The sequence below is a fragment of the Vibrio zhugei genome (genome assembly GCF_003716875.1).
Taxonomy (GTDB): domain Bacteria; phylum Pseudomonadota; class Gammaproteobacteria; order Enterobacterales; family Vibrionaceae; genus Vibrio; species Vibrio zhugei.
This window is the reverse complement of sequence record NZ_CP033078.1, coordinates 2,191,517-2,249,187: the sequence shown is the minus strand read 5'-3', so window position 1 is coordinate 2,249,187 and position 57,671 is coordinate 2,191,517. Positions and strand designations below refer to the sequence as shown.

Here is a 57,671-nt window from a genome sequence, read left to right as displayed (position 1 = left end):
CGATATCTTTTTAGTCATGCGTGTGTACTTTGAAAAGCCAAGAACGACGGTGGGTTGGAAAGGCTTAATCAATGACCCTCACTTGGATGATACGTTTGATATCGAACATGGGCTGCATGTCGGCCGTCAATTGCTGGTGGATTTAGCCGAGATGGAAATTCCGCTTGCGACGGAAGCCTTGGATCCCATCAGCCCTCAATACTTGTCTGATACCTTTAGTTGGGCCGCGATCGGGGCGCGCACGACAGAATCACAAACCCATCGAGAAATGGCCAGTGGTCTCTCTATGCCGATTGGCTTTAAAAATGGTACGGATGGCAGTTTGTCGACCGCCATCAATGCCATGAAAGCGGCCGCATCAAGTCATCGCTTTATGGGAATCAGCCGTGAAGGGCAGGTGGCCTTGTTAACAACTCGAGGAAATCACAACGGTCACGTTATTTTACGTGGGGGTAAGCAAACAAATTACGATTCGGTCTCCGTGGCGGAATGTGAGCAAGAGATGAAAGCGGCTCAGTTAGAGGCCTCATTAATGATTGATTGCAGCCACGCCAACTCACGTAAAGATTACCGCCGTCAGCCTTTGGTCGCACAGGATGCCTTCACGCAAATTCGACAGGGTAACCGTTCGATTATTGGTCTTATGATTGAAAGCCATATCAACGAAGGCAGCCAATCGGCGGATCTTGCTTTTGATGAAATGGAATACGGTGTGTCAATTACGGATGCGTGCATTAACTGGCAAGATACAGAACAGTTGCTGACACGGGCTCAAAGTGAGCTCGCTCCTTTCTTAAAAGCTCGTTTAGAGAACGCATAAGGAGGGATTCATGGCCGTAGAATTGAATGAATTGCGCGATAAAATCGACAGCGTGGATAAGCAATTGCTGGATTTATTAGCCCAGCGATTAGCCTTGGTGGAAGAGGTTGGCAAAGTAAAAAGCGAACATGGATTACCGATCTATGCGCCCGATCGAGAAACGGCTATGTTGGCATCGCGCCGTCAGGAAGCGACCAAACAAGGCGTGCCCCCACAATTGATTGAGGATGTGCTGCGCCGAGTGATGCGAGAATCCTACGCGAGTGAAAAGGATTCTGGCTTCAAATGCTTGAAACCCGAGTTACGCTCTGTGGTCTTGATCGGCGGGAAAGGCCAATTAGGTTCGCTATTTGCGCGCATGTTTCGTTTATCTGGTTATCAGGTTGAGATTCTTGAGCGTGATGACTGGGAGACGGCCGATGACATTTTAAGCCAAGCGGGCTTAGTGATTGTGACTGTACCGATTCATTTAACCGATGGGGTCATTGCTAAGCTTGATAACCTGCCTGATGACTGTATTTTAGCGGACTTTACGTCCGTGAAAAAACAGCCTCTACAGGCGATGCTAAACGTACATAAAGGCCCTGTTGTCGGGTTACATCCGATGTTTGGTCCTGATGTCCCCAGTTTAGCGAAACAAGTGATTGTGTGCTGTGATGGTCGTGACGCGGATGCCTACCAGTGGCTGCTCCAGCAGTTTGCGATTTGGGGCGCGAGTGTATGCGATGTTTCTGCGGACGATCATGATCAGGGTATGACGTTAATTCAGGCACTGCGTCACTTTACAACGTTTGCTTATGGTGTCCACCTGTCACAAATCAAACCGGACGTACAGAAACTGTTGCAGTTAAGTTCGCCAATTTACCGCTTAGAACTTGCCATGATTGGCCGTCTATTTGCTCAAGATCCGAATCTCTACGGCGATATTATTTTTTCATCTCAAGAGAATCTAGCCATGATTGAAGGCTACAGTCGTAGCTTTAATGAGTCGGTGCGCTTAATTCAGCAAGGGGATAGCCAAGCCTTTATAGAGCAATTCAATAAAGTCAGCGATTGGTTTGGGGATTACTCAAAACAATTTATGCAAGAGAGCCAAAGTTTACTTAAGCATGCTCATGATGCGGTTCACCGTGGCTAATTGTGCGGAGTAGGGTGTCGATTTTCATCGCCATGGCGACAGTCATGGCGATGTTATTCGTGAGGTGGCAGTTCGATTAAGTGCTCTAAATCTTCATGGAATTTTTTATCATCTCCCATATTCAATTCAACCAGACGCTTGTAGTGTACCAAGCTCTCTAAATCAATATGATCCACATCCAACTTTAGAGAGTTCTCCGACATCTCGTTAATTTTAGTGCTGAGATCTATCTCGATATCGGTGTCCGGTAAAATAAGAACCACATCCACAATGTTATTGGGATCCAGGGCTGTTGGTGGCTGACAAGTGATTACCAAGTCATGAATCGAGATATCATGAATCGAACCATGAAATCTCAGGGTATCACCCTGTAAGAGCGTTACTGGCGCGGTATACGTTACGCGAACAAATTCGTCTTGTGCCATTATAATTATTCAACTTGTTAGTACGGTCATTTAATGAGAATAGCAAAGATTATAGCAATGGGAGCAAATAAAAAGGGCGACTTATGCCGCCCTTAACACTATTTGCTACTATTTGGTTATACGTTTGTATTTGATGCGATGTGGTTCGGCCGCTTGTGCGCCTAGCGTCGCTTTTAACCAATCCATGTAGTCGGTGTAGTTACCTTCATAGAAGTTAACTTGGCCTTCATCACGATAATCCAAAATGTGAGTGGCGATACGGTCTAAGAACCAGCGGTCGTGAGAAATTACCATCGCACAGCCTGGGAATTCCAATAACGCTTCTTCTAATGCACGTAATGTTTCGACATCCAAGTCATTGGTTGGCTCATCGAGAAGCAAGACGTTACCGCCTGATTTTAATAACTTCGCTAAGTGCACACGGTTACGTTCCCCACCAGAAAGTTCACCAATGACTTTTTGTTGGTCAATGCCTTTGAAGTTAAAGCGAGAGCAGTAGGCACGAGCTGGAATTTCAAAGTTGTTAATACGAATGATGTCCGCACCTTCAGAAATTTCTTCAAATACCGTGTTGTTATCATTCATGCTGTCACGGAATTGATCAACCGATGCCAGCTTCACGGTATCACCCAGCTCAATTGTGCCTGAATCGGGTTGCTCTGTGCCGCTTAACATCTTGAACAATGTCGATTTACCCGCACCGTTCGCACCAATGATACCGACGATCGCCCCTTTAGGCATGCTGAAGGATAAATCATCAATTAAGACGCGATCATCGAACGATTTGGTTAAGTTGGATACTTCGACGACTTTATCACCTAAGCGTTCACCTGGCGGGATGAAGAGTTCGTTGGTTTCATTACGTTTTTGATGATCGTTGTTTTGTAGCTCTTCAAAGCGTGACATACGCGCTTTTGATTTGGATTGGCGGCCTTTTGGATTTTGACGTACCCATTCCAACTCTTTTTCAATGGTTTTTTGGCGAGCCTTTTCTTGAGCCGCTTCATTGCGTAAGCGTGCGTCTTTTTGCTCTAGCCAAGAACTGTAGTTCCCTTGCCATGGAATACCTTCACCACGGTCAAGCTCAAGAATCCAACCCGCGGCATTATCAAGGAAGTAACGGTCGTGGGTAATGGCGACGACGGTTCCGCTATAATCGCATAAGAAGCGCTCTAGCCATGCTACAGACTCGGCATCCAAGTGGTTGGTTGGCTCATCCAGTAGCAGCATATCTGGCTTTTCAAGGAGCAAACGACAGATTGCGACACGGCGGCGTTCACCACCAGAGAGATGTTCCACTTTTTGATCCCACTCGGGGAGGCGGAGCGCATCAGCCGCGCGTTCTAGGGCATTATCAAGGTTATGACCATCTTTGGCTTGAATCAGTGCTTCTAGTTCGCCTTGCTCTTTGGCAAGCGCGTCAAAATCGGCATCCGGTTCGGCGTAAGCCGCATACACTTCATCTAAACGGGTCAATGCACCTGCCACATCGGCGACCGCTTCTTCTACCGTTTCACGGACGGTTTTACTTTCATCCAAAACCGGTTCTTGTGGAAGGTAACCGACATTCAAACCCGGTTGAGGACGGGCTTCCCCATCAAATTCCTTATCGATGCCAGCCATGATGCGTAGCAGAGTGGATTTACCTGAACCGTTTAGACCAAGCACACCAATCTTCGCACCCGGAAAAAAACTTAATGAGATGTCTTTAAGGATTTGTCGCTTGGGCGGCACAATCTTGCTCACCCCAGACATGGTATATACGTATTCAGCCATTGCCGATCGTCCCTACTCTTTGAAATGAAAACCGTCATTCTATACTAATCATCGGTGTTTTGTTACCGGGAGAATCGGTTTTTCCCTGTTAACGAAATGCTCAAGTTACATTATGTAAATCTGTGAACACGCTTGATTAAATGACAGAAAATGAGGAGTTGTCTGATTACTAACATCAAGTTTACATCCAACTGGTTTACATTTGCCTTGATAGTTTGCGTAATGAACAGTCCACAGCAAGCATGGAGTAGGAACTTTAACTCATGACGTTATATCCGCCAGTAAAACGAAAAGTGTGGGTTGTATTTTCACTTTTTATGATGAATTCAGTGGCGAGCGTAAACGCCTACGCTCAGCCGTCTTTGGACAAACAACGTGAGCTCTATGAACAAGCACAGGACTGGTTAGACAATGATCAGGTGAGCAAATTTAAACGCATTCGTAACCAACTGGTGGGTTATCCACTCACCCCTTACTTAGATTATCGATCTTTGCTCGTTGATATCGGCGACAAATCTCCTGTCACAGTACGGGCGTTTATCGACAGTCATCGCGAATTTCCGTTTTCTCGGCGGATCAGTGCGCCTTATTTGTCTGCTTTAGCGGATCAGAAGAAATGGAAAACGTTTTTAGCCTTTCAAACCGATGAGCCATCAGGGCAAACTTATCGCTGTCACTACTATTACGCCAAGTTGAAAACTGGACAGACACAAGCAGCGATGGCAGGTGCGAAAAAGTTATGGTTGAGTGGACAAAGTATCTCTGATGCGTGTGATGGTCTGTTTGAGCAATGGACGAAGTCTGGACTTCGGACCGATGAACTAGTTTATCAACGCATTATTTTGGCTTTTAAAGCGCATCAGCCTCAGCTAATGCAGTATTTGATCCCGCAATTATCAACACCAGATTGGCAAACTGCAGGTCAAGCCGTCAGTGAGCTATATGACGATCCTGAAAATGCGATAGCGGTGGCAAAGCGGTTACCGGATTTACCGCATCGAGTACAGGTGCTGACATTGGCATTGAAGAAATTAGCAATACGCGATCCTGAACAAGCCAAACAGGAACTTGAGCAAGGCAAAGCGATGTCCATTTGGTCTAAGGAGCAAGCCCAGGCGCTGGCATCAGTGATTGCGGCGCAGCTTCTCGATAGTGATGATCGTGAGCTGATTCAGTGGCGGGATCGCGTCATTTCGCATAGCCAAGATGTTGGGCTTATCGGTCAACGGATTCGCTTTGCGATTCGTCATGCGGATTGGAAAGGCGTGAAAGCGTGGATTTCTCTCTTACCTAAATCGTCACAGAAAACCCTGCGCTGGCAGTTCTGGCAGGCGCGTAGTGATATGTTATTAGGAGATCAAGCAAAGGCGAAGAAGCACTTGCAAACCCTGTTAGGAAAACGTGATTTTTATAGTGTTGCGGCGGCTAAGTTATTAAATAAGCCGGTGACGTACCCTACCAGTACGCTCAAGTACCAATCGGCCGCCGTTAAAGATCATCAGGCGACCCTGACACGGATTGATGAACTGATCCAACGCGATAAAATTGCAGCCGCTAAAAGTGAATGGTCATGGTTGCTCATGCGTGTTCCGCAGAAAACGAAAACCATGCTTGCAGCCTATGCGTTAAAACAGCATTGGTATCATCTTACTGTTAGCGCGACAATCTCCGCGAAACTATGGGATTATATCGAGTTGCGTTTTCCTTTAGCGCACCAATGGTGGTTCGAGTTCTATGGTGAAAAGAACAATATAGAACCCTTTACTTTGATGTCGGTGGCACGACAAGAAAGCGCATTAGACAGTGAAGCGCATTCGCCCGTAGGTGCGCGAGGTATCATGCAAATTATGCCAGCGACGGCACGGCATACCGCCTCTAAATATCAGTTGGATTACTCCAATGCGAAACAACTTTATGATGTAGGGAAAAATATTGAGATTGGCAGCCGGTATTTTGAAAGCCTAATGCAGCGCTATGACAACAATCGTATTTTAGCGCTGGCAGCCTACAACGCAGGTCCCAGTCGGGTAACGCGTTGGCGTGATGATACTCAGCAACGCTTAGGGCCGTTTGCTTTTATTGAGGCGATTCCATTTAAGGAAACGCGCGGCTATGTTCAAAATATTTTGATGTTTGAAAACTACTATCGTCGCTTAGCACAGGCACCTAAAGCGTTTTTACGTCACCAAGAGATGAAAGCAAAATATTGATTCTTTTTGCGAGTCCTCTAAAATGGCTGGGTGTATCACTTGACGAGTACAGTTATGTCACAGCAACCCGAATATCAAGAATGGCAACAATTGATGACGTTATTCAAAAACGCCACAAAAAATGATCAGCATGAAATGTTATTGACGATGTTAATGACGGCTGATGAGCGTGATGCCTTGATTGCTCGTGTGAATATCTTATGTGAGTTAATTAAGGGTGACATTTCACAGCGTCAAATCAGCCAGATGCTAGGGGTCGGTATCGCTACCATTACTCGTGGTTCTAACGAGTTAAAGTCGCGTTCTGAAGAACAAAAGGCATCGTTAGAAACCTTGCTGTTGACAAAGTAAAGGCTGGCGGTCATGAAAACGCGCTTGTGAGTCACTCATAAGCGCGTTGTTTTTGATGCCGTACTCACTCATTGGTGAGTACCGGGGGTTACAGTATCGCTGGGTAATGGTCTGAATTAAGGAAAGGAACCAAAGCGAGAATTAATGCTTGATGGTAAACCGAACTGCGGGTTAAGTGATTCTGAGTCAGTAGACCAATGGCCCCGCCTTTCTGTTTAATGTTATCAGTGGCAAAAACCTCATCCATTACATTACCGAGCTCATGAGCGTTGGCGAGTTTCGCTAGCACACGTGGTGGCAGCGCTAAGCTTGCTGAGCGAGACTCACCTTGTTGCTCTTCTGATTCAATCACAATCCACGCGAAGGTCGCATTGCCCTCGATACCTGCTTCGATTCCGACATAATAATCCGCCCCTTGCACCGCTTGTTTCGCATTATTGACACGATTTTTAGCCCCATGGTAAGTCTCATTATTACTCATGGGCTGGTCTGCGACGCCAGAGGGCACATCCACACCATTAAATTGAAAAGTGTGTTGTGGAAATATCAATTCAAACGCGCTTTTGACAGCATTAATTTTTGCAGGATTGAGTGACGCGATAACAACGGATGGCATGAGCGTTCCTTTAACGTAATTGGATGGCAGTCGGTTTCACATTTTCGATAGGATAGGATCCTAAAACTTTGAGATGGGTTGTCAACGCCGTTAACTCAACCAACGCTTGTTGCATCTCAGGGGAATCAAGGTGGGCTTGTAAATCGACGTAGAACATCTCTTCCCATGGGTTACCCATGATGGGTCTCGATTCCAATTTGGTCATATTAATGCCATAGCGTTGTAGCACGAGTAGTGAAGAGACCAGCGAGCCCACTTCTTGCTTGGTGGACATGATTAAGGTGGTTTTCGCTGGAATTTGCAAAGAAACATCGACCGGTTTACGTGCGACCACAATAAAGCGAGTGTAATTTTCACTTTGATTCGAGATATGGGTTTGAATAGGCTGCAATCCATACAGTTTACCGCTCGCGGCACTGCCAATGGCGGCAACATCATCACGGTCTAATGACTGTACCGTTTTCATTGCATCCGCGGTACTTAGGCAGCTTCTGAGTTCGACATCTTTCAAGTGACGTAAGAATTCACTGCATTGTTGGTGAGGTTGCGGGTGCGAGTAGAGTTCACGAATGGATTCGAGAGGCACCTCACGACGGGTTAACAAGCTATGTTCGATCGGATAGGTGATTTCACCAACGATATATAACGTGGTGTGTTGCAGTAAATCATACACTTCATTAATCGATCCCGAGCTGGTATTTTCGATAGGAAGCACACCGAAATCGGCTTGGCCGGCTTCAACGGTATCGGTAATGTCTCGAAATTGATGACAATTGATTTCAGTAAGTTCGGTATGTTTACGGCTAAAGTAATCGCGAGTAGCAAGGTGAGAGTAAGACCCTTTTGAGCCTAAAAAGGCAACGCGCGCATGCTGAGTTGTATCTTGGGGATTAGCCAGATCTTGTAAGTAGGTTTGTTGTAGGAGAACCGAATCTTCAATAATGGTATGGAACAGTTTAGTAATGTATTGAGCATCGAGATTGTAATGCTCTTTCCCTGAATTGATTAACTTAACCAGCAACTGTTGTTCGCGTTTGGCATCCCTAACGGGCTTTTTGGTGCTGATTTTACTCTTAGCCACTTCAATGCTAAGTGCACGTCGTTGAGAAAGCAAAGAAAGCAGTTGGTCATCAAGCTCATTAAGGCGCAGCCTAATCTCATCAAGGCTCAGTGAAGTGTCTGTCATAACAGTATTGTCCTTATAAAAAAGCCTCCCTGTTAGGGAGGCTTTCTGTTCGTTTTTGACTTTTATGCCAACGAGCATGCCTCCGTTATTCAACAGAGTACAAAGAAGTCAAAAAAGAACAGTCGTTGTGTCATATCGTTTGTGATGTGTTTATCGATAACGTCGAGATGATTTTACAATAAGCAAGGGCAGGGCTAGCGTCAAGCAAAAAAATAGCGCCCGTAGGCGCTATTCGTGGAATGGATTACTCTTCTTCAATCGGAGTTGGGGAAACGCCTCGCTTCGCTTCGTGTTTGTGACTGTATTTATTCAACTGTCGGCCAAGTTTTTGTTCAACTTCATTGATGGCGACATACAAATCTTCATGTACAGCGGATGCGGTTAACTGACCTTTGGGAACACTAATACTGGCTTCAAATTTTTTCTGCTTGTTGGGCTCTTCACTGAAGGTGGCTTGGCAGCTGATCAAGTCCACTTGCCATTTTTCCAGTTTTTTAAATTTGCTTTCAATATGATTGCGGATGGCAGAGGTAACGTCGATATTTTTACCTGTAATATTCAATTTCATAGTGCCCTTCCTTTTGTTGTATCCCTTATGGGTTAACTTCAGAATGCAGCATAATCAGAATGAAATGTTTGATCAAAGTCACTTTATTGTAGGAGATTTGTGAGTTTAAAAATCAACGTGATCTGTCGCAAGGAGTGAAAGGAAAATGTTGAGAAAAACCTTGAGATTCTTTTCCAGCACGTTACATTGGAAGGATTGAAACTAAAAATACTCGGCATTTTAGCGGTTTTTTTCGTTTTAAAATAAGGTAGTGCAAATCAATGTGGCCGGATAAGCAGTGGTGCAATGCACTGATTATCCGGCTATATTAATGAAAAAGCCGCATCGTTTGATGCGGCTTTTTTGTTTTTGGTTGCTCAGCGGACCGGATTGAGTTTCATCAATTGTTTGGTACGTTCAATCGGTTTCTCTAATCCTAAGGCTTGGTAAGCCTTTAATTCTATCGGAATGGATTTACGTGCAGCTTGCGTATCAGGATAGGTTTTCTGAATTTCTTGCGCACGATTAATCGCGGCTATCCAAGCTTTGCGACGTAAATAGAAATCCGCGGTGGCCAGATCGTAATCGGCAATGCGGTGTTTGAGGTATTCCATGCGCTTTTTGGTATCTTTCGCATACTGACTATTTGGGTAACGTTTCAAGAGTTTTTTAAAGTCAGCAAACGCCGATTTTGCTGGTTCTGGATCACGATCACTGCGATCGATTCCAACAAATTCTTGGACAAAGTTCTGATCTTGCGCCATATAAGTGAGACCGCGCATATACAACACCCAGTCAATTTGCGGATGTGTTGGATTTAAGCGGATAAAACGTTCGCTGGTGGCTAATGCCATCGCATAATCGTCGCTTTTATAATACACATAGATAAGATTCAGCTGAACTTGCTTTGAGTAAGCACCAAACGGATAGCGAGAATCAAGTGCTTCGAGTTTTTTAATGGCAGTCTGCCAGTTCCCTGATTGTAGTGACTCCTGAGACTCTGAATAAAGTTGTGAAGGAGGTACATCAGGCACTACTTTGTCGCTGCTTGAACAGCCGTATAACAGTGTGAGTGTCAGTAAGCCTGCGATAGTCTGGTATTTCATGTCAGGAGATGCTTCCTTGAAATTAGTGCTTCTTTAACTTAAGAGCCGTAGCTCCGAAAACGTGACGTTACTTTCTAGGCAGTAACAGATACAATGGCGTTATATATTATCCATACTAGTGGCATTAGTCCCAAGGTTTTTGAAAAAGTTCGATATGGCGCAACAGATTGAATTAACCCAAACAGTAAAAGAGCAACAGCTAGGTCAGCGTTTAGACCAAGCTGTGGCTGAGCTATTCACCGATTTTTCTCGTACTCGCCTGAAAGAATGGCTAGTTGACGGAAAAATTTCTGTTGACGGTAACGTCGTCACAAAACCCAGAGTGAAAGTCTTAGGCGGTGAAGTTATCACTGTTCAAGCTGAACTGGAAGACGAGGAGCGTTGGGAAGCGCAAAATATTCCTTTAAATATTGTTTATGAAGATGACGACATTATCGTGATCAATAAACCTCGAGATTTTGTGGTTCACCCAGGCGCTGGTACGCCTGATGGCACTGTTCTCAATGCATTATTGTATCATTACCCTCAAATTGCTGAGGTTCCGCGTGCGGGAATTGTGCATCGTCTTGATAAAGATACGACCGGTTTAATGGTGGTGGCGAAAACAGTACCAGCGCAAACACGTCTGGTTCGGGCACTGCAAAAACGCAACATTACGCGTGAGTACGAAGCCATTGCTATTGGTACCATGACAGGTGGTGGCCATGTGGATAAACCGATTGGACGCCATTCGACCAAACGGACCCTGATGGCGGTCACCATTTCTGGACGTCCAGCGGTGACTCACTACCGAGTCGCGGAGCACTTCCGTGAACACACGCGTATTCGTTTGCGCTTGGAAACGGGTCGTACTCACCAAATTCGTGTGCATATGTCTTACATACAGCATCCGTTATTAGGTGATCAGGCCTACGGTGGTCGCGCCCGTATACCGAAAGGGGCAACAGAAGAGTTGGCGGAAGCCATTCGAGCGTTTGATCGCCAAGCTTTGCATGCGGTGATGTTGCGATTTGACCATCCCATAACCAAAGAAACATTGGAATTTCACGCTCCAGTCCCTGATGATATGGTAGAAATGGCGGATGCCCTGCGTTTAGACGCAAAACAACATCGCGCTGAAGAGTACTAATACTATGCATCATATTATTCCCAACTGGCCTGCACCAAAGTCAATCAAAGCGTTTTCTTCCACGCGGGTTGGTGGTGTCTCACAAGGGCAATACCAAGGTTTAAACTTAGGGGCTCATGTTGGGGATAATGTGACTGATGTAGAGAATAACCGCGCGTCGATAGCTCAGACATTCGCGATGCCTGCGCCACCGATTTGGTTAAATCAAACCCATTCAACTCGAGTGTTGAGAGCGGAATCACCGCAGTTAGATACGCTTGATGCGGATGGGATTTGTACCGCGCTTCCCCATGTTGTTTGCACGGTGATGACGGCGGATTGTCTGCCTGTATTGATTACCAATACGTCGGGAACTCAAGTCGCGGCCGTTCATGCGGGATGGCGAGGATTGGCTGGCGGCATCATTGAAAATGCCTTGGCGCAAATTCATGGTGAAGCGCTCGTGTGGTTAGGCCCAGCGATTGGCCCCGATAAATTTGAGGTCGGCGACGATGTGGTCGAGGCCTTTACTCATGTCCATGAGCAAACGCAGCAAGCGTTCCTGCCTCAAGAAAATGGTAAGTGGCTTGCTGATATGGAAGCAATAACTCGTATTCGCTTGCACGCTTTAGGCGTTGATGGCGTATATTCTTGCAAGCTGTGTACCTACCAACACCCCAAACAGTTTTATTCCTATCGTCGTGATGGCGTGACCGGAAGACAAGCCAGTTTCATCTGGATCCAGCCGTAATCGCAATGTGCAATTAAACTCATGTTCTGACCTTGAAATTTGAACCTATGGATACCATTTTCCTAACGTAGTCAATTTTACTCATTTTGAGGTTAGGAAGGTTGTTATGCGCCTTGATAGATTCACAAGTAAATTTCAAGTAGCGATATCTGATGCTCAGTCGTTAGCACTAGGCCGCGATCACCAATATATTGAGCCTGTCCATTTAATGGTGGCATTAATGGATCAAAATGGCAGTCCAGTTCGTCCTTTATTGACGATGCTTGAAGTGGATGCCATGCAGCTTCGTTCTAAGCTCGGAGAAATACTTGATCATTTACCTAAGGTGAGCGGTATTGGTGGAGACGTTCAGCTCTCTAATCATTTAGGCTCACTCTTTAATATGTGCGACAAAGTCGCTCAAAAACGAAAAGATGCCTACATTTCGTCGGAAATCTTTTTACTCGCCGCCATCGAAGACCGTGGACCGCTCGGGAAACTATTAAAAGAATTTGGTTTGACCGAGAAAAAAGTCAGTGAAGCGATAGAAAGCATTCGCGGTGGACAGACGGTGAATGATCCCAATGCGGAAGAACTGAGACAAGCGCTCGAAAAATACACCATTGATCTCACCGAACGAGCGGAACAAGGTAAGTTAGACCCTGTGATTGGGCGAGACGATGAAATCCGCCGTATCATTCAAGTTCTTCAGCGTCGTACGAAAAACAACCCAGTGATTATTGGTCAGCCAGGGGTCGGTAAAACGGCGATTGTCGAGGGGCTTGCCGAACGAATCATTAACAACGAAGTGCCTGAAGGCTTACGTGGTCGGCGGGTATTAGCGCTGGATATGGGGTCGTTGGTCGCGGGCGCAAAATACCGCGGTGAATTTGAAGAGCGTTTAAAATCGGTATTGAATGAGTTGGCCAAAGAAGAAGGCAACGTCATTTTATTTATCGATGAATTGCACACTATGGTCGGTGCGGGCAAAGGCGAAGGCTCAATGGATGCGGGAAACATGCTGAAACCCGCTCTGGCTCGTGGTGAACTGCATTGTGTCGGCGCGACAACGTTGGATGAATATCGTCAATACATTGAAAAGGACCCGGCACTAGAGCGTCGTTTCCAAAAAGTGCTGGTGGACGAGCCAACCGTTGAAGATACCGTTGCTATTTTACGTGGATTAAAAGAACGCTATGAGCTGCATCATCATGTAGAAATTACTGATCCTGCCATCGTGGCCGCCGCTGCGTTATCGAACCGCTATATCTCTGATCGTCAACTTCCTGATAAAGCGATTGATTTGATTGATGAAGCTGCATCCAGTATTCGTCTGCAAATTGATTCAAAGCCTGAATCGCTGGATAAGTTAGAACGACGTATCATTCAACTTAAGATCGAGCAGCAAGCACTGACGAACGAGCATGATGATGCGAGTGAAAAACGCCTAGGGATCCTCAATGAGGAACTCACAGAGAAAGGGCGAGAATATGCGGAGCTTGATGAAATCTGGAAAACGGAAAAAGCAGCCCTTCAAGGTACTCAGCATATTAAAGCCGAATTAGAGCAGGCGCGTTTAGATATTGAAATGGCACGACGTGCGGGTGACTTAAGTCGGATGTCTGAATTGCAATACGGGCGCATTCCTGAATTAGAAAAGCAGCTCGATTTAGCAACACAAGCAGAAATGCAAGAGATGACATTGTTACGAAACAAAGTCACGGAAGCGGAAATTGCCGAAGTGCTGTCACGACAAACAGGGATTCCTGTATCAAAAATGCTGGAAGCGGAAAAAGTCAAACTGCTGAGCATGGAAACCGTATTGCATGAGCGAGTGATCGGGCAAGTTGAAGCCGTGGATGTGGTTGCCAACGCAATTCGTCGTAGTCGAGCAGGGTTATCGGATCCTAACCGACCGATTGGGTCGTTTTTGTTCCTTGGCCCGACAGGGGTGGGTAAAACCGAATTGTGTAAAACGTTAGCGAACTTTATGTTCGATAGCGAGAACGCGATGGTACGTATCGATATGTCGGAATTTATGGAGAAACATTCCGTCGCAAGATTAGTCGGTGCTCCTCCAGGTTATGTTGGTTATGAAGAAGGTGGCTATTTAACTGAGGCGGTAAGACGTAAACCTTACTCGGTCATTTTGTTAGATGAAGTCGAAAAAGCCCATCCGGATGTGTTTAATATTTTATTGCAGGTGCTGGACGATGGACGCTTAACCGATGGACAGGGTCGTACCGTCGACTTTCGTAATACCGTCGTCATCATGACATCGAATTTGGGATCAGAACGCATCCAAGAGCAATTCCATACGGTTGATTACCAAGGAATGAAAGATCAGGTCATGGAAGTGGTCGCGCAACACTTTAGGCCAGAGTTTTTGAACCGCGTAGATGAAAGTGTGGTTTTCCATCCACTGGGCCAAGAACAGATTCGTTCGATTGCTTCGATTCAGCTGCAACGTTTACGAGATCGCCTGTTAGAAAAAGACTATGAGTTTCATGTGAATGACGAAGCGTTATCGTTTATTGCTGAAATAGGCTTCGATCCGGTATACGGTGCTCGCCCACTGAAACGGGCGATTCAGCAGTACGTTGAAAACCCATTAGCGAAATCGATGTTAGCGGGTGAACTGCTGCCCGGTGAGCCTATTATGATTGGTGTAAAAGATGGGCATATCACAGTCAATCAATAATCGATATTCTATTGTTGAGACAATATAAAAAGATAAACCCAGATAGTGACCGTGCTATCTGGGTTTTTTTTGTACTTTTAATCGCCAGGTAGCTGCATAATTGAGCGGTTGAGCTGAATTGTCTGGTTTTGTGCAAATTAGCTATTGCGAACTGTCAGAAAGTGCCTATAATTTGATTCCGTTGTCAGGCATACGTAAGTATCTTGCTCACAACAAGCGGCAATTAAGTTTAAGAAATTAAATGAAAAAAGTGGTTGACTTGAAAAGACTAATCGCTAAAATGGCCGTCCGCTTTGAGATAAAATCAAAAAGCGAAGCTCTTTAACAATTTAAACCTATCAATCTGTGTGGGCACTCGTTGATGATAATCAATAGCTTCTTAGGAAGCACAATTGGTTTCAATGAACTGAGTGACCAATCGAGATTAACCGAGTTAATCTTGGCACAGTCAATTCATTACTATTCTGTTGGAATAGTAATAGCTTTAAAATTACGTTCATCTTCGGATGAATTTTAGTTTTGAAGTCAGTATTCATTGAGCCACAAAAAACTTTAATTGAAGAGTTTGATCATGGCTCAGATTGAACGCTGGCGGCAGGCCTAACACATGCAAGTCGAGCGGTAACAGAAAGAAAGCTTGCTTTCTTTGCTGACGAGCGGCGGACGGGTGAGTAATGCCTGGGAAATTGCCTTGATGTGGGGGATAACCATTGGAAACGATGGCTAATACCGCATAATGCCTTCGGGCCAAAGAGGGGGACCTTCGGGCCTCTCGCGTCAAGATATGCCCAGGTGAGATTAGCTTGTTGGTGAGGTAAGAGCTCACCAAGGCGACGATCTCTAGCTGGTCTGAGAGGATGATCAGCCACATTGGGACTGAGACACGGCCCAAACTCCTACGGGAGGCAGCAGTGGGGAATATTGCACAATGGGCGCAAGCCTGATGCAGCCATGCCGCGTGTATGAAGAAGGCCTTCGGGTTGTAAAGTACTTTCAGCAGTGAGGAAGGGGTGATGTTTAATAGACACCATTCTTGACGTTAGCTGCAGAAGAAGCACCGGCTAACTCCGTGCCAGCAGCCGCGGTAATACGGAGGGTGCGAGCGTTAATCGGAATTACTGGGCGTAAAGCGCATGCAGGTGGTCTGTTAAGTCAGATGTGAAAGCCCGAGGCTTAACCTCGGAATAGCATTTGAAACTGGCAGGCTAGAGTACTGTAGAGGGGGGTAGAATTTCAGGTGTAGCGGTGAAATGCGTAGAGATCTGAAGGAATACCAGTGGCGAAGGCGGCCCCCTGGACAGATACTGACACTCAGATGCGAAAGCGTGGGGAGCAAACAGGATTAGATACCCTGGTAGTCCACGCCGTAAACGATGTCTACTTGGAGGTTGTGGCCTTGAGCCGTGGCTTTCGGAGCTAACGCGTTAAGTAGACCGCCTGGGGAGTACGGTCGCAAGATTAAAACTCAAATGAATTGACGGGGGCCCGCACAAGCGGTGGAGCATGTGGTTTAATTCGATGCAACGCGAAGAACCTTACCTACTCTTGACATCCAGAGAACTTTCCAGAGATGGATTGGTGCCTTCGGGAACTCTGAGACAGGTGCTGCATGGCTGTCGTCAGCTCGTGTTGTGAAATGTTGGGTTAAGTCCCGCAACGAGCGCAACCCTTATCCTTGATTGCCAGCACTTCGGGTGGGAACTTCAGGGAGACTGCCGGTGATAAACCGGAGGAAGGTGGGGACGACGTCAAGTCATCATGGCCCTTACGAGTAGGGCTACACACGTGCTACAATGGCGCATACAGAGGGCAGCCAACTTGCGAAAGTGAGCGAATCCCAAAAAGTGCGTCGTAGTCCGGATTGGAGTCTGCAACTCGACTCCATGAAGTCGGAATCGCTAGTAATCGTGGATCAGAATGCCACGGTGAATACGTTCCCGGGCCTTGTACACACCGCCCGTCACACCATGGGAGTGGGCTGCAAAAGAAGCAGGTAGTTTAACCTTCGGGGGGGGGCGCTTGCCACTTTGTGGTTCATGACTGGGGTGAAGTCGTAACAAGGTAGCGCTAGGGGAACCTGGCGCTGGATCACCTCCTTACTACGAATGATTATTGCGATGAGTGTTCACACAGATTGATACGGTTTAGTTATAGAGAGCACCGCGTTAACTCCTCTGCCCTCCTTTGATGGCGAGAAACTATTGTGTCCCGTTCGTCTAGAGGCCTAGGACACCGCCCTTTCACGGCGGTAACAGGGGTTCGACTCCCCTACGGGATACCATTTTTAAGTGCATCAGTTTGTGCTCTTAAAAATGGTGTTTTCATTTGCTAGTAATTAGTAAAGAAAAGACACATTGCTCTTTAACAATTTGGAAAGCTGACAAAATACTCTTTTAGAAGAGTATTTGTAAAAGTTCTCAATTATTTCATCTAGTGTTCTAGACGAAATAAACAAAAACACATTCAAGTGTTCTTGGATTCACTGTTTTTCAGTGAATATTCAAAATTGAGTCCGGCAATATCGAGTCTGCAACATGTCCTTTTTGTCTTCACTTTTCAAAGTGAAAGCAAAGAGTTATGCAGACAAACTTTGGTGATTTGATTCATCAATCCAAAACTTTTTTGGGTTGTATGGTTAAGTGACTAAGCGTACACGGTGGATGCCTTGGCAGTCAGAGGCGATGAAGGACGTACTAACTTGCGATAAGCGTAGATGAGGCAGTAAGAGCCACTTGAGTCTACGATGTCCGAATGGGGAAACCCACCTGCATAAGCAGGTATCATTAACTGAATACATAGGTTAATGAGGCGAACCGGGAGAACTGAAACATCTAAGTACCCCGAGGAAAAGAAATCAACCGAGATTCTGGAAGTAGCGGCGAGCGAAACCGGATTAGCCCTTAAGCCATTTATGCGTCAGGTGAAGTGTCTGGAAAGGCACGCGATACAGGGTGATAGCCCCGTAACCGGCAACGTATTTATGGTGAAATCGAGTAAGGCGGGACACGTGATATCCTGTCTGAATATGGGGGGACCATCCTCCAAGGCTAAATACTCCTGACTGACCGATAGTGAACCAGTACCGTGAGGGAAAGGCGAAAAGAACCCCTGTGAGGGGAGTGAAATAGAACCTGAAACCGTGTACGTACAAGCAGTAGGAGCCTCTTTTATGGGGTGACTGCGTACCTTTTGTATAATGGGTCAGCGACTTATATTCAGTGGCAAGGTTAACCGTTTAGGGGAGCCGTAGGGAAACCGAGTCTTAACTGGGCGCACAGTCTCTGGATATAGACCCGAAACCGAGTGATCTAGCCATGGGCAGGTTGAAGATTGAGTAACATCAATTGGAGGACCGAACCGACTAATGTTGAAAAATTAGCGGATGACTTGTGGCTAGGGGTGAAAGGCCAATCAAACTCGGAGATAGCTGGTTCTCCCCGAAAGCTATTTAGGTAGCGCCTCGGACGAATACTACTGGGGGTAGAGCACTGTTAAGACTAGGGGGTCATCCCGACTTACCAACTCTTTGCAAACTCCGAATACCAGTAAGTACTATCCGGGAGACACACGGCGGGTGCTAACGTCCGTCGTGGAGAGGGAAACAACCCAGACCGCCAGCTAAGGTCCCAAATTATTACTAAGTGGGAAACGATGTGGGAAGGCTCAGACAGCTAGGATGTTGGCTTAGAAGCAGCCATCATTTAAAGAAAGCGTAATAGCTCACTAGTCGAGTCGGCCTGCGCGGAAGATGTAACGGGGCTAAGTAATAAACCGAAGCTGCGGCAATGCGATTTATCGTATTGGGTAGGGGAGCGTTCTGTAAGCCGTTGAAGGTGGATTGAGAAGTCTGCTGGAGGTATCAGAAGTGCGAATGCTGACATGAGTAACGATAATGGGGGTGAAAAACCCCCACGCCGGAAGACCAAGGGTTCCTGTCCAACGTTAATCGGGGCAGGGTAAGTCGACCCCTAAGGCGAGGCTGAAAAGCGTAGTCGATGGGAAACGGGTTAATATTCCCGTACTTCTTACAATTGCGATGGGGGGACGGAGAAGGCTAGGTGGGCCTGGCGATGGTTGTCCAGGTTCAAGTGCGTAGGCTGAGTATTTAGGTAAATCCGGATACTCAAGGCTGAGACACGACGTCGAGCACCTAAGGGTGTGAAGTCATTGATGCCATGCTTCCAGGAAAAGCCTCTAAGCTTCAGATTGTAAGGAATCGTACCCCAAACCGACACAGGTGGTCGGGTAGAGAATACCAAGGCGCTTGAGAGAACTCGGGTGAAGGAACTAGGCAAAATGGTACCGTAACTTCGGGAGAAGGTACGCTCTATATAGGTGAAGAGACTCGCTCTTGGAGCCGAAAAGAGTCGCAGATACCAGGTGGCTGCAACTGTTTATTAAAAACACAGCACTGTGCAAAATCGTAAGATGACGTATACGGTGTGACGCCTGCCCGGTGCCGGAAGGTTAATTGATGGGGTTAGACTTCGGTCGACGCTCTTGATCGAAGCCCCGGTAAACGGCGGCCGTAACTATAACGGTCCTAAGGTAGCGAAATTCCTTGTCGGGTAAGTTCCGACCTGCACGAATGGCGTAATGATGGCCACGCTGTCTCCACCCGAGACTCAGTGAAATTGAAATCGCTGTGAAGATGCAGTGTACCCGCGGCTAGACGGAAAGACCCCGTGAACCTTTACTACAGCTTGGCACTGAACATTGAACCTACATGTGTAGGATAGGTGGGAGGCTTTGATATGCAGACGCTAGTTTGTATGGAGCCGTCCTTGAAATACCACCCTTGTAGTTTTGATGTTCTAACTTGGTTCCCTTATCGGGAATGAGGACAGTGCCTGGTGGGTAGTTTGACTGGGGCGGTCTCCTCCCAAAGAGTAACGGAGGAGCACGAAGGTGGGCTAATCACGGTTGGACATCGTGAGGTTAGTGCAATGGCATAAGCCCGCTTAACTGCGAGAATGACAATTCGAGCAGGTGCGAAAGCAGGTCATAGTGATCCGGTGGTTCTGAATGGAAGGGCCATCGCTCAACGGATAAAAGGTACTCCGGGGATAACAGGCTGATACCGCCCAAGAGTTCATATCGACGGCGGTGTTTGGCACCTCGATGTCGGCTCATCACATCCTGGGGCTGAAGTCGGTCCCAAGGGTATGGCTGTTCGCCATTTAAAGTGGTACGCGAGCTGGGTTTAGAACGTCGTGAGACAGTTCGGTCCCTATCTGCCGTGGGCGTTGGAGAATTGAAAGGGGCTGCTCCTAGTACGAGAGGACCGGAGTGGACGAACCTCTGGTGTTCGGGTTGTGTCGCCAGGCGCATTGCCCGGTAGCTAAGTTCGGGATCGATAACCGCTGAAAGCATCTAAGCGGGAAGCGAGCCTTGAGATGAGTTCTCCCTGGCGCTTTAAGCGTCCTAAAGGGTTGTTCGAGACTAGAACGTTGATAGGCAGGGTGTGTAAGCGTTGTGAGGCGTTGAGCTAACCTGTACTAATCGCCCGTGAGGCTTAACCATACAACACCAAAAAGGTTTTGTAACGGACTCAATAGAGTACTTGAGTGTGTGAGAACGGCTTTGTAGAAGCCAAAAAAACAGCTTTCCAGATTGCATGAGTATCGCGTGAGCGGTAGTCATAAAAGAATTTGCTTGGCGACCATAGCATTTTGGCCCCACCTGATCCCATGCCGAACTCAGAAGTGAAACGAAATAGCGCCGATGGTAGTGTGGGGTTTCCCCATGTGAGAGTAGGTCATCGCCAAGCTTTAATCCTTGTCTTAAGAGATAACAACTCTCAAGACAGAACTAAAGATAAAGCGTTATTTAAGTAAGACTTGTCTTTAGATACTGAACATAGCGGAGCGGTAGTTCAGCTGGTTAGAATACCGGCCTGTCACGCCGGGGGTCGCGGGTTCGAATCCCGTCCGTTCCGCCATTTATTTTAGGGGTGTAGCTCCAATTGGCAGAGCAGCGGATTCCAAATCCGCGTGTTGGGAGTTCGAATCTCTCCACCCCTGCCATATCAATGAGCCTCAGTCGCAAGACTGAGGCTTTTTTGTTTGTTGTTTAGTATTGATTCAGAGATGGGAAGAGCAGCGGATTCGCTTTCCATAAAACAGCGCGTGTTGGGATTCGACTCTCTCCACCCCTGCCATATCAATAAGCCTCAGTCGCAAGACTGAGGCTTTTTTGTTTGTTGTTTAGTATTGATTAAGTGATGGGAAAGCGCAGCGGATTCGCTTTCCACAAAACAGCGCGTGTTGGGAGTTCGAATCTCTCCACCCCTGCCATATCAATGAGCCTCGGTCGCAAGACTGAGGCTTTTTTGTTTGTTGGTTATCATCGATTGAGTTGCAGAAAAGCGCAGCGGATTCGCTTTCCATAAAACAGCGCGTGTTGGGCGTTCGAATCTCTCCACCCCAGCCATATCAATGAGCCTCAGTCGCAAGACTGAGGTTTTTTTGTGTGTTGGTTATCATCGATTGAGTTGCAGAAAAGCGCAGCGGATTCGCTTTCCATAAAACAGCGCGTGTTGGGAGTTCGAATCTCTCCACCCCTGCCATATCAATAAGCCTCAGTCGAAAGACTGAGGCTTTTTTGTGTGTTGGTTATCATCGATTGAGTTGCAGAAAAGCGCAGCGGATTCGCTTTCCATAAAACAGCGCGTGTTGGGCGTTCGAATCTCTCCACCCCTGCCATATCAATCAGCCTCAGTCGCAAGACTGGGGCTTTTTTGTACGTGCTCTGCTGAGCGACGTGGCAGAGTGTTGTAAAGATTAAGTCATTTGAATGCACATTCAAAAATCTTCTCGAAGCGAGCTTGTTTAGCTGTTACTCTAATGATAACGATCTACATCACAAAAATAGTTAGATTGCGCAGATTATTGGTACAGCAACATAGGAGCTATTATGAATTCAGTGGTGAATACTATTCAAGCCCACCGTTCTATTCGAGCCTTTAAAGATCAACCGATCACGAAAGAACAGTTGGATGCGATTATTGAAAGTGGCTTAGCAGCCTCGACGTCTAGCTTATTACAAACCGTCTCTATCGTACGTGTGACGGATCCTGCCAAGCGTAAGGCATTAGCTGAACTTGCTGGTCCTCAACCATGGATTGAAGCGGCAGCTGAATTTTTGGTGTTCTTCATTGATTACCAACGCCATCATGAGATTAGTGATCAAGTTAAGTCCGAATACACTGAGTTGACTCTTATTGGTGCTGTCGATGCTGGGATCATGGCGCAGAATTGTCTGCTAGCTGCTGAATCGATGGGATTGGGAGGTGTTTACATTGGCGGATTACGTAACGATCCTGCACGTGTTGATGAGCTTCTCGGCCTACCTGAACACACCGCGACATTATTTGGCATGTGCTTAGGTCATCCAGATCAAGATCCAGAGAAAAAACCTCGTTTATCGGCGAGCGTTGTCGTTCACGAAGACCATTATCAGCCTTTAGATCATCAAGCGATCGCTGAATATGATCAAACCATGCTCGATTACTATGCTGCACGCTCCAGCAATGCTAAGCATCAAGGATGGTCTGAGCAAATTACGCAGACCTTGAGTAAAGAAGCTCGTCCTTATATGCAAGACTACTTGCACAGTAAAGGCCTCAATAAAAAATAACACCGTCAAATACGAGAGTCATTATGACATGGCCTCTTATTGCCGATGAGGATAAAAAAACCTGACCGAAGTCAGGTTTTTTTATTGGGTAACTTTTTAAGCAAGACCTTGAATAACAACAAACTTTTCGAGCAGTTGTTCTTCTGTCTCTACATGATTGGGATCAGTAACGATGCACTTATTGATAGGGCAGACTGATTGACATGTCGGCACATCATAGTGGCCTTTACATTCTGTGCAGAGGTCAGGGTCGATTTCATAAATCTCATCACCTAAATAAATAGCGCCATTCGGACATTCAGGTTCACACATATCACAGTTTGTGCATTTCCCCGTAATCAAGAGTGCCATACTTATTTTCCTGTTGGATTACGAGTATCTTGGCCACCGCTAAGGTTACGCATTAATAATGCATAGCTTAAATCCATATCTTCGGGGACGGGAATAAAGACAAAATGACCATTCCCTTTGGCATCATCGACCGCTTGGCTCTTACGGTTTTCCATCATTTCAAGGGTAAACACGACATTGCCTTTGGGGGTCATCAGTTCAAGACTGTCGCCCACGAGGAATTTATTCTTCACTTCCACTTCAGCCAGCTCGCCACGACGTTTACCCGTAAATTCACCAACAAACTGTTGTGTATCAGACACGGAGTAACCATATTCGTAGTTTTGGTAGGTATCATGTGTATGACGACGCAAGAACCCTTCGGTGTAACCACGGTGTGCTAAGCTCTCGAGCGTGGTCATTAGCGATTCATCGAACGGTTTACCTGCGACAGCATCATCAATGGCTTTACGATAGACTTGTGCTGTTCGAGCGCAGTAATAAAATGATTTAGTTCGACCTTCAATTTTTAATGAGTGAATCCCCATTTTGGTCATACGTTCGACGTGCTGAATCGCTCTAAGATCCTTAGAGTTCATGATATAAGTACCATGCTCATCTTCATAAGCTGCCATCTTTTCATCCGGCTTGTGGCTTTCTGATAACAGCACGACCTCATCGGTTGGCTTACCGAGACCAATCGCAGAATCTGGTCGTTCACTTTGCACTTCAATCGCTTGAGTGTCTGCCTCTTTTTTCGGATCAAAGGCTTCGACAATTTGACCGGACTCGTTTTCAGTGCCTTTTTCAACTTTGTATTCCCAACGGCAGGCATTGGTACAAGTGCCTTGGTTCGGATCGCGCTTATTCATGTAACCAGACAATAGGCAGCGACCTGAGTAGGCCATACATAACGCACCGTGTACAAACACCTCAATTTCGGTATCTGGGCAGTTCTCACGAATTTCTTCGATCTCTTCCAATGACAGCTCACGAGACACAATGACGCGTTCTACACCATTCGCCGCCCAAAATTTTACCGTTGCCCAGTTCACCGCATTGGCCTGTACGGAGAGATGAATGGTCATCTCAGGGAAGGCTTCACGCACCATCATGATAAGCCCAGGGTCAGACATGATCAGCGCATCAGGGCCCATATCAACCACGGGTTTTAAATCGCGAATAAATGTCTTGAGTTTCGAGTTGTGCGGTTGAATATTACAAACGACATAGAATTTTTTGCCTTGGGCATGAGCTTCGTCGATACCAATTTGTAGGTTTTCGTGGTTAAACTCATTATTACGAACGCGCAGGCTATAACGAGGTTGACCGGCATAAACGGCATCTGCGCCATAGGCAAAGGCATAACGCATGTTCTTAAGGCTACCCGCAGGTGATAGCAATTCAGGAACGAAAGTGCTAGGTGTTGTCATGATTTTGTTCTCAATCTGATTTCAAGTCAGGCTAATACCACCTAGTGGTATTAGGTTGGGGCGCAGATTTTACGTCAAATTGAAGACTATGGATAGAGGAGAGCCAAGAAAAACCACTCTATTTATATGGGAAATAGAGTGGTGAAGATAGAATTAATGCTGAGCGTCTGGGAATCCACCTAAAGCATCAAATAGATTTGGCAGAAAGGCACCGAGTTCTGCACACATCAGCGAGAAATCCGCATCAAAGCGGGCGGCTTGATCTTCGCGCGGAATGTCTTCGTTTTCTTCTTTGAGCTCATCACTAAACCCTAAACGTTTAATGCTGCAATCATCACTCAAAACAAAACTGATCCGGTCTTGCCAGTTCAGCGCTAATTTTGTCACCACTTTGTTGTGTTCAATGTGACTCAATATTTCTTCACTGGTGAGTTCTTGTTTTTTACAACGGATCACGGCGCCATCTTCGAGTAATGAACGAAGCTCGGCTTCATCCATAAGAGAAAAACCTTGTGGCAATTGACCGTTTTGCACCCACTCGGTTAAGATACTTTCGATCGCCGTTTCTGGAATCGCGGGTACCACTGGAAGGCTGCCTATCGTTTTACGCAATAGTGCGAGGACATCTTCTGCTTTTTTGTAGCTGCTTGCATCGACCAGAATCAATCCTTGGCTTGGCATAATCAGGACATACGTATACTGGCTACGTGGAAACGCGCGTGGCAGCAAATCAATCACAATATCTTCTTTAATATTGTCTTTTTCTTTTTTCTTAAGCGGACGACCTTCCTGCTGTTCAAGGGCGTCGACTTTTTCAGCCAATGATTCTTTGATCACGGATGCTGGCAGCATTTTTTCTTCTTTCTTGGCACAAAGTAGGATGCGATCATCACTCACGTGCGTCATCATGTCACCTTGTTTGCCCATAGCATGAACCCAGCCAAATTTCTGTTTATCTTGGCTGCCGCACGGTGTGAAGCGAAATTCGTTCAGTTGTTGTTCCAGCTTGTCAGCATTGAAAGTTACATCACGGTTAACGCGATAAACCATACAGTTTTTAAACCACATATTTCTTTTTTCCTTATTCGAAAGTTCACCATAATAGGGTATTTCACTGCACTTGTCTTAGGCAATTTCATCGCTATCTAGGTGAATATCGTGAGAAACTTATATGAAAAATTCTTTGCAAAGGTCACAAAAGTGTCATAATTATTCTTGATAATGCCTACAGTTGATAATAAGCAAAGGTTATTCAATTATGACTAGAAGGATTCTAGTAGTTGAGGATGAAGCGCCCATTCGTGAAATGCTGTGTTTTGTCCTCGAGCAAAAAGGTTACCAAGCCGTTGAAGCGGAAGATTATGACACGGCCGTCAGCAAACTCGGTGAGCCCTTCCCTGATCTTGTGTTACTTGATTGGATGTTACCGGGGGGCAGTGGTATCAACTTCATTAAGCATATGAAACGTGAGGAACTGACCAAAAATATTCCTATCGTTATGCTGACTGCTCGTGGTGAGGAAGAAGACAAAGTCCGTGGCCTTGAAGTGGGCGCGGATGATTACATTACCAAACCTTTTTCACCGAAAGAATTGGTGGCACGCTTAAAAGCCGTGATTCGACGTGTGACGCCAACCGCTTTAGAAGATGTGATTGATGTTCAAGGTCTCAAACTTGATCCGGTTTCTCATCGGGTGACATCCGAAGATGCGCCACTTGATATGGGGCCGACCGAATTTAAAATGTTGCACTTTTTCATGACACACCAAGAACGTGTGTATAGCCGCGAGCAACTGCTTAATAACGTTTGGGGCACCAATGTGTATGTTGAAGACCGAACAGTCGATGTCCATATTCGTCGTTTACGAAAAGCGTTAGAGAGCGTGGGACACGATAAACTGATTCAAACCGTACGTGGTGCCGGTTACCGTTTCTCCACTCGAGCTTAATAAGGTCCCGATGTAACCCTATGACTGAACGACTGACCTGGAAAAAGCTGGCTTGGGAGCTGGCTTTTTTTTACTTGCCTTGGATCCTTGTAGGATGTGTTTTTGGACATCTTTCATGGTTGCTCTTTGCCGCGACCGCGTTGCAATTGCTATGGCATCTTTATAATCAAATTCGGTTGTCGTCTTGGTTGTGGGATGAAAAGCGCTTGTCACCACCTTCTGGGTCCGGTCATTGGGAGTTTCTATTTAATGGTATGTATCGGCTACAACAGCGCCAACGCAAAAAGCGGCGTGAGCTCAGTGGTCTCATTCGTCGTTTTCGTAATGGGGCTGAGTCCTTACCTGATGCGGTTGTGGTGTTTCGCTCCGAAGGTAACATCGTTTGGTGTAACCGGTTAGCGCAACATTTACTCGGGTTTCAATGGCCGGATGATAACGGTCAGCCGATTTCCAATTTAATTCGCTCGCCAGATTTTATTAAATATCTTAAGAAAGCCGATTTCACTGAACCACTGGAAATTCGTTCCCCCCTCAATGTTGAGCGGTCACTGGAGTTACGAATTGTGCCGTATACTGACGGTGAGCACTTGATGGTGGTTCGGGATGTCACGCAGTTAAAGCAACTTGAAGGCATGCGCCGCAACTTCTTTGCGAACGTCTCACATGAACTGCGTACACCGATGACGGTATTACAAGGGTATTTGGAAATGACCGAAGATCCGGATATGATCGTCGGCCCAATGTGGAGTAAAGCGCACGGCGTCATGACCGAGCAGCTCTCTCGCATGAACAGTCTTGTGAACCAATTGCTCACGTTATCCAAAATTGAGGCTGCGCCCAAACATGAGCTTGAAGATATCGTCAATGTCCCCAGCATGCTTGACGTTCTTGAAAAAGAAGCTCAGAGCCTCAGTGGGGAGGGCAATCATCAGCTTGTCTTCGATATCGATCACCAGCTCACCGTCTATGGTGATGAAGATCAGTTACGCAGCGCCATTTCTAATTTGGTTTACAATGCGGTCAAATACACACCGGATGGTTCGACGATTACGGTACGTTGGTTCTCGTCGATACAGGGAGCGCATTTGCAAGTGATTGATACTGGTGACGGGATTGAACCTCAGCACTTACACCGCCTCACAGAGCGATTCTATCGCGTTGATAAGGCTCGTTCTCGTGATACGGGTGGCAGTGGCTTAGGACTGGCAATCGTAAAGCATGCGTTATCTCATCATGAATCTCGTTTAGATATTCAAAGTAAAGTCGGTGAAGGCAGTCAGTTCTCGTTTGTGCTACCGCCCCGCTTAGTGGTGCGCCGTGATGACACGATATAAACTGTTCCGTCGGTGTCTTATTGTCTTATTGATGGCCATCCCAGCGTTGGTTCCCTCTGTGGTTGCGGCGAAAAACAGCGACGCCCGATTACCGTATTACCATAAAAGCATTGGCGTCACTGGCAGCCTAACCAGTGTCGGGTCGGATACATTAGCTGGGCTCACCACGCTGTGGGTCGAAGATTTTAAAACGCTTTACCCCAATGTAGATGTTCAGGTGCAAGCGTCTGGCTCAGCAACCGCTCCGCCCGCCTTAACCGAAGGTACCGCACAAATTGGACCGATGAGCCGGCCGATGCGCTCTCGTGAAATTGATGGCTTTGAGCGTGAGCATGGCTATAAACCGATTGAGCTAAAAATTGCGATTGATGCGATTGGCATCTTCGTGCAAAAAGACAATCCGATAAAAGGCCTCAACTTCGCGCAAATCGACAGTATGTTCTCGGAAACATTAAATTGTGGGGCGACACATAAAATTACCACTTGGCAGCAGCTTGGGTTACCGCAACGCTGGGCCAAACGCGGCATCCAATTATTTGGTCGTAATTCTGTCTCCGGAACTTATGGATATTTTAAAAAAGTCGCTTTGTGTCGTGGGGATTTTAAACGCAACGTCAATGAGCAGCCGGGATCGGCCTCTGTTGTGCAGTCTGTGGCGTCCTCGATTAACGCGATAGGGTATTCTGGAATCGGTTATCGCGTATCTGGAGTGCGATTACTGCCTATTGCCAAGCAAGGGACCGATTATATTGAGCCAACGAAAGCGAATATTTTTTCCGATCGTTATCCGCTATCCCGTTATGTGTACGTTTACGTCAACAAGAATCCGCTTAAGCCATTGGCCCCCATTGAGAGAGAATTCATTCGTTTTATTTTCTCGCGCCAAGGTCAGGCGCTGGTGCAGCGCGAAGGGTATCTTTCTCTGCCCGTCGCACAAGCAGAGAAAGAGCTGGCTAAGGTCGGGCTAACGCCTTAATCGCTCATCTCTTAAAACACCAGTTCCCAGCCAATTTGATCCCAGTATTGTTGCTCGGTTTTCAAGTCAGCATGAAGCAGCAAATTGTTCTCTAACCAGTTTTTATCTTCACAGGTTAAATGCCAAGCATCGTCTTGAATCGAGAGCGTCAATTCTGGGAGCAGTTCTTCGTGGCGCTGACCGTTGACCAAAATAGAGAGGCGCAGAATTCGAATCAGTCCTAGGATGTGTTTTTTCTTAAATAACGTAAAACTCTCCATTTCATTGAGTTTGAGAGCTTTACGCTGAAAGCGCGCCAAGGTGGCAAGCACCTGCTGTTGCTCACGGTTAAATCCTGCCATATTGGTATGCGTGAGAATGTAAGCGGAGTGGCGATGAAACGCTTGATAACTGATGTTTAAGCCCACTTCGTGTAGAAGTGCTCCCCACTCAAGTAAGGCCGGTAATTCGGACTCCGATTGAATACCAATCGTTGCCCCCACTTGATCCAAAAAATCCCTTGCATAGCTTTTTACGATAGCGGCATGCTCTAAGTCGACGGCGTGTTTATCGGCGAGCGCCTCGGTGATACGTAAGCGGATATCGCTGTATTTAAAGCGATCTTCCATTTCATAGAGTAAGCCTTCACGCAAAGCGCCATCGGAGAAGTGCATCTCGTCGATGTGTAGGTCCTGAAAAATGGCTGCCATAATGGCCACGCCTGCCGCAAACACGGGTTTACGCTCGTCATTGAGCCCATCGAGCTCAATCTCATCGATCGTCCGCCATTCACAAAGACGTTCAATCAGCTTTTCTAAGCGTGTTGCTGTGATTAAACCATCCTCATACCCTAAGCCAATTAATACCTCTTTGATGGCTTTAGCCGTGCCTGAGGATCCAAAGGCAATATTCCAGCTCGCTTTTCGATAGGATTGAGCCAGAGATTCTAGGCGTTGCTGTGCGGCCAAGATGGCTTGGGCAAAATTCTTTTTCGATAATTTATTATTGGCAAAATACCGATGGGTATAGCTGACACATCCCATTTGTTTGCTATTGACCAGCAAGGGTTCAAATCCACGACCGATGATCATTTCGGTACTACCGCCACCAATATCGACGACGAGCATCGATTCATCAGACGGTGGCTGTGTGTGGGCGACGCCAAGAAAAATGAGGCGAGCTTCTTCTGTTCCCGCGATCACTTCAATGGGAAAGGGGATAACACTGCGAGCTCGCTCAATGAAGGTTCGTGAGTTAACCGCTTGTCTTAATGTGTGAGTGGCGGCAATGCGGACGTTATCTGGGGAGAAATCTTGAATGCGTTCTGCAAACATAGCGAGGCAGTCGAGCGCTCGTTGTATCGCCTCTTCACTGAGGTTTTTATCGTCATCGAGACCGGCAGCGAGATGGACGCGTTGTTTGTGACGACTGACAATCTGTAAATCTTTATCGATTACCTTCGCCACCACCATATGAAAACTGTTCGAGCCTAAGTCGAGGGCGGCAATATCACGAGATTCATTCTCTATATTCATGTTTTTTCACTTCGCTGATGCGTTTACGTGTTTGCTTTTCAATGCCTTTAAGATAATCGTAAATCGCAATTTGTGAGCGAATTTTTTTACGATTACCCCGTTCAACATAACGGTTGCTCATGGTTTTATCAATCACACGTGCCTTGACGGTATCGGTGAGCTGAATATTGAAGATATCAATGATGCGTTTTTTGAGTCGTTCATCGCGAATAGGGGTCGATACCTCGATCCGGTGGTCAATGTTACGAGTCATCCAATCGGCGGAAGAAATCCAGACGAGTGGATTGCCATTGTTATGAGTAATTAGGACACGCGGGTGTTCTAAAAACCGGTCGACAATACTAATGATGGTAATGTTATCGCTGATGCCTTCTACTCCAGGAACCAATGAACACATACCGCGAATGATCATGTCTATTTTGACTCCTGCTGAACTGGCGCCATAGAGCTTATTAATCAGGCCTTTGTCGACCAAATTATTCACCTTGATTTTCATTGAGGCTGGTAGGCCTGCACGAGCGTTGGCGATCTCACTATCAATGATGCGATAAATCTGCTTACGTGAATTACGCGGTGACACAATCAGGTGGTTAAAGGTGACCGGTAGATAAGGATTTTCAATATAAGTAAACACATGCCGCACTTCTTCAGTGAGCTCCTTATCGGCCGTCAGCAGAGCAAAATCGGTATAGATGCGTGCGGTTTTTTCATGAAAGTTGCCGGTCCCGATATGCGCATAACGATGGATGTCGAGCCCTTCTTTGCGGGCGATGAGCAGTAGCTTTGAGTGTATCTTCATGCCTGGCACGCCGAAGATGACTTGCACACCGGCGTCCGTTAAAATTTTTGACCAACCAATATTGGCTTCTTCATCAAAGCGCGCTTGCAATTCAACTACGACCACCACGCGTTTTCCGTTATGCACGGCATCGATTAATGAATTCATCAAACGTGAGTGTTTGGCGACCCGGTAAATGTTGATCTTGATACTGATCACTTTAGGGTCGAAGGAAGCTTGGCGTACCAACTCAGAGATATGCTCGAACTGATGATAGGGATAATGCAGCAGAATATCTTTGTCTTTAATTGCATCGAAGGCGTTGGGGTAACCTTCGAAATCGGCACATCGCAGCGGAGGAAACGGTTTGTTTTCTAAATACGCTCGGCCAAGGTTCGGAAAACCAATGAAGTCCTTGAAATTATGATAGCGACTGCCGGGTAACAAACTATCGTAATCTGAAATTTGCAGCTTATGGCAAAGAAATCTCAGCATGTCGTCGGGCATCTCTCGTTCGTAAACAAAGCGCACTGGCATCGCCGTTAAACGCTGCTCTAGCCCTTCTGACAGTTGTTCTAATAGGCTGTATTCAATTTCATGGCTGAGGTCATACTCGGCGTCACGCGTCATCTTCATCGCATAGCCGTTTAGCTCATCATAATCAAAAAAGCCTCGGAAAATATCATCCAAACAGAAGCGAATAATATTATCGAGTAGAATGATGGTCTTGCGGCGCTTGCCTTTTGCCTCTGGAAGCTGGATAAAGCGAGGCAGGTGATCGGTGGGAATTTCGACTAATGCGTATTGTGATTGTTGGTTATTTTTGAGATCGATAGCGATATAAGCGTATTCATCTTTGAGAAATTGCAAGACATCAATATCATCGTCCATGAGTAACGGCGTAATATGGGGGAGGACATGATCGCGAAAATAATCGGCTAACCAGAGCTTTTGGGTGTCATCAAGTTGAGTTTCATTCACTAAGAAAATCCGACGTCTGGCCATTTCTAAAATGAGCTCGCTATACAAGTCATCGAATTTTTGGCTGAGCTGATAGGCTTTCTTTTGCATTTGGGCGAGCAGATGTTTCGCTGAATTGTTGCCACCGCGCTCATTATTGATCAGAATACGTCGTTTCACGTCAGCAAAGCGAACTTTGTAGAATTCATCGAGATTATTCGAGAAAATCCCTAAAAAGCGGACTCGCTCGATAAGCGGGACCGTTTTATCTGCGGCTTCTTGCAGGACTCTCTCGTTAAAAGATAACCAACTTAGCTCTTTTTCTACATACAGCTTGTCTGCACTCATGAAACATCCTTTGCTATCGATGGGAAGAAAATTCTAGGCCATAGTTTGCAAACTAGTTTTTTTCTATGACATTTTTATTACATTTCTTGCATATTTGACAAACTAGACGTTGTTTGTTGCTTTAACCAGCAATGTAATATTTTTGTCATTTAAACGACATATACTTCGTTAACGCTACTTAAGGTTGAGAACCGCATGATACACACCGATTTTTCGTTGAATCAAAGAGACAAGCAAAGACGTTGGAAAGATCGTCTTGTGCGGGTCGGTGTAACGTGTGGTGGTGTTGGTGTGCTTGGCTTTTTAGTCTTAATGTTTGTCTATTTGGCCATGGTGGTGATGCCACTATTCAGTGGCGCGAAATTTACGCCGAATGTACACCAACAAACCTTGCCCGTTCATTCTTTATGGCACATCGCATTAGATGATTATGGTAAGCACTTACTTACTGTAAATAAAAGCGGTGATGCGCAATTTTGGTCGTTAACCTCTAGCGATCCTAAACCACTTAACAGTATATCGCTATTAACGATGCCACAAAAGTTGGTCACCATGCCGTCCGATTATGGTTGGTTTGCCTTACTTGGCCAACAAAATCAGGTGGTATTGGCAAAGCCCGCATTCCACCAAAAAGTCACGCCAACGGGGCGTCAGTTCACGCCAAGCTTGCAGCAAAAGAGGTACGACTTAACGGCGGACACAGAATCGGCGCGAGTTAACACGTTTACGTTTACCAAAACGCCTGATTTAGTCATGTTTGCCAGTTATTTATCCGATAAAACGGTCCACGTACGCTGGCAATCGAGCAAGGATTCATCGTTTCATGAATTTGTATTTCCGTCTACGTTTGAGCACATTGATCAACTGTTACTGACTCCCGATGGCAAAACACTCTATCTTCGTGACCATAATGAGTTAGTGGTGGCTGAGCACCACCCCTCGGGGTTTGTGGTGAGAGAAATTGTCGATTTAAGCGCACAGCATCCTAAGCAGCAGGTGAGGAACATTCGGTTATTAGCGGGCGCGTACTCGTTGCTTGTGTCTTATGATGACGATAGGGTGAGCCAGTGGTTCGATGTGCTGGAAAACCACGTGCGCTCTTTGCACCATATTCGTGACTTTCACCTTGCCAAGCAGACTGAATTTTTATTGCCGGATACGTTTAGCAAAGGCTTTTATAGTTTTCATCAGGACGGCACAGTAGAGAACCAATTTACTACCAGCCATAAAACGTTATTTTCCCAAAAGGTCTTTCAGCACGCTCCCAAACTGGCTGCGATGAGTAACAATGAACGCTATTTAGCGACGTACCAAGCGCCCAATCGCATCTCAGTGGCGCGGATCAGTAACGACTATCCAGAGGTGTCATGGTCATCGCTGTGGGAAAAGGTGTGGTATGAGCATTATCCGGACCCTCAATTCGTTTGGCAATCCACGTCAGCGAGCGATAAATTTGAACCAAAATTTAGTTTAGTTCCGATTGCGTTTGGTACGCTAAAAGCGGCGGCTTATGCCATGTTATTTGCGATTCCGATTGCCGTATTTGGGGCCATTTATACGGCTTACTTCATGACCGCGAGAATGCGCCGGATTGTGAAACCCAGTATTGAATTGATGGAAGCGTTACCGACGGTCATTATTGGATTTTTAGCCGGATTATGGTTTGCACCACTAGTGGAGCGTAACTTAGCCTCGGTCATGACGCTATTGGTTATCCTCCCATTGACGACCATGGTGGTAGGGTTTGTTTGGTCGAAGATCATCCCAGCCGATTACCGGCGTCGGATTCCCGGTGGTTGGCATGTCGTGATTTTAATTCCAGCGCTGGTGGCCGTCGTCTGGGTAACGCTGCATTATAGTGAAGCGCTGGAAATGCTGATGTTCAATGGCGATGCACGCGTATTTTTGATGCAGCATGGCATCGATTTTGATCAGCGTAATGCCTTAGTGGTCGGCTTTGCGATGGCGTTTGCTGTGATTCCCACCATTTTCACCATCGCGGAAGATGCGGTGTTTTCGGTTCCTCGCCATTTATCCGATGGCTCATTAGCGTTAGGTGCTACGCCATGGCAAACCTTAACACGAGTGATTTTATTGACAGCAAGTCCGGGGATTTTTTCAGGCATCATGATGGGGTTAGGCCGTGCGGTCGGTGAAACAATGATTGTATTAATGGCGACGGGGAATACGCCCATTCTTAATTGGAATATTTTTGAAGGGATGAGAACATTATCGGCGACCATTGCCGTTGAATTACCGGAATCTGAAATCGGTAGTTCTCATTATCGTGTGCTCTTTTTGGCCGCGTTACTGCTTTTCACGTTCACATTTGCCGTCAACTCATTAGCCGAATGGGTTCGTCAACGCCTTCGTGCTCGCTACCGTATGTTATAAGGGGAGTCATGTGATTAACTGGATAAGATCCGGCGCCCCTTGGATTTGGCTCACGGGGGGAGCGGTAAGTATTAGCTTGATGTCGGTATTAGGTTTGTTGCTACTTATTGGCTGGAAAGGGCTGATCTACTTTTGGCCTGCGCCTTTATATCAATGGCAGGACGAGACGGGACACCGTCTAATTGGGCAGCTTTATGATAAAGATGAAGTGCCAATTAGCCATTTACATACGGCATCGCTACATTTAAATGAAGCGACCCGACAGAAAGGCTCTGTGGAGCGTTTACACATTAAGATTGCCAATCGGGAGCGCAATACGGCCGATTTTGTCTCTGTTCTTGGCATTGATCTTTCTAAACCTACGCGCCCGAAACATTGGGCGGTGATCGACCGTGAGCGCAACGGTCAGTTTTATGGGCGTCCAGTCCAGTACATTTTAGCGAATGGGCAACCGACCAATGATGTTGATCCTAACTTGCAAAAAGGGATGCAACAAGCCGCGGCCATTCGTCATCGCATTGAGGCGTTAATCGAAAATACGATCCGTCATTTAGGGCAAGACATTGAAGATTTGCATCGCGAGCGTCGCCGCTTACAATTGAATGATCAACTGACGTCAAATAAAGCGCGTGAGCTTGAGTTAGAGCAGACCAATCTCGATAACCAATTGTCACTGGCAGAGCACCGTGTTGATGAACTGCGTGCGCAGCTTGGCATGCAGGCCTTGATTGTTGAAGATATGACGGGACAGCATGTGAGCATTCCGGTCAAACAGATTTTACGGTGTTGGTACCCTAATCAGCTGACATGGACAGAAAAAGTCTCCCACTGGGCGAAAGGCGTCTGGCTGTTTTTATCGGAAAAACCGCGTGAGTCGAACTCAGAAGGCGGCGTGTTCCCGGCCATATTTGGCACCATATTATTGGTGTTGCTGATGTCGATAGTGGTCATGCCGTTAGGCATTGTGGCTGCGGTGTACTTACATGAATACGCCAAAGACAACGCATTCACCCGTATGATTCGAGTCGCGGTGATTAATTTAGCTGGCGTTCCGTCAATCGTTTATGGGGTGTTTGGGCTGGGCTTTTTTGTGTATACCATTGGTGGGTCGATTGATAAGGTGTTCTTTGCCGATCGTCTTCCCGCCCCGACTTTTGGTACGCCGGGCCTGTTATGGTCGGCATTAACCCTAGCGGTATTAACGCTACCTGTGGTAATCGTGGCAACAGAAGAAGGCTTGAGCCGCATCCCTTATGCGATTCGTCACGGCTCGCTAGCATTAGGGGCGACGCAATTTGAAACCATATGGCGCATCGTATTACCGATGGCCAGTCCGGCGATGATTACCGGCTTAGTGTTGGCGGTAGCACGTGCGGCGGGGGAAGTGGCGCCGTTGATGTTGGTCGGTGTCGTAAAATTGGCGTCGAATTTACCGGTCGATGATCAGTTCCCGTATTTACACTTAGAGCGTAAATTTATGCATTTAGGCTTTCATATTTATGATTTAGGTTTTCAAAGTCCCAATATAGAAGCGGCACGGCCTTTGGTGTATGCCACGGCTTTTTTATTGGTTGCGGTGATTATTATATTGAACCTTACGGCCATCAGTATTCGCAATAACTTACGTGAGAAGTTTAGAACTCTAGGACAAGATTAAGCATGTATTCAGTCAATCAGACGCTGGGCTATGAGCTTCCATTGGATGTCAATAACCTTGATGATGAGCAAACCGCGATCGAAATTGAGCGCTTAAACCTCTATTACGATCAGCAGTATCAAGCGCTGAAAAACATTTCGATGCGCATTCCCAAAGGCAATGTGACCTCGTTCATTGGCCCGTCTGGGTGTGGTAAATCCACGCTGTTGCGCTGCATTAATCGTATGAACGATTTGGTTGAAGATTGCCATATTGATGGGGAAGTAAAGTTACACGGACGCAATGTGTATCACAACGATGTGGATGTCCCGACATTACGGCGCCGCATCGGGATGGTGTTTCAACGCCCGAATCCGTTTCCAAAATCGATTTATGAAAACGTAGTGTATGGATTGCGCCTGCAAGGCATTAAAAATAGTCGCACTTTAGATGATGCGGTAGAACACGCCTTGCGCTCAGCGGCATTGTGGGATGAAGTCAAACATCGGCTACACGAAAATGCTTTTGGCCTGTCTGGTGGGCAGCAGCAACGTTTGGTTATTGCTCGCGCCATCGCGATTGAACCGGAAGTGTTATTGCTTGATGAGCCGACTTCGGCGCTAGACCCGATTTCAACGTTGACGATTGAAGAACTCATCCATGAACTCAAGCAAAAATACACCGTGATTATGGTTACGCATAACATGCAACAAGCCGCTCGCGTGAGTGATTATACCGCGTTTATTCATATGGGAGCGCTCATTGAATACGCGGATACGGATACGATTTTTACGTCCCCGACCAAAAAGCAAACAGAAGATTACATTACCGGGCGTTATGGTTAAAACAGGCAGAGATAAGCGATGATGCAATTAGGGCGACACATTTCAGGGCAGTTTAACGCAGAGCTTGAGTCGATTCGTACGCATTTATTGACGATGGGAGGGCTGGTGGAACAGCAGCTTTCCTATGCGATGCATGCGCTACATAAAGATGATATTGAGCTAGCGCGTAAAGTGGTGCGTGACGATCATAAAGTCAATGCGATGGAAGTGTCTATTGATGAAGCGTGCACGCGAATTATTGCGAAAAGACAGCCAACTGCGAAAGATCTGCGTCTGATTATGTCGATCATCAAAACCATTACCGACCTTGAACGCATTGGTGATGTGGCGACGAAAATGGCTTACATCACGATTGAAAGCAGTTCGGTGAAAGAGCGGACTTTTCAAACTGCGTTAGAGCCACTGTGTCGCTCCGCGATAGAAATGTTGCATCAAGTGCTCGATGCGTTTGCTCGCATGGATTTAGAGGCCGCCGTACGCATTTACAAGCTCGATGATAAGCTGGATGCCGAAGTGGAAAGCGTGATTGAAAATCTGACTCACTCGATGATGGAAGATGTGGATAATATTCCCAACATCCTGCAAGTGATGGGCTCTGCCAGAGCGATTGAACGTATTGGCGATCGTTGCCAAAACATATGCGAGTACATTATTTATTTTGTCAAAGGTAAGGATGTCCGGCACATTGATGAACAGACGATTGATGAGGCTCTTGAAGATTGAGCTCAGAGCATTAAAAGTCCGTCACCGCACTCATATGAAAGGTGCAATATATGAAAGGTGCAATAAAAAATCCCAGCGTTTAGCTGGGATTTCTATTCTTAGCGACTATTTTTATGCCCTAAGCTGACTTAGGGCGACAGTCACTTATTTTTTGTCTAGGTCTGAAGAGTGCTCAGAAAGGTAAGCGGCAACACCGTCTGTTGATGCTTGCATACCTGATTTACCTTTTTCCCACTGTGCAGGACATACTTCGCCGTGCTCTTGGTGGAATGATAGAGCATCAACCATACGTAGCATTTCATCGATGTTACGACCTAGAGGACCATCGTTCACAACTTGGTGACGAACAACACCTTCTTCGTCGATTAGGAAAGAACCACGTAGTGCGATGCCAGGGCCGTTTGGATCAGCAACGTCATAGGTGTTAACAACTTCGTGAGTTGTGTCTGCAACAAGCGGGTAGTTCACTTCACCGATACCGCCATTGTCTACAGACGTTTTACGCCATGCGTTGTGAGAGAATACAGAGTCGATAGACACACCGATTACTTCACAGCCTTTTTCTTGGAAGTCAGCTAGACGTTTGTCGAATGCAATGATTTCTGATGGGCAAACGAAAGTGAAGTCTAGTGGGTAGAAGAATAGAACAGCTTTCTTACCTTTAATGAATTCAGAAAGGTTGAAGTTATCAACGATTTCACCGTTACCTAGAACTGCTCCAGCGGTAAAATCAGGGGCTTTGCGACCAACTAGTACCATTTTATTGCTCCTAAATATAGCATTATGTGTGAGCCCAAACCTTATGTTCGGGTCATTCCGTGTAACTACAAGACAAACTATAGTACAAAGAGTAGTATAGAAAAAAGCGAATAAAATAGATTGTCCTAATCGAAAAAAGCGATAAGCCCACCTCACAGAGGTCGGCCCTTTGGATTGCAATAAAACAGTAATATTATTATGAATAAGTGGCCAAGTTTAAAGCAAATTCATTACCTCATTACCTTACATGAGACGCGGCATTTTAGTGATGCTGCGCAGCGTTGTTTTGTCAGTCAATCGACGCTCAGTAAAGGTATACAGAACCTAGAAGAGCTGATTGGGTGTCCTCTTTATGAAAAGAAAGACAAAAGAAGTCCGTTAGTCTTCACCATTGCCGGAGAAGAAGTGGTGAAGCTTGGGCGTGAATTATTGGCTCGCGGTCAAGATTTAGTGGAGTTAGGGAAAGTATGCAGCGGAAGTAGTATGGAAGGGCAATTGAAGCTCGGTTGTATTCCGACCATTGCTCCATTCCTGCTCGGCGATTTGGTGCAGCAGGTGAATCTGCATTTTCCGAAACTGCATCTTTTATTGCGTGAGGACACCACAACCAATTTATTAGCCGCTCTCCGGGCCGGAACATTGGATGCGCTTATCTTAGCGCTCCCGGTGGAAATTGGCGAAATGGAAAAACGTATTGTTGGCAAAGACAGTTTTCATATGGTGATGAGCCGAGAACAAGCTCAAGCTTTGCCAACTCCGCTGCAATACCATGATTTGCCCGATCAGTCGGTCTTTTTATTAGAGAATGAGCACTGCTTAACCGAACACGCTGTTTCTGCTTGCCGACTGACTGAAAAAGAAAAGATCAATCCCTTCATGGCGACCAGTTTACATACGCTGGTACAGATGGTTGCGAATGGGCTGGGAACCACGTTCATCCCTCAAATTGCCATCAAGCACGGCTTGCTCAATAATCAGAATTTAGTCGCGGTGGATCCTCCCGGACAACAAGCGCATCGAGACATTGGATTGGTATGGCGGCCAAGTTCATCACGTACGCAATCTTTTCATCAGCTTGCGGACATTATTACGCCTCTTTTAGAGCCTGCCACATTGGAAGCGTAAATAAACAAGGAGTCCATACCTATGGACTCCTTGTGAGTAACGGTGCTATTTGGGGCTAACGTCGTGGTTGAACCTGTCAGCGGGGTTAGACGTCACTTTCTTCAGGTTCTGTATTCTCTTGAATTTCTAGTAGATTGATTGCAATGGCGATGAAATCCGTCTCGGTGATAATGCCGACTAAGTGACCTTTATTGACCACGAGTAGACAGCCAATACGATGCTTATGCATATACAGGGCACTTTCTTTGAGTCCGGCTTGCGGGGCAACGCTCATGACATTGGTCCGCATTATCTCATACAGAGGCGTATTATCTGTGTGGATGTCCGCCGGCGTTTGTTGCAGAGGAGAAATTTGCACGGCTAACAGATCTCGCTGTGACACGATTCCCTGCAGTTGTTGGTTGCCATCAATGATGGGAATGTGGCGAATATCCAATGCTTCCATCATATTCTTCGCATCGGCAATGGTATGGGTTCGCAATAACGTATGTGGATTGCGGGTCATCATTTCTTCTACTTTGATCATTAGTTGGCTCCTGTTCTCCACGCTTTTTTTAACTATAGTTTCTCGTGTCTATTGATACTGAGAGCTACTTCAGTTTTCCTATTTATCGACGACAAATATCAGTGAAAAAGGGCAATCCTGTATCTTATCGATACTTAGGTATATACTATCGCGCCGCGCAAGATCGCATTCATTCACTAAGTAAAGATCAGAAGTCATGCACGTTTCAGATTTTCATTTTGACCTACCGGATGAGCTTATTGCTCGTTATCCGAAAGAAGAACGTACCGCGAGTCGCTTATTGCAACTCGATGGCAATAGCGGTGAGCTTGTCGATGGTACATTCAAGGATGTGCTCAACATCGTACAACCGGGTGATTTATTAGTATTTAACAATACTCGTGTTATCCCCGCTCGTATGTTTGGGCGCAAAGCCTCTGGCGGTAAGCTAGAAGTGCTCGTCGAGCGTATGCTTGATGATGAGTCCATCTTGGCTCATGTTCGTTGTTCAAAACCGCCGAAACCAGGAACACAGCTGTTTTTGGGGGAGAACGATGACTATCAAGCAGAAATGGTGGCTCGCCATGACGCATTATTTGAACTTCGTTTTCAGTCAGATTTGACGGTCCTCGAGATTTTAAATGCGATTGGGCATATGCCACTGCCGCCTTATATCGATCGCCCAGATGAAGACGCCGATAAAGAACGCTATCAAACCGTCTATAATAAAAAGCCGGGCGCAGTAGCGGCACCGACCGCGGGCCTGCACTTTGATACGCCTTTATTGGAACAAATCAAAGAAAAAGGTGTCGAATTCGCTTACGTTACTTTGCACGTCGGCGCTGGAACGTTCCAACCGGTTCGTGTTGATGACGTTAAAAATCACCACATGCACTCCGAATATGTCGAAGTTCCAGAAGAAACGGTTCAAGCGATTCAAGCTGTTAAAGCGCGTGGCGGTCGAGTGATCGCCGTGGGTACAACCTCTGTGCGTTCTCTAGAGAGTGCGGCACAAGATGCCATTAAAAAAGGCACCGAATTAATGCCATTTTTTGGCGATACGGAGATATTTATCTATCCGGGCTATGAATATCAATTGGTGGATGGGCTCATTACCAATTTTCATTTACCGGAGTCGACCCTAATTATGTTAGTCAGTGCCTTTGCCGGTTATGACAACATTATGTCGGCCTATCGACATGCAGTAGAGCAGCAGTATCGCTTCTTTAGTTATGGCGATGCGATGTTCTTGCACAAACGAGATAATCCATAAGTGTATCTCTAACGGCTTTATGGTGAACGACATCATAGAGTCGTATTCATTTATTAACAGAGTTGCTAGGCTTGTCGTCCTAGTGACTGTTCATCCCGTCAGACTGTTTCTCTGACATTGGAGGCTTTGTGAAATTACAGTTCGAATTGAACAAAAAAGATGGCGGCGCACGTCGCGGCAAAATTACCTTTGAACGTGGCAGCGTACAAACGCCGGCGTTTATGCCTGTGGGGACCTACGGCACGGTAAAAGGTATGACACCGGAAGAAGTTAAAGGGACCGGTGCTGAAATTCTTTTAGGTAACACGTTCCATTTATGGTTACGTCCTGGTCAAGACGTAATGAAACTGCATGGCGATCTGCATGACTTCATGAACTGGCAGGGTCCTATCCTGACCGATTCAGGCGGTTTCCAAGTGTTCAGTTTGGGTGATATTCGTAAAATCACTGAGCAAGGGGTGCACTTTCGTAACCCAGTGAACGGTGACAAGATTTTCATGGACGCCGAGAAGTCGATGGAAATCCAAAAAGATTTAGGTTCGGATATCGTCATGATCTTTGATGAATGTACGCCATACCCAGCCACTCACGCTGAAGCAAAAGCTTCTATGCAAATGTCGTTACGTTGGGCACAACGTTCTCGCGATCATTTTGATAAGTTAGAAAACCCGAATTCATTATTTGGTATCGTGCAGGGCGGGGTTTATGAAGATCTGCGTGATGAATCGGTCAAAGGTCTGACCGATATCGGGTTTGATGGCTACGCGGTTGGCGGTTTGGCCGTGGGTGAACCGAAAGAAGAAATGCACCGTATGCTCGAGCACACTTGTCCACAACTTCCAGAAGATAAGCCGCGTTACTTGATGGGCGTGGGGAAACCAGAAGACTTGGTAGAAGGTGTTCGTCGTGGCATTGATATGTTCGATTGTGTCATGCCCACTCGAAATGCCCGTAATGGCCACTTGTTTGTGACAGGGGGTGTGATCAAGATCCGTAATGCGAAACATAAAACGGATACAACCGCTCTGGATCCTGAGTGTGACTGTTACACTTGTCAGAACTATTCTAAATCGTATTTGCATCATTTAGATCGTTGCAACGAAATTCTTGGTGCACGTCTGAATACTATTCATAACTTACGTTACTATCAACGTGTTATGGAAGGCATTCGCCAAGCGATTGATGAAGATCGTTTTGATAGTTTTGTTGAGGAGTTCTACGCACGTCGCAATCGCGAAGTGCCTCCTTTGCAAAAAGAAAACGCTTAATGATGGATGAGTCAAGCAGGTATCGTTATACCATTAAGTTCGTGGTAGGCTTGAATTTTGCTTGGCTCAACCCAATTACAATGATATTCAAATTAACAATAACTTAGAGGACGTTTTAATGAGTCTAATTTCTGTAGCACACGCAGCTGGCGAAGGTGCACCACAGCAAGGTGGCGGTATGAGCATGATCATCATGCTAGGTATGTTTGCTGTCATTTTTTATTTTATGATTTTCCGCCCACAACAAAAACGCGCGAAAGAGCATAAAAACCTAATGGCATCCATGTCTAAAGGTGACGAAGTGCTTACCAGCGGTGGTTTCGTGGGTATTATCAATAAAATCTCTCCAGAAAATGATTTCATTGCAATTGAATTAAACACAAGCAATGTTGTTGTGATCAAAAAAGATTTTGTTTCTGCAGTACTGCCTAAAGGTACTATGAAGTCCCTTTAATATAGCCAAGGATTCTTGCTGTGCTAAACCGTTATCCTCTTTGGAAGTATTTAATGGTGCTATTTGCCATCATTATTGCCGCCGTGTATGCGCTTCCTAATTTATACGGTGAAGACCCGGCTATTCAAATTACAGGGGCACGTGGTGCCTCTGTTAATATGTCAACGCTGGACTCTGTCACTAAGACGCTCGATAGTGAGCACATTTCTCATCGGTCTGTGTCATTAGAAAATGGCTCCATTCTAGTTCGATTCAAAGATACCGATACCCAATTAACCGCACGCGATGCGATTCGTTCTGCTCTTGGGCAAGATAAAATCGTGGCGCTCAACTTAGCGCCCGCTACGCCAAAATGGCTGCAAGACATTGGTGCTGCACCAATGAAACTCGGTCTTGATTTGCGTGGTGGTGTTCACTTCTTAATGGAAGTGGATATGGATGCGGCTCTTAATAAGCTGGTTGGCCAGCAAGAAGACGCATTCCGTACTGAGCTACGTGATGATCGTATCCGTTACCGTGCGATTAGTCCGAAGAAACATAGCGTAGAAATTACGTTACGTAGTGAAGACCAAGTATCAAAAGCGAAAGCGTTACTCGAAGAAAAACATCGTGATATGACCTTTACCGAGAGTGACAAAAACGGCCGTCATATATTGGTTGCTAACTTCACTGAAAAACGCATGCAAGAAATTCGCAACTATGCGGTAGAGCAAAACCTGACGATTTTACGTAACCGTGTTAACGAATTAGGTGTTGCTGAGCCGTTAGTACAACGTCAAGGTGCTGACCGTATCGTGGTTGAGTTGCCTGGTGTTCAAGATACGGCTCGAGCCAAAGAAATCTTAGGGGCCACGGCGACACTCGAATTCCGTCAGGTGGACCAAAGTGCCGATATTTCAGCCGCTGCGAATGGCCGTGCGCCAGCGGGCAGCGAGGTGAAGTATGATCGTGATGGTCGCCCTGTTGTCTTGAAAAAACGGGTGATTTTGGGGGGCTCAAGTATCACCGATGCGTCATCAAGCACTGACCAATATGGTCGACCACAAGTTAACATCTCACTGGATAGTGAAGGTGGTAGCAAAATGTCGGCATTCTCGAAAAATCATATTGGCAAGCTAATGGCGACGGTATTCACTGAATACAAAGACAGTGGTAAGAAAACCGCCGATGGCAAAGTTATCTTGAAGAAGCATGAAGAGGTGATTAACCAAGCGACGATTCAATCCGCGCTAGGTAGCAGTTTCCGTATTACGGGAATCAGCTCAGCGTCTGAAGCTCATAACCTTGCCTTGCTATTGCGTGCAGGGGCGTTGATTGCGCCTATCTCCATTGTCGAAGAACGTACCATTGGTCCATCAATGGGACAACAAAATGTCGATATGGGTGTGCAAGCATGTATTTGGGGCTTAGCGGCCGTTATGCTGTTTACGCTGCTTTATTACCGTCGTTTTGGTCTGATTGCGGATATTGCATTGTTATCTAACTTGGTGCTAATCATTGGAATTATGTCATTGATTCCAGGGGCAACCATGACCTTACCGGGGATTGCCGGTATCGTATTAACCGTCGGTATGGCGGTCGATGCCAACGTATTGATCTTTGAAAGGATCCGTGAAGAACTTGCCGATGGACGCAGTCCGCAGCAAGCGATTCACCAAGGATACGCGAATGCGTTCAGTACCATTGCGGATGCGAACATCACGACGTTAATTACGGCTATTATCTTGTTTGCTGTGGGAACAGGCGCCATTAAAGGCTTCGCGGTGACGTTATCCATTGGTATTTTGACGTCCATGTTTACAGCTATTGTCGGAACACGTTGTATCGTGAACCTGATGTATGGTGGTAAACGTATTAAAAAACTGTCGATCTAAGGTTAGGAATCACTATGTTTCAAATTCTGAAACCAGGAAAATTGATCGACTTTATGAGTCGTTCAAAATACGCCTTTGCTTTTTCAATGGTATTGATCATTGCTTCTATCGCCACTTTATCGATTAAAGGGTTGAACTGGGGCTTGGACTTTACCGGTGGTACTTTGATTGAAGTCGGTTTTGACCAGTCAGCGAATCTGCAAGAAGTGCGCGATTCATTGAGGGCGAAAGGCTTTGACGAGGCGACGGTACAAAACTTCGGTTCGACGAAAGATGTACTGGTTCGTTTGCGCCCAAGTGGTGACAAAGTCAAAAGTGTCGGTGAAAATGTCTTATCAGCGATAAAAGAAGGCACGGGTAAAAACGTTGAGATGCGCCGTATTGAAACGGTGGGCGCAAGTGTCGGTGATGAATTAGCAGAAGATGGCGGTCTTGCCATTATTGTCTCGCTAATCTGTATCCTGATTTATGTGTCTGTTCGTTTTGAATGGCGTTTAGCGGCTGGTGCCGTATTATCCTTGGCGCACGATGTCACTATCACTTTGGGTGTGTTCTCTTTGATGCAGATTGAAGTGGACTTAACCATTGTGGCGGCATTGCTAACGGTGGTCGGTTACTCCTTGAACGATACCATCGTGGTCTTTGACCGGATTCGTGAGAACTTCCGTAAGATGCGTAAAGGCCAATCGGCGGAAATTATGAACAGCTCAATTACGCAAACATTGAGCCGTACATTAATTACCTCGGGTACCACATTATTTGTGGTCATTGCCTTGTTTGCCGAAGGTGGTGCGATGATTCACGGTTTTGCCACCGCGTTACTACTTGGTATCACGGTCGGTACGTACTCATCGATTTATGTCGCATCGGCATTGGCTCTGAAACTGGGTATTACCAAAGAACACCTCACGCCTGTACAGGTAGAGAAAGAGGGCGCTGAGTTTGATCAGCAACCTTAGATAATAAAAAGCCACAGTATGTGGCTTTTTTTATCACTGACAAATTTGTTTTATTAACCGTGAAAGGGGATTCATCATGACTATTTCGCAATTAGATTCCAAGACAGCGCTCATCGTAATTGATTTACAAGAAGGCATTGTGCCCCTAGCACCAGAAGCAGAGGCAAAAACAGCGGTTGAGCATTCTGTACAATTGATTAATGCCTTTCACGCTAAAAAGCTCCCTGTAGTGCTTGTCAATGTGGAAGGTGGGGCACCAGGGCGGACGAGTTTCCCTCACACTGGTGGAGAAGAAGTACCAACAAACTGGTCTGATTTTATTCCAGCATTGCCGCGTAAAGATGATGATATTGTCGTGACCAAACATTGTTGGGGAGCACTAATCAATACGGATTTGCACACTCAGCTTAAACAGCAAGGCGTCACACAAGTCGTAGTAGTGGGGATTGCAACGTCTATGGGCGTTGAGTCGACTGCGCGTCAAGCGTATGAGCTTGGCTATAACGTTACCTTAGTTGAAGATGCCATGGCCGATCTGAGCTTCACCAATCATCGGCATGCGGTCGACAATATTTTTCCAATGATTGCCGAAGTCGGCTCGACGAGTGATCTAATCAAGATATTGAACGCGTAGTGCGTTCAACCCGTCTCATTTAACGTGGTGGGCTGTTTCTCGGTTATTATTTTGGTTAGACACTTGCCCACGACGGTTGAGCGTCGATAAAAAAGCCCGAACTCGGTGAGTTCGGGCTTTTTTCAGCTGTGACGGAGCTTAATAATTATTTCAGAATAGAGTCGTTCGCGTTTTCACGGATGTGCTTAATAATTGTTTTCACACCACGTGCGCTTGACGCAACAACATTACCTGATTTCAGGTAATCAGTACCACCAGCGAAGTCCGTAATGATCACGCCAGCTTCACGAGCGATCAGATCGCCAGCAGCCAAATCCCAAGGCTTTAAGCCGAGTTCAAAGTAACCGTCAACACGGTTGGCAGCAACATAACATAAATCCAATGCGGCTGAACCCGTGCGGCGGAAGTCGGCACATTCAACGAACAATGCCGATAAAATCTTCATGAAAGATTCTGAGTGCTGCTTTTGTTTAAATGGGAAGCCAGTGGCCAGAATTGCGCCTTGCAAGTCTTTGATTTGTTTTACACGGATACGAGCATTGTTCAATTGTGCACCGGCACCACGTTGTGCGGTAAACAATTCATTCAACATAGGGTCGTAAACACATGCCACTTCGGTTTTGCCTTTCATGCGCACAGCAATAGAAACCGCAAAATGAGGAATGCCTTTTACAAAGTTAGTCGTGCCATCCAGTGGGTCGATGATCCATTGAACGTCCTTATCTTTTCCTTCGATAAGACCGCCTTCTTCAGCCACAATGCAGTGCTCAGGGTAAGAGCTCTGAATAGTATGAATGATCATGGCTTCAGCTTCTTTGTCTACGTTTGTGACAAAGTCATTGATACCTTTCTGAGTTGTTTCAATTTTCTCAGCATTTTCTAGAGATTTAGCAATATGATTGCCTGCTTTTCGCGCGGCGCGAATAGCAATGTTTAGCATTGGATGCATACGATTTCCCAACGGATGTTAAAGAACGAAAAAGCGGCGGGCAGTATAACAAAAGTTTCCCAAAAGGGAAGTGGTTATTTTATCATCATTCATAACAACAGGTATGAAAAGGGTCTGACCATTTTTATTAGGATTATGGTAAACTCCTGTCCGCGTTTTTTTTTAATGGTGTAATTCCTTCATGCTAGATAATATCAAGGTCGTTTTGGTCGAAACGTCACATTCTGGGAACATTGGCTCCGCTGCGCGAGCAATGAAAGTCATGGGCCTGAGCCACCTAGTATTAGTGAACCCTCAATGTGAGATTAATGAGCAAACCATGGCGCTTGCTTCTGGTGCTAGCGATATCGCAATGAATGCTCAAATTGTGAGTAGCTTGGATGAAGCAGTGAGTGATTGCGGATTAGTGGTCGGAACGAGTGCGCGCTCGAGAACACTGGAATGGCCAATGCTTAATCCACGTGAATGCGGGGAAAAGTTTGCGATTGAAACCGAATCTCATCCGGTCGCGATTATCTTTGGGCGTGAACGAACAGGGTTAGAAAACGCTGAACTGCAGAAGTGTCACTTCCATGTCGCCATTCCTGCCAATCCAGATTACAGCTCGCTCAATTTGGCGATGGCAGTGCAAACCTTGTGTTATGAATGCCGTGTTGCACAGTTGGATCGCGATGCGGCGGCGTACGCCAAACCGAAGGCGTTGGAATACCCACGTCAAAAAGAGTTGGAATTGTTCTATGCACACCTTGAAAAAGTGGCCACGCAAACCGATTTCATTAATCCAGAGCAGCCCGGGCAGGTGATGAATAAGTTACGCCGTTTGTTCAGTCGCGCGCGACCTGAATCGCCGGAACTCAATATTTTGCGCGGTATTTTGTCTTCGGTTGAGAAACAATTAAAACACAAATAGACCTTGTATTAACTAGGGTCTAATGCTTGACTAATTTACTCAAATAAATACTTGACCAAATTAGTCAGGTATGGAACACTGAGACCATATTAACAATGTGGATACGGTGTGATATGAGACTGACTTCGAAAGGAAGATATGCAGTAACAGCGATGCTTGATGTAGCGCTGAACTCGCAACAAAATCCGGTACCTTTGGCCGATATATCAGAAAGACAAGGTATTTCATTGTCATACCTTGAACAATTGTTTTCCAAATTACGTAAAGCTGGATTGGTGTCTTCTGTTCGTGGTCCTGGTGGCGGTTATCGTTTAGGGTCTGAACCAACAGACATTTCCATCGGTACAGTGATTGCTGCCGTCGATGAATCCATCGATGCGACCAAGTGCAATGGTAAAGGTGACTGCCAAGGCGGAACTCGTTGCTTGACTCATACCCTTTGGCGTGATTTAAGCTCACGTATCAGTGACTTCTTAGACAACATCTCGCTCGGTGAGTTGATGATTGATAATGAAGTTTTAGAAATTTCCGATCGCCAGACAATTGGTTTGACGGTTAACCACGGGATGGCACAGAAGAATTCAAATACTGTCACCGTTAGTGCAACCCCCGCTGGTATTAATGCTCGCTCATAGCGGCAATATTACATTGGAGTAGAAAATGAAACTGCCTATTTATTTCGATTATTCAGCAACATGTCCTGTTGATACACGTGTTGCTGAAAAAATGGTTCACTACATGACGATGGACGGTAACTTCGGTAACCCAGCTTCTCGATCGCATCGTTATGGCTGGCAGGCAGAAGAGGCCGTAGACACAGCTCGTGAGCAAATTGCTGATCTATTGAATGCGGATCCTCGTGAAATCGTCTTTACCTCTGGTGCCACTGAATCTGATAACCTTGCTATCAAAGGTGCTGCGCACTTTTATGGCAAAAAAGGTAAGCATATCATTACCGTTAAAACGGAGCATAAAGCCGTTTTAGATACCTGCCGCCAACTTGAGCGTGAAGGGTTTGAGGTTATGTATTTAACCCCTGAGACGAACGGTCTTATTGATCTTGCTAAGTTAGAAGCGGCAATGCGTGAAGACACGGTTCTTGTGTCTGTTATGCATGTGAACAATGAAATCGGTGTGATTCAAGATATTGAAGCGATTGGCGAACTGTGTCGTTCACACAAAATTGTCTTCCATGTCGATGCCGCTCAGTCTGTCGGTAAGTTACCTATCGATATGCAAAACCTGAAAGTAGATTTGATGTCTATTTCAGGTCACAAAATTTACGGACCAAAAGGTATCGGTGCTCTTTACATCCGCCGTAAGCCACGTATTCGTCTCGAAGCACAAATGCACGGTGGCGGTCATGAACGTGGATTCCGTTCTGGTACCCTTCCAACTCATCAAATCGTTGGTTTGGGAGAGGCATGTCGCATCGCAAAAGAAGACATGCAAAAAGATTTCGATCATGCTCTTGTCCTTCGTGAACGCATGCTGGACGGCTTGAAAGATATGGAAGCAGTGACGGTCAATGGCGATTTAGAGCAACGTCTACCACACAACTTAAACATCAGCTTTGCTTTTGTTGAAGGTGAGTCACTATTGATGTCATTGAAAGATATCGCTGTATCATCAGGCAGCGCATGTACATCAGCCAGTCTTGAGCCATCTTATGTGCTACGCGCACTGGGGCTCGACGATGAACTTGCGCACAGCTCGATTCGTTTCTCTTTCGGCCGTAACACAACGGAAGAAGAAGTAGACCACGCAGTGAAACAGATTCGTGAAGCCGTGACTAAATTACGTGACATGTCACCACTTTGGGATATGTATCAAGACGGCGTAGACCTAAGCACTGTTGAGTGGAGCAGTCACTAAACTGCTTCGATAACACAAAGGATTAGAGGTAAAAATCATGGCATATAGCGAAAAAGTACTCGACCATTACGAGAACCCACGTAACGTAGGTTCATTTGATAAAGAAGATCCAACAATCGGTAGCGGCATGGTTGGCGCACCAGCGTGTGGTGACGTAATGCGTCTACAAATTAAGGTGAGCCCAGAAGGGATCATCGAAGATGCAAAATTTAAAACGTATGGTTGTGGTAGCGCAATCGCGTCTAGCTCACTGGTCACTGAGTGGGTCAAAGGCAAGAGCATTGATGAAGCTGCATCCATTCAAAACTCTCAAATTGCTGAAGAATTAGAACTTCCTCCTGTGAAAGTTCACTGTTCTATCTTAGCTGAAGACGCCATCAAAGCCGCGGTTTCAGACTACAAGAAAAAAACTCAGTCATTCGAGTAAGAAATAAAGGGTGGGGCGCAAGTCCCATCCTGTTTTGTGAATTTAGATAATTAAGGTTGTAGTATGGCCATTACTCTCACAGATACTGCCGCGAGTCGCATTCAAACCTTTCTCGATAACCGTGGAAAGGGCATCGGGCTGCGTCTTGGTGTGAAAACAACCGGGTGTTCTGGTATGGCATATGTGCTGGAATTTGTTGATGAGCTGAACGAAGAAGATCAGGTCTTTGACGACAATGGCGTAAAAGTGATTATTGACCCGAAAAGTTTGGTCTATTTAGATGGCACCGAACTTGATTACAAAAAAGAAGGGTTAAATGAAGGTTTTGAGTTCAATAACCCGAATATCAAAGGTGAATGTGGCTGTGGTGAAAGTTTCACCGTTTAACCGTCATTGCTCAGAGTTCGGTGTGTTGGCTCGCCTGAAAACAGGACAAGTGTGACATGAACTATTTTGAATTATTTGGGCTACCAACTCAGTTTACACTGGATGGTAGCCTTCTTGCTTCTCAGTTTCGAGAATTACAAAAGCGCTTTCACCCTGATAATTTTGCATCAGCATCGGAACGTGACCGTCTCTCCTCTGTTCAAAAAGCGTCGCAGATTAATGATGCCTATCGCATTTTAAAAGCCCCGATCAGTCGGGCTGAATATTTGGTTTCACTGCACGGAATTGAGCTGCAAGGCGAACAACAAACACTGCAAGATCCTATGTTTCTGATGGAACAAATGGAACTGCGTGAAGAGCTCGAAGCGATTGAGTCTAGCGCTGACCCAGACAGTGCCTTAATGACATTTGACGACAAGGTTTCCTCACTGATGAAAACTCATCTCAATCAAGTGGAACAACAGCTCGATGATGGGGAATGGGAAAGTGCAGCTGAGACCATTCGTAAGCTTAAATTCATTGCAAAATTAAAAGATGAAATAGAAAAAGTCGAAGATAAGTTACTCGGCTAATTCGAGAATAAGGATCCTCCATGGCATTACTTCAAATTGCAGAACCGGGTCAAAGCTCAGCGCCACATGAACATAAGTTGGCAGTGGGGATTGATTTGGGTACGACCAATTCATTGGTAGCGACGGTACGTAGTGGTACGGCGTCAACCCTGAATGATTCTCAAGGTCGCGGTATTCTGCCTTCTGTTGTCAGTTACTCTAACGATGTGGTTAACGTGGGCTACGAGGCCCGTGAGAACGCAAAGCTTGATCCGAAGAACACGGTCAGCTCTGTGAAGCGCATGATCGGTCGTTCTCTCGAAGACATTCAAACCCGCTACCCTGATTTGCCATACCAGTTTAAAGCCAGTGAAAAAGGGTTACCGATTCTGCAAACGGCTCATGGTGATAAAAACCCTATTCAAGTCTCCGCAGATATTCTTAAAGCGCTTGGCGCTCGCGCTGAAGAATCCCTAAAAGGGGAATTGTCAGGCGTAGTCATTACGGTGCCTGCTTATTTTGATGACGCGCAGCGTGCGGGAACCAAAGATGCTGCTAACCTTGCGGGTTTACATGTGTTGCGTTTATTAAACGAGCCAACCGCCGCCGCGATCGCTTACGGTCTGGATTCTGGACAGGAAGGGATTATCGCGGTTTACGATTTAGGGGGTGGCACCTTTGATATTTCCATTCTGCGTTTATCGAAAGGCGTATTTGAAGTGCTGGCGACTGGGGGCGATTCCGCTCTCGGTGGCGATGACTTTGACCAACTCATTGCGCAACATTTTAAAGCGCAAATGGGCCTTGATGGTGCCTTGTCCGCAGAGCAATATCGCGAGCTACTCAACGCCGCAACGCAAGCCAAACTTGATTTATCAGAGTCAGACTGTGCGAGTATTGACGTGCTTGATTGGCAAGGGACACTGACTCGCGCCGAGTTTGATGATCTGATTCGTCCTCTGGTGAAGAAAACGCTGATGTCTTGCCGTCGTGCACTGCGCGATTGCGAAGTGAGTGTCGATGAAGTCCTTGAAGTCGTCATGGTGGGCGGCTCAACACGTACTGCGTTAGTGCGTGAGATGGTCGGTGAGTTTTTTGAGCGTGAGCCACTTACCAGCATTAACCCAGATGAAGTCGTTGCGATCGGTGCGGCTCAGCAAGCGGACATCTTGGTCGGCAACAAGCCAGACTCAGAAATGCTGTTGCTGGATGTGATTCCATTGTCGCTGGGCATTGAAACCATGGGTGGATTAGTGGAAAAAATCATTCCACGCAATACCACGATTCCGGTGGCTCGCGCACAAGAGTTTACGACCTTCAAAGACGGTCAAACCGGTATGACTGTGCATGTCATGCAAGGCGAACGTGAGTTGGTTGACGATTGTCGTTCTTTGGCGCGTTTTTCTTTGAAAGGCATTCCGCCAATGGCGGCTGGAGCGGCGCACATTCGTGTGACTTACCAGGTGGATGCGGATGGTCTTTTGTCGGTGACGGCAATGGAAAAAAGCACCGGCGTTCAATCTGAAATTCAAGTGAAGCCTGCGTATGGGCTGAGTGATGATGAAGTCGCAAGTATGCTACGCGATTCGATGACGCATGCACAAGACGACATGCACGCTCGCTCTTTAGCTGAGCAACGGGTTGAAGCCGATCGAGTGATTGAAGGGTTAATCTCTGCGATGCAGCAGGATGGTGATGAGCTTTTGACAGACGCCGAGCGTGCTGAACTGCTTGCGTCCATCGAAGCATTGATTGAATTACGTAACGGTGATAATCCTGATGCCATTGAACAAGGCATTAAAGACACGGATAAAGCCAGTCAAGATTTTGCTTCTCGTCGCATGGATAAATCCATTCGTGCTGCATTAGCAGGTCAATCAGTAGACGATATATAGAGATAATAACAATGCCAAAAATTATTATTTTGCCACACAGTGAACTGTGCCCAGAAGGCGCTGAACTTGATGGAAACACCGGAGAATCAGTGCTCGATGTGGCGCTGAAAAATGGTATTGAAATTGAACATGCATGTGAAAAATCGTGTGCGTGTACCACTTGTCACGTTATTGTTCGTGAAGGGTTTGATTCGCTTGATGAAAGTGATGAGCTAGAAGACGACATGCTTGATAAAGCGTGGGGTCTTGAGCCAGAATCTCGCTTAGGTTGTCAAGCGCGTATCGCGGATGAAGATCTGGTGGTTGAAATCCCGAAATACTCGCTGAACCATGCGAAAGAAGATCACTAAACATGGATGCCGTCGCCTCCTTAAGTGAGGGGACAATAACAAGAGGAAGCCAAAATGCAATGGACAGACTCGCGCGATATTGCGATCGAACTCAGTGAACAGTATCCAGACATTGATCCGAAGAATGTTCGCTTTACCGATCTTCATCAATGGATTTTAGATCTGGAAGAGTTTGATGACGATCCAGAGCGCTCCAATGAAAAGATTCTTGAAGCCATCATCCTATGCTGGATGGACGAGCTTGATTGATCGCGCTGACGTCATTGTTACTTTTTAAGTGACATGTCATCACGGATAAAAACGAGCCGAAAAGGCTCGTTTTTTTATTCTAACTGTCATTTTATTCACGCATAATGCTACTATTCGACAATAGTTAATGATCATGGCGCAGGTTCGCGTCATCGTAATGAGATAAGGAGTAACCATGTCTGCACAAATGTCTGTATTTTTAAGTCTTGAAGCCCCTCAGCCTCAGTGGGGGGAAAACGCACTCATTTCATTTGATGAGCATGGCGCTCACGTTCATGTGAAAGAACAGTCTGATTTGAGCAACGTGCAACGTGCGGCGCGTAAGTTTTGTTCCCAAGGAATACGCGATCTGTCACTGGCTGGCGAAGGTTGGGGGCTGGAAAGTATTTGGGCTTTCTACCAAGGCTTTCGCGAAGCTAAACATCGTAACCAGATGGAATGGCCAGAGCTACCAGCCGCAGAGCAAGAAGAGCTGAACGCGCGCATTAAAGTGATTGATTGGGTGCGTGATATCATTAATAAAACCGCCGAAGAAGTCGCGCCTCGCCAGTTAGCGACGATGGCCGGAGAATTTATTAAATCACTGTCTCCAGAGAAAGTGACGTATCGAATTGTCAAAGATAAAGATCTTTTGACCGAAGGTTGGGAAGGGACGTATGCCGTTGGCCGTGGTTCGCAACGAACTTCCGCGGTGCTGCAACTCGATTATAACCCGACCGGCCAAGCCGATGCGCCGGTTTACGCGTGCTTAGTGGGTAAAGGGATCACGTTTGATTCTGGTGGTTACAGTTTGAAACCATCCAACTTTATGACAGCAATGAAATCGGACATGGGCGGCTCTGGCACGGCAACTGGCGCTCTTGCATTATCGATTCTACGTGGCTGTAACAAGCGCATTAAGCTGGTTTTATGTTGTGCTGAAAATATGATTTCAGGTCGTGCTCTGAAACTTGGCGATATCATTCGCTACAAAAACGGCAAAACGGTGGAAGTCATGAATACCGATGCGGAAGGCCGTTTGGTCTTAGCGGATGGTTTGATTTACGCCAGTGAACAAAAACCGGAAATGATCATTGATTGTGCGACGTTAACAGGCGCGGCAAAAAATGCGCTAGGCAATGATTTCCACGCGCTATTGAGCTTTGATGATGCCTTATCACAGAAAGCGCTTGCTAGTGCTCAAGAGGAAAATGAAGGATTGTGGCGCTTGCCGTTGTTTGAGTTCCACCGTGATATGCTGCCATCAAACTTTGCTGACATGTCGAATATCTCTTCAGGGGATTATGCACCGGGCGCGAGCACTGCGGCGGCGTTCTTGTCGCACTTTGTTGAAGAGTATCAATCTGGGTGGTTGCACTTTGATTGCGCAGGCACTTACCGTAAATCAGCCAGTGATCAATGGGCAGCTGGCGCGACGGGGATGGGCGTCAAAACGCTCGCCAATATTCTAACCCAATAACAAAAGGGTTGGTTTTGCATCATGGCAAGCCGGAGGCGGTTTGTCATGATGACGTAATGAGATAACAGAGTGTGATAAGGGTCATGACTTCAACGGGTGATGGCCGATTACTATTCGCGAACGCGAGTTTTTTATCTTATTGTTATAAATAGTTTTCTAATCCAATGCATTCAAATCTAACGATAAATATAAGGACATCTTATGTCTCTAGAAAGAACCTTTTCTATTATTAAACCTGACGCGGTTCAACGTAACCTAGTGGGTGAAATTTACAATCGCTTTGAAAAAGCGGGTCTGCGTATTGTCGCCGCTAAAATGGTCCATTTAACTGAAGAGCAAGTGTGTGGTTTCTATGCCGAGCATGAAGGCAAGAGCTTCTTTGCGCCCTTAAAAGAGTTTATGACGTCTGGGCCTATCATGGTGCAAGTGTTAGAAGGGGAAAATGCCATTACACGTTATCGTGAACTGATGGGTAAAACCAACCCAGAAGAAGCGGCGTGCGGCACATTACGCAACGATTATGCGTTGAGCATGCGAGAAAACTCGGTCCACGGTAGTGATAGCCCTGAATCTGCGGCACGTGAGATTGAATTTTTCTTCCCGGCCTCCGAGATTTGTGACCGTTAATGCGTGAACGCGCATGAATGACGATGAAAGCTTCTGTTCGCAGAAGCTTTTTTTGTCTCTATTATCAATAAACCCTCAGAGTAAAAATACAGTATTAATAAAGGCTTATAGAAAACGCGGTTTTAATACACTTGTTGTCATTGCGTAAAGGCTGTACAATTCGCGCCCTTATTGACTATTCCACGTTTGAGAGGCCTTCATGACTAGTAATAAAGTCAACTTATTAGACTTTGATCGCAAGGGTATGCGTACATATTTCTCAGAAGAATTGGGTGAGAAAGCGTTTCGTGCCGATCAGGTCATGAAGTGGATCTACCATTTTGGTATTGATGACTTCGATAACATGACCAACCTGAATAAAAAGCTACGCGAAAAACTGCACGCTAAATGTGTGGTTGAAGCGCCGACGGTTTCTGCTGCTCAACATTCATCTGATGGCACCATCAAGTTCGCGATGCGAGTGGGTAACCAAGACGTTGAGACGGTTTATATTCCCGATGGCGATCGTGCCACCTTATGTGTTTCTTCACAGGTGGGCTGTGCGTTGGATTGTAAATTCTGTTCAACCGCCCAGCAGGGCTTTAACCGTAACCTGCGAGTCTCTGAGATCATCGGTCAGGTGTGGCGCGCAGCGCGTGAAGTTGGTTTGGAAAAAGAAACGGGCCGCCGTCCGATTACCAATATCGTGATGATGGGGATGGGCGAACCATTACTGAACATGAAAAACTTGATTCCATCACTGGAAATCATGTTAGACGATTTAGGTTTTGGGTTGTCGAAGCGTCGCGTCACGGTCTCGACCTCCGGCGTGGTCTCTGGCCTAGAACAAATGATTGATAAAATCGATGTGGCATTAGCCATTTCATTGCACGCGCCTAATGATGAGCTGCGTAGTCAAATCATGCCAATCAACGACCGTTGGAACATCGAGGCCTTCCTCGATACGGTTCGTCGTTACATTGCCACGTCCAATGCAAACCGCGGCAAAGTGACGGTTGAGTATGTGTTGTTGGATCATGTCAATGATGGCACCGAGCATGCGGAAGAGCTCGCGCAATTAATGCGTGGTACGCCATGTAAAATTAACCTGATCCCATTCAACCCGTACCCAGGGTCGCCTTATAAAAAACCCAGTAACTCGCGCATCGATCGTTTCCAGAAAACATTGATGAAGCATGAGCACACCGTCACCATCCGTAAGACGCGCGGGGATGATATTGATGCTGCATGCGGTCAGTTAGTCGGTGAGGTTCTTGATAGAACAAAACGTACCAAAGCGAAAGAGCTTGCCGCACAAGCGATCCCGTTTACGGCGATTTAAACACAGTTATACAGGTCAGCAATTGCTGGCCTGTTTTGTAATATCAGCATTGAATGGGTGTTTTTTGCCCATACCTCTGTCAAAATAGGGAAAAACCTTGAGCTGTTTGTTGTTTCTGATTCAATTCATTGTTGTTTCATGATTAAGATCTATTAGAATGAAACATTAGGCTAAGATTATTCGAAACTCAGTCGATACTGCAGTTAATAAAGTACCCGCTTGTTGAAGTCTGCCACTAACTCTAATAAA

Annotated in this window: 48 protein-coding genes, 3 tRNA genes, 3 rRNA genes and 1 other annotated feature (1 of these 55 cut by a window edge); of the genes, 40 read left to right on the top strand and 14 right to left on the bottom strand. The window is 46.2% G+C overall.

Going from position 1 to position 57,671, the window contains the following annotated elements:
* Both EAE30_RS15595 and tyrA read left to right on the top strand, forming a co-directional pair.
* Positions 1 to 820, top strand: partial view of a 3-deoxy-7-phosphoheptulonate synthase gene (locus tag EAE30_RS15595; RefSeq protein WP_123016740.1) — the 3' portion only. 257 nt of this gene lie to the left of the window's left edge; the window shows 820 of its 1,077 coding nt (coding positions 258–1,077); its start codon lies off the left edge, out of view; the stop codon is at positions 818 to 820.
* A 10-nt stretch (positions 821 to 830) separates the two neighbouring features.
* Positions 831 to 1,958: a bifunctional chorismate mutase/prephenate dehydrogenase gene (gene tyrA / locus EAE30_RS15590; protein WP_123016739.1), complete on the top strand. Its 1,128-nt coding sequence runs from the start codon at positions 831 to 833 to the stop codon at positions 1,956 to 1,958.
* A 53-nt stretch (positions 1,959 to 2,011) separates the two neighbouring features.
* On the opposite strand, the gene EAE30_RS15585 is transcribed toward tyrA, so the two are convergent.
* Positions 2,012 to 2,383, bottom strand: a complete 372-nt coding sequence (locus tag EAE30_RS15585) for a PilZ domain-containing protein (protein WP_123016738.1) — start codon at positions 2,381 to 2,383, stop codon at positions 2,012 to 2,014.
* Between the two features lie 108 nt (positions 2,384 to 2,491).
* Positions 2,492 to 4,159, bottom strand: a complete 1,668-nt coding sequence (ettA, locus tag EAE30_RS15580) for an energy-dependent translational throttle protein EttA (protein WP_123016737.1) — start codon at positions 4,157 to 4,159, stop codon at positions 2,492 to 2,494.
* 263 nt (positions 4,160 to 4,422) lie between these two features.
* Here ettA and sltY point away from each other — a divergent pair, with 263 nt between their 5' ends.
* Positions 4,423 to 6,369 (top strand): murein transglycosylase, encoded by a 1,947-nt coding sequence (sltY, locus tag EAE30_RS15575; protein ID WP_123016736.1) that lies wholly within the window; start codon positions 4,423 to 4,425, stop codon positions 6,367 to 6,369.
* 54 nt (positions 6,370 to 6,423) lie between these two features.
* Positions 6,424 to 6,720 carry a trp operon repressor gene (gene trpR, locus EAE30_RS15570; RefSeq protein ID WP_123016735.1) on the top strand — a complete coding sequence of 99 codons (297 nt, stop codon included), beginning with the start codon at positions 6,424 to 6,426 and terminating at the stop codon, positions 6,718 to 6,720.
* Between the two features lie 88 nt (positions 6,721 to 6,808).
* On the opposite strand, the gene yjjX is transcribed toward trpR, so the two are convergent.
* The 4 genes from yjjX to bamD form a co-directional block, all read right to left on the bottom strand.
* Positions 6,809 to 7,336 carry an inosine/xanthosine triphosphatase gene (gene yjjX / locus EAE30_RS15565; protein ID WP_123016734.1) on the bottom strand — a complete coding sequence of 176 codons (528 nt, stop codon included), beginning with the start codon at positions 7,334 to 7,336 and terminating at the stop codon, positions 6,809 to 6,811.
* Positions 7,337 to 7,346: 10 nt separating this feature from the next.
* The gene (gene pheA, locus EAE30_RS15560; RefSeq protein WP_123016733.1) at positions 7,347 to 8,522 is read right to left on the bottom strand and encodes a prephenate dehydratase; all 1,176 of its coding nucleotides are present in this window, start codon (positions 8,520 to 8,522) and stop codon (positions 7,347 to 7,349) included.
* A 15-nt stretch (positions 8,523 to 8,537) separates the two neighbouring features.
* Positions 8,538 to 8,657: a sequence feature (Phe leader region), on the bottom strand.
* Between the two features lie 109 nt (positions 8,658 to 8,766).
* On the bottom strand, positions 8,767 to 9,090 hold the full coding sequence (gene hpf / locus EAE30_RS15555) for a ribosome hibernation-promoting factor, HPF/YfiA family (protein ID WP_123016732.1): 324 nt from the start codon (positions 9,088 to 9,090) through the stop codon (positions 8,767 to 8,769).
* 356 nt (positions 9,091 to 9,446) lie between these two features.
* On the bottom strand, positions 9,447 to 10,175 hold the full coding sequence (gene bamD / locus EAE30_RS15550; RefSeq protein WP_123016731.1) for an outer membrane protein assembly factor BamD: 729 nt from the start codon (positions 10,173 to 10,175) through the stop codon (positions 9,447 to 9,449).
* Positions 10,176 to 10,329: 154 nt separating this feature from the next.
* Here bamD and rluD point away from each other — a divergent pair, with 154 nt between their 5' ends.
* The 10 genes from rluD to nfsA all read left to right on the top strand — a co-directional run bounded on the left by rluD (position 10,330) and on the right by nfsA (position 22,352).
* The gene (gene rluD / locus EAE30_RS15545; protein ID WP_123016730.1) at positions 10,330 to 11,304 is read left to right on the top strand and encodes a 23S rRNA pseudouridine(1911/1915/1917) synthase RluD; all 975 of its coding nucleotides are present in this window, start codon (positions 10,330 to 10,332) and stop codon (positions 11,302 to 11,304) included.
* Between the two features lie 4 nt (positions 11,305 to 11,308).
* Complete coding sequence (gene pgeF, locus EAE30_RS15540) at positions 11,309 to 12,034, top strand: peptidoglycan editing factor PgeF (protein ID WP_123016729.1); 726 nt, start codon at positions 11,309 to 11,311, stop codon at positions 12,032 to 12,034.
* Positions 12,035 to 12,140: 106 nt separating this feature from the next.
* A complete protein-coding gene (gene clpB, locus EAE30_RS15535; protein ID WP_123016728.1) occupies positions 12,141 to 14,714 on the top strand; it encodes an ATP-dependent chaperone ClpB in 2,574 nt (857 codons plus the stop codon).
* Positions 14,715 to 15,267: 553 nt separating this feature from the next.
* Positions 15,268 to 16,813 (top strand): 16S ribosomal RNA (locus EAE30_RS15530).
* Positions 16,814 to 16,919: 106 nt separating this feature from the next.
* A tRNA-Glu gene (locus tag EAE30_RS15525) sits at positions 16,920 to 16,995 on the top strand.
* A 352-nt stretch (positions 16,996 to 17,347) separates the two neighbouring features.
* Positions 17,348 to 20,237 (top strand): 23S ribosomal RNA (locus tag EAE30_RS15520).
* A gap of 131 nt (positions 20,238 to 20,368) precedes the next feature.
* Positions 20,369 to 20,484, top strand: a 5S ribosomal RNA gene (rrf, locus tag EAE30_RS15515).
* Together the 16S, 23S and 5S rRNA genes with 3 tRNA genes alongside form the textbook arrangement of a ribosomal RNA operon.
* Before the next feature lie 94 nt (positions 20,485 to 20,578).
* Positions 20,579 to 20,655 (top strand) — tRNA-Asp (locus EAE30_RS15510).
* 8 nt (positions 20,656 to 20,663) lie between these two features.
* Positions 20,664 to 20,740, top strand: a tRNA-Trp gene (locus EAE30_RS15505).
* 889 nt (positions 20,741 to 21,629) lie between these two features.
* Positions 21,630 to 22,352: an oxygen-insensitive NADPH nitroreductase gene (gene nfsA / locus EAE30_RS15500; protein WP_123016727.1), complete on the top strand. Its 723-nt coding sequence runs from the start codon at positions 21,630 to 21,632 to the stop codon at positions 22,350 to 22,352.
* Between the two features lie 96 nt (positions 22,353 to 22,448).
* On the opposite strand, the gene EAE30_RS15495 is transcribed toward nfsA, so the two are convergent.
* From EAE30_RS15495 to rdgC, 3 genes are all read right to left on the bottom strand, one after another.
* Entirely contained in the window at positions 22,449 to 22,703 is a 255-nt protein-coding gene (locus tag EAE30_RS15495; RefSeq protein WP_123016726.1) for a YfhL family 4Fe-4S dicluster ferredoxin, read from the bottom strand.
* Positions 22,704 to 22,705: 2 nt separating this feature from the next.
* Positions 22,706 to 24,115 carry a prephenate-dependent tRNA uridine(34) hydroxylase TrhP gene (gene trhP / locus EAE30_RS15490; protein WP_123016725.1) on the bottom strand — a complete coding sequence of 470 codons (1,410 nt, stop codon included), beginning with the start codon at positions 24,113 to 24,115 and terminating at the stop codon, positions 22,706 to 22,708.
* Positions 24,116 to 24,268: 153 nt separating this feature from the next.
* A complete protein-coding gene (gene rdgC, locus EAE30_RS15485) occupies positions 24,269 to 25,183 on the bottom strand; it encodes a recombination-associated protein RdgC (RefSeq protein WP_123016724.1) in 915 nt (304 codons plus the stop codon).
* Between the two features lie 190 nt (positions 25,184 to 25,373).
* Between rdgC and phoB the strand changes: the two genes are divergently transcribed.
* The 3 genes from phoB to EAE30_RS15470 are packed head-to-tail and all read left to right on the top strand — an operon-like array spanning position 25,374 to position 28,373.
* Positions 25,374 to 26,063 (top strand): phosphate regulon transcriptional regulator PhoB, encoded by a 690-nt coding sequence (gene phoB, locus EAE30_RS15480; RefSeq protein ID WP_123016723.1) that lies wholly within the window; start codon positions 25,374 to 25,376, stop codon positions 26,061 to 26,063.
* A gap of 20 nt (positions 26,064 to 26,083) precedes the next feature.
* Positions 26,084 to 27,397 carry a phosphate regulon sensor histidine kinase PhoR gene (gene phoR / locus EAE30_RS15475; RefSeq protein WP_123016722.1) on the top strand — a complete coding sequence of 438 codons (1,314 nt, stop codon included), beginning with the start codon at positions 26,084 to 26,086 and terminating at the stop codon, positions 27,395 to 27,397.
* Entirely contained in the window at positions 27,384 to 28,373 is a 990-nt protein-coding gene (locus EAE30_RS15470; protein ID WP_261809143.1) for a PstS family phosphate ABC transporter substrate-binding protein, read from the top strand. The genes phoR and EAE30_RS15470 overlap by 14 nt, the downstream gene beginning before the upstream one ends.
* Before the next feature lie 11 nt (positions 28,374 to 28,384).
* Here EAE30_RS15470 and ppx read toward each other — a convergent pair whose 3' ends face one another.
* Together ppx and ppk1 are read right to left on the bottom strand one after the other, a co-directional pair.
* A complete protein-coding gene (gene ppx, locus EAE30_RS15465) occupies positions 28,385 to 29,887 on the bottom strand; it encodes an exopolyphosphatase (protein WP_123016721.1) in 1,503 nt (500 codons plus the stop codon).
* Positions 29,871 to 31,973 carry a polyphosphate kinase 1 gene (ppk1, locus tag EAE30_RS15460; protein ID WP_123016720.1) on the bottom strand — a complete coding sequence of 701 codons (2,103 nt, stop codon included), beginning with the start codon at positions 31,971 to 31,973 and terminating at the stop codon, positions 29,871 to 29,873. Before ppk1 ends, ppx begins: the two co-directional genes overlap by 17 nt.
* Positions 31,974 to 32,168: 195 nt before the next feature.
* Between ppk1 and EAE30_RS15455 the strand changes: the two genes are divergently transcribed.
* The 4 genes from EAE30_RS15455 to phoU are packed head-to-tail and all read left to right on the top strand — an operon-like array spanning position 32,169 to position 37,571.
* Positions 32,169 to 34,367, top strand: coding sequence for an ABC transporter permease subunit (locus EAE30_RS15455; protein ID WP_123016719.1), 2,199 nt, complete (start codon positions 32,169 to 32,171; stop codon positions 34,365 to 34,367).
* A 10-nt stretch (positions 34,368 to 34,377) separates the two neighbouring features.
* Positions 34,378 to 36,024, top strand: coding sequence for a phosphate ABC transporter permease PstA (gene pstA / locus EAE30_RS15450; RefSeq protein ID WP_123016718.1), 1,647 nt, complete (start codon positions 34,378 to 34,380; stop codon positions 36,022 to 36,024).
* 2 nt (positions 36,025 to 36,026) lie between these two features.
* Positions 36,027 to 36,848: a phosphate ABC transporter ATP-binding protein PstB gene (gene pstB / locus EAE30_RS15445; protein WP_123016717.1), complete on the top strand. Its 822-nt coding sequence runs from the start codon at positions 36,027 to 36,029 to the stop codon at positions 36,846 to 36,848.
* Between the two features lie 21 nt (positions 36,849 to 36,869).
* Positions 36,870 to 37,571, top strand: a complete 702-nt coding sequence (gene phoU, locus EAE30_RS15440) for a phosphate signaling complex protein PhoU (protein WP_123017398.1) — start codon at positions 36,870 to 36,872, stop codon at positions 37,569 to 37,571.
* A gap of 144 nt (positions 37,572 to 37,715) precedes the next feature.
* On the opposite strand, the gene EAE30_RS15435 is transcribed toward phoU, so the two are convergent.
* Positions 37,716 to 38,330 carry a peroxiredoxin gene (locus EAE30_RS15435; protein WP_123016716.1) on the bottom strand — a complete coding sequence of 205 codons (615 nt, stop codon included), beginning with the start codon at positions 38,328 to 38,330 and terminating at the stop codon, positions 37,716 to 37,718.
* Positions 38,331 to 38,528: 198 nt separating this feature from the next.
* On the opposite strand from EAE30_RS15435, the gene EAE30_RS15430 reads away from it, so the two are divergent.
* A complete protein-coding gene (locus EAE30_RS15430; RefSeq protein WP_123016715.1) occupies positions 38,529 to 39,455 on the top strand; it encodes a hydrogen peroxide-inducible genes activator in 927 nt (308 codons plus the stop codon).
* 85 nt (positions 39,456 to 39,540) lie between these two features.
* Here EAE30_RS15430 and EAE30_RS15425 read toward each other — a convergent pair whose 3' ends face one another.
* On the bottom strand, positions 39,541 to 39,981 hold the full coding sequence (locus EAE30_RS15425) for a CBS domain-containing protein (RefSeq protein WP_123016714.1): 441 nt from the start codon (positions 39,979 to 39,981) through the stop codon (positions 39,541 to 39,543).
* A gap of 196 nt (positions 39,982 to 40,177) precedes the next feature.
* On the opposite strand from EAE30_RS15425, the gene queA reads away from it, so the two are divergent.
* From queA to EAE30_RS15395, 6 genes are all read left to right on the top strand, one after another.
* Entirely contained in the window at positions 40,178 to 41,233 is a 1,056-nt protein-coding gene (gene queA, locus EAE30_RS15420; RefSeq protein WP_123016713.1) for a tRNA preQ1(34) S-adenosylmethionine ribosyltransferase-isomerase QueA, read from the top strand.
* A gap of 128 nt (positions 41,234 to 41,361) precedes the next feature.
* Entirely contained in the window at positions 41,362 to 42,501 is a 1,140-nt protein-coding gene (gene tgt, locus EAE30_RS15415; protein ID WP_123016712.1) for a tRNA guanosine(34) transglycosylase Tgt, read from the top strand.
* A 118-nt stretch (positions 42,502 to 42,619) separates the two neighbouring features.
* Positions 42,620 to 42,955, top strand: coding sequence for a preprotein translocase subunit YajC (yajC, locus tag EAE30_RS15410; RefSeq protein ID WP_123016711.1), 336 nt, complete (start codon positions 42,620 to 42,622; stop codon positions 42,953 to 42,955).
* A gap of 20 nt (positions 42,956 to 42,975) precedes the next feature.
* Positions 42,976 to 44,829 (top strand): protein translocase subunit SecD, encoded by a 1,854-nt coding sequence (gene secD / locus EAE30_RS15405; RefSeq protein ID WP_123016710.1) that lies wholly within the window; start codon positions 42,976 to 42,978, stop codon positions 44,827 to 44,829.
* A 14-nt stretch (positions 44,830 to 44,843) separates the two neighbouring features.
* Positions 44,844 to 45,788: a protein translocase subunit SecF gene (secF, locus tag EAE30_RS15400; RefSeq protein WP_123016709.1), complete on the top strand. Its 945-nt coding sequence runs from the start codon at positions 44,844 to 44,846 to the stop codon at positions 45,786 to 45,788.
* A gap of 76 nt (positions 45,789 to 45,864) precedes the next feature.
* Positions 45,865 to 46,422 carry an isochorismatase family protein gene (locus EAE30_RS15395; RefSeq protein ID WP_123016708.1) on the top strand — a complete coding sequence of 186 codons (558 nt, stop codon included), beginning with the start codon at positions 45,865 to 45,867 and terminating at the stop codon, positions 46,420 to 46,422.
* A 145-nt stretch (positions 46,423 to 46,567) separates the two neighbouring features.
* Here the strand turns inward: EAE30_RS15395 and suhB are convergent, their stop codons facing one another.
* Positions 46,568 to 47,371: an inositol-1-monophosphatase gene (suhB, locus tag EAE30_RS15390; RefSeq protein WP_123016707.1), complete on the bottom strand. Its 804-nt coding sequence runs from the start codon at positions 47,369 to 47,371 to the stop codon at positions 46,568 to 46,570.
* Between the two features lie 181 nt (positions 47,372 to 47,552).
* Here suhB and trmJ point away from each other — a divergent pair, with 181 nt between their 5' ends.
* The 12 genes from trmJ to rlmN all read left to right on the top strand — a co-directional run bounded on the left by trmJ (position 47,553) and on the right by rlmN (position 57,422).
* Positions 47,553 to 48,281 (top strand): tRNA (cytosine(32)/uridine(32)-2'-O)-methyltransferase TrmJ, encoded by a 729-nt coding sequence (trmJ, locus tag EAE30_RS15385; RefSeq protein WP_123016706.1) that lies wholly within the window; start codon positions 47,553 to 47,555, stop codon positions 48,279 to 48,281.
* Positions 48,282 to 48,394: 113 nt separating this feature from the next.
* On the top strand, positions 48,395 to 48,916 hold the full coding sequence (iscR, locus tag EAE30_RS15380; protein WP_123016705.1) for a Fe-S cluster assembly transcriptional regulator IscR: 522 nt from the start codon (positions 48,395 to 48,397) through the stop codon (positions 48,914 to 48,916).
* 25 nt (positions 48,917 to 48,941) lie between these two features.
* Complete coding sequence (locus EAE30_RS15375; RefSeq protein ID WP_123016704.1) at positions 48,942 to 50,156, top strand: IscS subfamily cysteine desulfurase; 1,215 nt, start codon at positions 48,942 to 48,944, stop codon at positions 50,154 to 50,156.
* A 37-nt stretch (positions 50,157 to 50,193) separates the two neighbouring features.
* Positions 50,194 to 50,583 (top strand): Fe-S cluster assembly scaffold IscU, encoded by a 390-nt coding sequence (iscU, locus tag EAE30_RS15370; RefSeq protein WP_123016703.1) that lies wholly within the window; start codon positions 50,194 to 50,196, stop codon positions 50,581 to 50,583.
* A gap of 63 nt (positions 50,584 to 50,646) precedes the next feature.
* Entirely contained in the window at positions 50,647 to 50,970 is a 324-nt protein-coding gene (gene iscA / locus EAE30_RS15365; RefSeq protein WP_123016702.1) for an iron-sulfur cluster assembly protein IscA, read from the top strand.
* Positions 50,971 to 51,026: 56 nt separating this feature from the next.
* A complete protein-coding gene (gene hscB / locus EAE30_RS15360; RefSeq protein WP_123016701.1) occupies positions 51,027 to 51,542 on the top strand; it encodes a co-chaperone HscB in 516 nt (171 codons plus the stop codon).
* Positions 51,543 to 51,562: 20 nt separating this feature from the next.
* Positions 51,563 to 53,416 carry a Fe-S protein assembly chaperone HscA gene (gene hscA / locus EAE30_RS15355; RefSeq protein ID WP_123016700.1) on the top strand — a complete coding sequence of 618 codons (1,854 nt, stop codon included), beginning with the start codon at positions 51,563 to 51,565 and terminating at the stop codon, positions 53,414 to 53,416.
* Between the two features lie 11 nt (positions 53,417 to 53,427).
* A complete protein-coding gene (gene fdx / locus EAE30_RS15350; RefSeq protein WP_123016699.1) occupies positions 53,428 to 53,766 on the top strand; it encodes an ISC system 2Fe-2S type ferredoxin in 339 nt (112 codons plus the stop codon).
* A 54-nt stretch (positions 53,767 to 53,820) separates the two neighbouring features.
* Complete coding sequence (gene iscX, locus EAE30_RS15345; protein WP_123016698.1) at positions 53,821 to 54,015, top strand: Fe-S cluster assembly protein IscX; 195 nt, start codon at positions 53,821 to 53,823, stop codon at positions 54,013 to 54,015.
* 175 nt (positions 54,016 to 54,190) lie between these two features.
* Positions 54,191 to 55,474 (top strand): aminopeptidase PepB, encoded by a 1,284-nt coding sequence (gene pepB, locus EAE30_RS15340; RefSeq protein WP_123016697.1) that lies wholly within the window; start codon positions 54,191 to 54,193, stop codon positions 55,472 to 55,474.
* 201 nt (positions 55,475 to 55,675) lie between these two features.
* Entirely contained in the window at positions 55,676 to 56,101 is a 426-nt protein-coding gene (gene ndk, locus EAE30_RS15335) for a nucleoside-diphosphate kinase (RefSeq protein WP_123016696.1), read from the top strand.
* A gap of 199 nt (positions 56,102 to 56,300) precedes the next feature.
* Positions 56,301 to 57,422, top strand: coding sequence for a dual-specificity RNA methyltransferase RlmN (gene rlmN / locus EAE30_RS15330; RefSeq protein ID WP_123016695.1), 1,122 nt, complete (start codon positions 56,301 to 56,303; stop codon positions 57,420 to 57,422).
* Positions 57,423 to 57,671: the final 249 nt, after the last annotated feature.

What these genes read in the sequence shown, in the direction of transcription:
- tyrA (WP_123016739.1), top strand. Translation starts at nt 831, where the DNA reads ATGGCCGTAGAATTGAATGAATTGCGCGATAAAATCGACAGCGTGGAT.
- EAE30_RS15585 (WP_123016738.1), bottom strand. Translation starts at nt 2,383, where the DNA reads ATGGCACAAGACGAATTTGTTCGCGTAACGTATACCGCGCCAGTAACG.
- ettA (WP_123016737.1), bottom strand. Translation starts at nt 4,159, where the DNA reads ATGGCTGAATACGTATATACCATGTCTGGGGTGAGCAAGATTGTGCCG.
- sltY (WP_123016736.1), top strand. Translation starts at nt 4,423, where the DNA reads ATGACGTTATATCCGCCAGTAAAACGAAAAGTGTGGGTTGTATTTTCA.
- trpR (WP_123016735.1), top strand. Translation starts at nt 6,424, where the DNA reads ATGTCACAGCAACCCGAATATCAAGAATGGCAACAATTGATGACGTTA.
- yjjX (WP_123016734.1), bottom strand. Translation starts at nt 7,336, where the DNA reads ATGCCATCCGTTGTTATCGCGTCACTCAATCCTGCAAAAATTAATGCT.
- pheA (WP_123016733.1), bottom strand. Translation starts at nt 8,522, where the DNA reads ATGACAGACACTTCACTGAGCCTTGATGAGATTAGGCTGCGCCTTAAT.
- hpf (WP_123016732.1), bottom strand. Translation starts at nt 9,090, where the DNA reads ATGAAATTGAATATTACAGGTAAAAATATCGACGTTACCTCTGCCATC.
- bamD (WP_123016731.1), bottom strand. Translation starts at nt 10,175, where the DNA reads ATGAAATACCAGACTATCGCAGGCTTACTGACACTCACACTGTTATAC.
- rluD (WP_123016730.1), top strand. Translation starts at nt 10,330, where the DNA reads ATGGCGCAACAGATTGAATTAACCCAAACAGTAAAAGAGCAACAGCTA.
- pgeF (WP_123016729.1), top strand. Translation starts at nt 11,309, where the DNA reads ATGCATCATATTATTCCCAACTGGCCTGCACCAAAGTCAATCAAAGCG.
- clpB (WP_123016728.1), top strand. Translation starts at nt 12,141, where the DNA reads ATGCGCCTTGATAGATTCACAAGTAAATTTCAAGTAGCGATATCTGAT.
- nfsA (WP_123016727.1), top strand. Translation starts at nt 21,630, where the DNA reads ATGAATTCAGTGGTGAATACTATTCAAGCCCACCGTTCTATTCGAGCC.
- EAE30_RS15495 (WP_123016726.1), bottom strand. Translation starts at nt 22,703, where the DNA reads ATGGCACTCTTGATTACGGGGAAATGCACAAACTGTGATATGTGTGAA.
- trhP (WP_123016725.1), bottom strand. Translation starts at nt 24,115, where the DNA reads ATGACAACACCTAGCACTTTCGTTCCTGAATTGCTATCACCTGCGGGT.
- rdgC (WP_123016724.1), bottom strand. Translation starts at nt 25,183, where the DNA reads ATGTGGTTTAAAAACTGTATGGTTTATCGCGTTAACCGTGATGTAACT.
- phoB (WP_123016723.1), top strand. Translation starts at nt 25,374, where the DNA reads ATGACTAGAAGGATTCTAGTAGTTGAGGATGAAGCGCCCATTCGTGAA.
- phoR (WP_123016722.1), top strand. Translation starts at nt 26,084, where the DNA reads ATGACTGAACGACTGACCTGGAAAAAGCTGGCTTGGGAGCTGGCTTTT.
- EAE30_RS15470 (WP_261809143.1), top strand. Translation starts at nt 27,384, where the DNA reads ATGACACGATATAAACTGTTCCGTCGGTGTCTTATTGTCTTATTGATG.
- ppx (WP_123016721.1), bottom strand. Translation starts at nt 29,887, where the DNA reads ATGAATATAGAGAATGAATCTCGTGATATTGCCGCCCTCGACTTAGGC.
- ppk1 (WP_123016720.1), bottom strand. Translation starts at nt 31,973, where the DNA reads ATGAGTGCAGACAAGCTGTATGTAGAAAAAGAGCTAAGTTGGTTATCT.
- EAE30_RS15455 (WP_123016719.1), top strand. Translation starts at nt 32,169, where the DNA reads ATGATACACACCGATTTTTCGTTGAATCAAAGAGACAAGCAAAGACGT.
- pstB (WP_123016717.1), top strand. Translation starts at nt 36,027, where the DNA reads ATGTATTCAGTCAATCAGACGCTGGGCTATGAGCTTCCATTGGATGTC.
- phoU (WP_123017398.1), top strand. Translation starts at nt 36,870, where the DNA reads ATGCAATTAGGGCGACACATTTCAGGGCAGTTTAACGCAGAGCTTGAG.
- EAE30_RS15435 (WP_123016716.1), bottom strand. Translation starts at nt 38,330, where the DNA reads ATGGTACTAGTTGGTCGCAAAGCCCCTGATTTTACCGCTGGAGCAGTT.
- EAE30_RS15430 (WP_123016715.1), top strand. Translation starts at nt 38,529, where the DNA reads ATGAATAAGTGGCCAAGTTTAAAGCAAATTCATTACCTCATTACCTTA.
- EAE30_RS15425 (WP_123016714.1), bottom strand. Translation starts at nt 39,981, where the DNA reads ATGATCAAAGTAGAAGAAATGATGACCCGCAATCCACATACGTTATTG.
- queA (WP_123016713.1), top strand. Translation starts at nt 40,178, where the DNA reads ATGCACGTTTCAGATTTTCATTTTGACCTACCGGATGAGCTTATTGCT.
- yajC (WP_123016711.1), top strand. Translation starts at nt 42,620, where the DNA reads ATGAGTCTAATTTCTGTAGCACACGCAGCTGGCGAAGGTGCACCACAG.
- secF (WP_123016709.1), top strand. Translation starts at nt 44,844, where the DNA reads ATGTTTCAAATTCTGAAACCAGGAAAATTGATCGACTTTATGAGTCGT.
- EAE30_RS15395 (WP_123016708.1), top strand. Translation starts at nt 45,865, where the DNA reads ATGACTATTTCGCAATTAGATTCCAAGACAGCGCTCATCGTAATTGAT.
- suhB (WP_123016707.1), bottom strand. Translation starts at nt 47,371, where the DNA reads ATGCATCCAATGCTAAACATTGCTATTCGCGCCGCGCGAAAAGCAGGC.
- trmJ (WP_123016706.1), top strand. Translation starts at nt 47,553, where the DNA reads ATGCTAGATAATATCAAGGTCGTTTTGGTCGAAACGTCACATTCTGGG.
- iscR (WP_123016705.1), top strand. Translation starts at nt 48,395, where the DNA reads ATGAGACTGACTTCGAAAGGAAGATATGCAGTAACAGCGATGCTTGAT.
- EAE30_RS15375 (WP_123016704.1), top strand. Translation starts at nt 48,942, where the DNA reads ATGAAACTGCCTATTTATTTCGATTATTCAGCAACATGTCCTGTTGAT.
- iscU (WP_123016703.1), top strand. Translation starts at nt 50,194, where the DNA reads ATGGCATATAGCGAAAAAGTACTCGACCATTACGAGAACCCACGTAAC.
- iscA (WP_123016702.1), top strand. Translation starts at nt 50,647, where the DNA reads ATGGCCATTACTCTCACAGATACTGCCGCGAGTCGCATTCAAACCTTT.
- hscB (WP_123016701.1), top strand. Translation starts at nt 51,027, where the DNA reads ATGAACTATTTTGAATTATTTGGGCTACCAACTCAGTTTACACTGGAT.
- hscA (WP_123016700.1), top strand. Translation starts at nt 51,563, where the DNA reads ATGGCATTACTTCAAATTGCAGAACCGGGTCAAAGCTCAGCGCCACAT.
- fdx (WP_123016699.1), top strand. Translation starts at nt 53,428, where the DNA reads ATGCCAAAAATTATTATTTTGCCACACAGTGAACTGTGCCCAGAAGGC.
- iscX (WP_123016698.1), top strand. Translation starts at nt 53,821, where the DNA reads ATGCAATGGACAGACTCGCGCGATATTGCGATCGAACTCAGTGAACAG.
- pepB (WP_123016697.1), top strand. Translation starts at nt 54,191, where the DNA reads ATGTCTGCACAAATGTCTGTATTTTTAAGTCTTGAAGCCCCTCAGCCT.
- ndk (WP_123016696.1), top strand. Translation starts at nt 55,676, where the DNA reads ATGTCTCTAGAAAGAACCTTTTCTATTATTAAACCTGACGCGGTTCAA.
- rlmN (WP_123016695.1), top strand. Translation starts at nt 56,301, where the DNA reads ATGACTAGTAATAAAGTCAACTTATTAGACTTTGATCGCAAGGGTATG.